Origin of the sequence: Pseudomonas frederiksbergensis (assembly GCF_000802155.2) — a bacterium.
In the GTDB taxonomy this organism is placed as follows: domain Bacteria; phylum Pseudomonadota; class Gammaproteobacteria; order Pseudomonadales; family Pseudomonadaceae; genus Aquipseudomonas; species Aquipseudomonas frederiksbergensis_A.
Window position 1 is genome coordinate 230,083 of sequence record NZ_JQGJ02000002.1, and the last position, 57,671, is coordinate 287,753.

The following is a 57,671-nucleotide window of genomic DNA, read 5'->3' on the forward strand; positions in this document are numbered from 1 at the left end:
CCTACGCAAGTGATGGGAGACGTGATGGATTTACTCAGGCATTTGAGAACTTCGTAATCCCATCCAACTAAATCTTGAACTTCATCAAAGTAGATTTGGCTGTAGATTTCCCCTAGACGAGTTGCTGGGGAGTTGTTGGTAGCTTTAATCAATCTGGCCGACAGTTTCGCCAGAAATCCTGTATGCGCCTTGGTATGGCACAGCGTCAAGAAGTGGTTGGGATTGAATCTTTTGTCATCAAACTGCTCTTTCCTGCCAGGCAGTGTGAATTTGGTCTTCGGCTTTAGGTGAGGGTTGCTTTCATTGAAAAATATCCCGTCAATCCGTTGTTCAAAAAACGCCTGCTGATACGGCCTCACTAGGTCTTCCAAGTAGAACGAAAACAGTCCCTTCACTACGAATCTGCTGCTGTGCTGTCCGAACTCGGCCAGGAATCGATGACGAAGTTCATGCTGATTACTGGTCGTATACGTCACCACTAGCACCTTGCCGCCGCGTTTGATCTCGGCGATTGCTTCGGTGATGATTTTATGAGTTTTGCCCGACCCCGCGCCCGCCATGCATAATATGTTAGGCAAAGTGGAGTACCTCATCTAGGAAGGCAGGGTATTTGAACACCTCAGCTGTCTCGAATAGTCTTATCGCAGAATCGACCTTCTTTTTCCCCTTCCCGTCGCCGTCAGCACTTCTGAACCACTCGGTGATGAAAGCGGTTTTTGCAGCGAACGTAGGCTCTGCCTTCAGCAGATTGTAGGTTTGGGTCGAAAGTACGATTTTGGCGAAGCTCACTAATTCTTTTTCTGAGTTGGCATTGGCCAAGATCATCGCGGGCTCCAACGAAAACTCATCATTATCCTCGGATGAAATTAGCTGGATGTTCTTGTACGCTACATATTCTTTTCGAGCTGCCACGACGTGCTTATCATAATCACCATCATTGTCACGCAGAACGTTAACCGCTGTGCCGATCTCTTTTCCGATTTCGATAAAAGTCTTAAAGCCCACACCGCGCACTACAATGATGTCGATGCCGTCTTGCTCCGGTAACCGATTGTGGTGTTTATCTTTATAGATTCGCTTGAGCACTAATTCATCAGACGGCCCCTCTACCAGTACCACCTTTTTGGAGAGCGCGACGCGTAGCGTGTCGTATCCAGGGAGACGCTTGAGCGTCTTTACAACGTCCTTGTCCAATAGATGCAGCCGTTTGTACGAATCATGGAGGAGGCATATTTTGTCGATGCTGAGCTTGTTAAGCACGTAGGAACTGTGGGTGGTCAGAAATAGTTGCTTACCATCGCGTTGATCTTCGATATCTTGGACGAGTCGGCTCAACTCCACGTGCGACAGGTGATTCTCTGGCTCCTCCATCATCACCAGATCGATGTCTTTCGATTTGTTGTGGAGGGCCAGTTTTATCTGCACCTTGCTCTGTTCGCCTTTACCTATCATGTGGAAAGGCACGGTATCCACCTCAAGCTGCAATCCATTCTGGAGGGCGCCCGATGGCATGGTATTAGCCGCGATCGTCAGCTTCTTGTCAGTAATTTTGTTGTCGGAATCCAAATCCTTGTTAACCGTTTTTACTTCATCAGTTTCATTGAATTTTTGGAGGGTTTCACGGTAGTTCAAGCTTAATCTGTACTCTTCATCTTTTTTAAGCGCAGTGCTCAGCACATTGGAAATGTATTGATTTTTTCCAAAGGTTGGGTGGATGCGCGTTGGATCAATGTACAAAGCTCTGAACTGCTTGCTCACCGGCTTGATGACGTTCCAGGCGAAGTCCATCCATTCAGTTTTATAAAACTCCACCGGAATACTGGTCATAGGGGCACCGGCGGCCATGTACTCACGATATGCGTCCGCAAAATCGGGATCGAAGCTCGCAATGACCTGTACGCCCTGTGCATCCTTGCGCAAGCTGTTGTTGGTGCCTCTGTAATCAGGCACATTTTTCATGTAAGCCTCAATTACGAGGACAGGAAGGTCCGCGGGAGTCCTCGGCGAACGCAGGAACGCCGCAACGGCATCACTATTGAACAGGTCAGGAGAAAATTCGTTGGCAAATGGTCGGCTACGGTATTGGAAGTTTAAAACAATCTCCATGGCTTCCAATATTGTGCTTTTACCAGCGTTGTTATCCCCGACAAAAATATTGACGTCATCATTAAAGTCAAATGTCTGATCTTTGAATTTTTTGAAGTTTACGAGACGAAGCGATTCAACAAGCACTTTCCAATTCCTTCTGAGATGATCCGGCAAGCTGGCTGAAGGCCACTTCTGTAGGAACGCTAACCCCGAGACCTAGGGGTTGTCCAGAGCATAGATGCACGAATAGGCCCTTGTGGTGAACTCTTTGCAGGTTCACGAAAGACGGCCTGATGCCTAGCTGCTCTCTGCTCACGCGCTGTGACGGAAAGGGCCAAGCATTCTCCCGCCACGGGTAATGGGTTCACACAAAGGCACTCAGCACGCCTTCGCGGGATGCAGCAGACCATCGTTGGCCGCTCCCAACTGTTTCGCGGACAGTTAGCAGGCCAGAAGGAAGGGAAAACTAATCGTCGTACAGTCGCTTTGGGGTAGAGCGCACGGCCAAGCCACCAAAAGACATGCTGGAATCTACATAGCGCAGAGCCGATTTCATATCCTTCCAGCCGACATAACCCATTAGCGCCTTGATATCCCAGCCATTTGCCGATGCCCAGGTTGCAAATCCCCGGCGCATCGAGTGGCTCGTGTAGAGCGCCTCGGGCAGGCCAGCTTCCTTGAAGATACGGCGCAGGAGCGGGATCAGGCTGTGGGGCTGAATGGCTTTACCTGAAAGGTTACCCCAGCGGTCGATACGCTGGAACACCGGCCCCTTGGTGAGTCCGGAAACAGTAATCCAATTGATGTACGCCTCGACAGGGCAGAGCTTTGTCAGCGCCGGCGTTTGAAAGGTCTGGCCTTCATGAGCGCGGTCACCCTTGGTGTAGGGCAAGTAAAAGTTGATGACCTCACCGCTTGAGGCCTCTGTATTTTCAACAGTCAGCCTGGCGAGCTCGTCGCCACGAAATCCTCTCCAGAATCCAATAAGCACCATTGCGACCGACCGGCGGTGGCGCACGAGCGATTTGTAGTCGCCACGTTTCAGAGCAGCCGACGCTTCACTTTCCAGCCATTCAATCGCCTGCTCCAAATGCCTGATCAATAGCGGGGCGGCCTGTTTGACCCTCGTGGGGTGCACAACCCTGATGCCTTTGATCATTTGGCGCACATTTGGAGATTTCGTCGGATCGGGAAAACCCTGGGTGATATGCCACTGCGCCAACGCCGCCAGGCGTTGCTTGAGGGTGTTGAGTGAAAGCTTGTCGGCGTACTCCGCCAGGTAGCGAACGATTCCTTCTCCCGTCGTAGGAAGATAGCTACCCCAGGTTACTTCGAAGTGCTCGATGGCAGCCCGGTAGCTCCTACGCGTGTTTTCCCGCGTGCCCGCCTGTAGATATCGATTCGCCTTGTCCATATCGCTTGACCTTGAAGTCGGTGTGTTTGCGAGAGCACGGTATTTGGACGCTCAAATAGCGGAATAGGCTTTCTAGAAGCCATAAGGCTCCATTATGGGCTCCTAGCAAGTCTTAATAAAACCGCGTAATATCAAGAAATCGAGATATGTAAATACATGACATGTAACACAGTACGAAATCGTAGGAGAGCCTCATGGCCCGCGGCGGAATCAACAAAGCTGTAGTGCAAAAAGCACGTCAGACGCTATTAGCCCGAGGAGCCAACCCCAGCATTGACGCGGTGCGCGTTGAATTGGGAAATACAGGCTCCAAAACGACCATCTCTCGCTACCTGAAGGAGCTTGAGCCATTAAGTCGAGAGCCGGCGGCAGCACGCGATCGTATGAGTGACTCGCTCAACGGTATGGTGCAAACCCTCCTGGATCAGCTGATGGCAGAGGGTCAGGAGGCCATCTCCGAGGCTGCCGCGGCTTTTGAGCTGCAGCGCTCGACGCTCGAGGGTCAAATTGAGGAACTTAGATCCGAATTGGCTGCGGCACAGCGGCATTCAGTTTCCCAAAACGCCGCGTTAGAGACTCAGAGCGCTGAGCTCGCAACCACCCACTCCTCACTGCAGACTGAACTGAACCGGAATGCAGGGCTAAGTCAGCGTTGTTCAGATCTGGAGGTCTTTGTTGCCGAGAAGGACAAGCACATCCTTTCGCTTGAGGAAAAGCACGTCCAGGCCCGCGGGGCGCTTGAGCACTATCGCGAGGCAGCAAAGCAGCAGCGTGATCAAGATCAACGCAGGCACGAATCTCAACTGCACGAGACGCAGGTTGAACAACGCAAACTCCGTGAAACCATCGCCGTAAAACAGGACGAGTCGACGCGGCTCAACAGGGACAACGAACGTCTTCTGGCTGAAGCCAGGCAGCAAACCAAGGCCCTGCATACTCAGGAAGGCCTCGTCCAAACGCTAAGTACCCAAATTGAGGCGCTACGCCAGGATCAGGCGAAGTCCGCCGGTGTGAATGAGCATCTCAAGGAGCAGCTCTCGGCCCAGCGTGAAGAGGTTAAAGCGCTCCACAAGGCCGCCGCTGTAGCGAATCTACGTGAGCAAGAAGCCATGACGCGGATGGCTCAGCTTCAAAGCGAGAACGATCAATTACGCCAGGCAGAGCTTGCTAGGCCGAGCCTGGGGGAGGGGGACGATCCCCACTCAGCGGTAGAGGTTCAGGACAGTGCCGGGCTCGACAAGCCTTCGATACGACCGAGGAAATGAAGCATGGATCAGATCACCGGAAATCCGCGTCAACTTGTTGCAGGCAATTCAGCCTGGACATTCGCTCATCAGCGCCTGTCTCAGATGCTCATTGCCAGGGCTGAGCGATTCACACCATTGGCTCCGATCATGAAGCTTGATCCGATCATTGCCAGTTCTGAACGGCCACAAGTGTCGCCCCCAGCCTACGGCGCTGCCTGAAGCCGAGCAGGGCGCCCGGACACTCGTCGGAACCGAGCGATTTTGAAACTATGGCGGCAAGCAATATGGCATCCTTGGCGCCATATTTACCGGTGACCGCGCCCTGAATTGTTAAGGAGTATGAACATGCAACGGACGCCTAATGAGCTCCTCAGCCGACTGTTCGAGTATGCGGAGGAAAGCCTCAAGGAACTTGATCCGTCGCGCTTTCAGCTCACAAGCTCTGTTAATGATGTGTATCAGCCGGCGGCGCTTCTGGATCTTCCAGGGCTGCACTTTGATCTCCAGTTTCCGGGCGACAATGTCTGGCTGCAGATCGAACGACTGGATGAGTCACGTGCTCCGGGCCCCGTTGACGGAGACTATAGCTCCCTCATCACCGTCAGCGACAACCCTGCCAAGCCTCCCGTGCTAGTTGAACAGGCGCTTCATCAGCGTATTCGCGAACAGCAAGATCAAAATCCTGAAAGCGACATTGCCGTCATTGAGTCCGAGGTGCGCGCGCAAGCGTTGGCTGCGCTTACGACCTATCTGGTTCAGTGGCACGAATGGGCTGAGCACGAGAAGCCCCGTCGCAGGACAATCAGTCTCTATGGCGACATGTTCGCATTGATGCAGCAGATGGAGACGGGAAAATCCGCTCGTGAACTGGTATGGGGCATAGGCGTCAGCGCCTGGACGCTAACCATCAACGATGTGCAGCAGGGCTTCAATTATCCTTTGCTCACGCAGGCACTCGACATCTCGTTGAACGAGCAGAGCATGGCGGTCGAAGTTCGCCCGCGAGCCACCGAACCGATGATCGAGTTCGATGCATTGATAAACGCAAATGTCCCTGGCGCCAGCGAGTGCGAAAGGGCAATCCGCGATCACTTGGGCAGACACGCCGACGCCCCCTTGAACCCCTTCTTGCCCTCGACCTTCGCGGATGTGCTCAAGCTCTCGGCAAGAAGCCTGGACAGCAAAGGCAAATATGCGGAGCTAATGGGGGACGGCGCCCAGCGGTTCCCTGAGCCAAGTGAAACTCTGCAGGTAAGCGACGTCTGGGTTGTGTTCGCACGGCCTAAACCGAGCAACTGGTTGATCAATGATCTGCGCAAAATTCGGGAGAAGCTCAACGAGTGTCTTGAACTCCCCGCGGGCCCGCTTGCGTTGGTGACCCCGGCCTCGACGATTGCCCTTGATTACCAGCACGTCAACTTCCGTGGGCTATCCAGCAGAAGCATGGATGGATCGACCGCTGAACCGAAGGAGCTGTATTTTCCGCTCCCTTACAACGATGAGCAGGTCACGATCGTACAACGCCTCGAGCACGCTCCCGGCGTAACGGTTCAAGGCCCTCCCGGTACCGGCAAGACCCATACGATCGCGAACATCATCTGCCATTACCTCGCGACGGGTAAACGCGTTCTGGTCACCTCTCGTGGCGAGCAAGCCTTGAAGGTACTCCAGTCCAAGATACCCGCTGAGGTCAGGCCTCTCACGGTCGCACTGCTGACGAGTGACCGAGAGGGTATTCGGCAATTCCAAGGCTCGATCGAGGCGATCCAACATCAGGTCTCGCAAATCAATCCATCCCTGGCTCGGGGAGAGATTGATCGCCTGCACCAGTCCATCGACCTCGCTCATACCGAGCTGGTGAAACTTGATCGTCGCGTCAATGAGATTGCGCTGACTCAGCTCTCCGATATTCAAGTCGGCGATGCGAAATACCGTGCGGAGGAGCTTGCCGAGCTGCTCATGAAGGGCGCAGACCAATACGCCTGGTTTGACGACGTACTGTCGTTATCCCCTGAACACTCGCTACCCTTTGACGATGAAGTCGGTAAGAGCTTGAGACAAGCTCGCCGCGAGCTTGGAAATGACCTTGTATACGTCGACGCCAGCTTGCCGGAAGTTGAGCAATTACCGGCAGCGGCCGACATTGGCAAACTCCACGGCTCACTCTGCAAGCTGAAGTCGCTTGAACATGCCTTGGGGCTGGGTGAGCTGAAGCCTCTAAAGTCCGACAGCGAAATCGTTATTGCGGCCGCCAGGGAGCTGGTTCTAGAACTGGGTTTGTGCGAAGAGAAACTGGAGGTCTTGCACGAGGGGGGAGAGTCCGAAATTCCTTGGTCGCTGGAGCTGCGCCTCAAAGCGGCAGGTCGCCGCTACGACAGTGAACTCTCTGTCCTGGTAGGCATGCTCCCGGTGGCACAGGCTTTGATACAACGCCGTAAGGTGATGCTGGAAAACTTTGTTGAGTTCCCAGATGAGGCTTTGGATTGTGAGAAAACGGCCGAGGCTGTCGAAAGGGCTGCCGACACAGGTAAGCCATTTGGCCTCATGAGCTTTGGAGCCTCTCAAGCCAAGGCACACATCAGTCACGTCCGTATCAATGGCTCGGCGCCAAAATCTTCTGAGCAGTGGAAGACTGTCCTGGACTATCTGAAGCTTCACGCCGACGTGCGATCCTTCGCTGCAAGGTGGAACCCACTGGCTGAAACTCTGGGGATCCCTCGACTTCAATCGGGCATGGCTCATCTCCGGGAACTGGAGCTGACCATCATCGCCGTCCAGGCAGCCGTCGATCTCACTGCACACTACGCTGACAAGGTGCAGCCGCTCTGCGAAGCCGTCTTCGCGGATGCGCCGAATAACACGCATCGCCTGACAATCGCAGAAATACGTGGCCTACAAGATCAGCTCAACCAGAACCTGGCGCGATTGGATCTCAGTCTCGCTGCAGCCGCGCTCGCGATTCTGCAAGCCCAAGTTGCGGGCGATAGCCCTATTGCCGACCGACTCCGGTCGTTCGTCCTGGAGTGTTTGGGCAGCCCGGATCAGGATTCGCATCGGATCGTATCCCTGTACGTAGACCTGCTCACAGAATTGCAGCGGATCAAAGCCCTGGGGGGGCATTTGAATCATGTGCGCGAAGGCGCACACCAAGTGATGAGGGCTGGGGCACAAAAACTGTCCGAGCGCTTGTTGACTGTCCCCGTTGAGAACGGTGCTGAAGACCTGGCCTTCCCAAGCAGTTGGAAGGAGGCGTGGCAACACGCGCGGATTCGCTCCCATCTTGAGAGCATTGAAGCGCGCCACGAGCTCGTTGAGCTCAATAGCAAACGAGTGAAACTTGAAACGGGCCTGGCTCGCATGTACCGGGAGGTCGTGAGCCGAGCAGCGTGGCTATCCACCAAAGCCAATGCCAGTCCTATGGTGCTGCAAGCACTCGCCGGCTACTCGACGGCCATACGCAAGATTGGGCAAGGGACAGGCCCGAACGCGGAACGTTACCGCCGTGACGCCCAGCAGTGCATGCAGGATGCCGCCGGCGCTGTGCCTTGCTGGATCATGAGTCACGCCAAGATCTCTGAATCCATGCCGGCAGAGATAGGCGCCTTCGATCTGGTGATTGTCGATGAGGCGAGCCAGTCAGATCTATGGGCTCTGCCCGCGATCGTCAGAGCCAAAAAGGTGTTGGTAGTAGGGGATGACAAGCAGGTCTCTCCCGATGGTGGTTTCAAATCGGGTAAACGGATTGGGGAACTTCGCAACCGGTATCTGAACGATCAGCCCTATGGGGCGGACATGACGCCGGATAAATCACTGTACGATTTGGCGTCGCGGGTCTTCGCTGGCCACATGGTTATGCTGCGTGAGCATTTCCGCTGCGTCCCTCCCATCATCTCCTACTCCAACCAATTCTACGGTGGCGCGATCCAGCCCCTTCGAATCCCTCGTCCGTCTGAGCGTCTCGATCCACCGCTGGTGGACATCTATGTCAAGGACGGAGTGCGGAACAAGAAGGGCTGCAACAAGCTTGAGGCTGAAGCTATCGCTGAGGAAATCCAGGCGCTCATCAAGAACGACAAATATGCGGGCCGCTCGATTGGCGTGGTGACACTGCTGGGGGGCATGGAGCAAGCAAAATTCATCGACTCACTGGTGCGCGAACGCTGCCCTGCTGCAGAGCTCCATGCCCGCGAATTTGCCTGTGGTGACGCAAGCACCTTCCAGGGAAGCGAGCGCGACATCATCTTCATTTCCCTGGTCGCAGACCCGGAGAATTGCCACCCGCTCTCGGGCAATGCTGCTGAGCAACGGTTCAACGTGGCAGCCAGCCGTGCGCGCGACAGGATGTACCTGATTCGGTCGGTTACCCTGGATCACCTCTCCCAAAAGGACGTGCGCCGAACGCTCCTTGAGTACTTCAGCAAACCGCTGATTGAGGAGGAGGTCGATCAGGACGGCCTCATCAAGCTGTGCGAGTCCGGTTTTGAGCAGCAGGTGTTCACCCGATTGGTTGAGCGTGGTTACCGCGTGATCCCGCAGGTGAAGAGCGGGGCATTCAGACTCGATATGGTCGTTGAGGGCGCCAATGATAATCGCCTGGCCATTGAGTGTGACGGTGACGCCTTTCACGGCCCTGATCGATGGGAGGCGGACATGAACCGCCAGCGTATCCTTGAGCGAGCAGGGTGGACGTTCTGGCGGTGCTTCGCCTCTTCCTGGAGCATGCATAAAGAGGAAATCTTCGCCGAGCTTCTCCAGCGCCTGGCCGACCTCGGTATCGAACCAACGCACGCCTTGGACAAACTCCCAGCTGTCGTTGAGCTACGCGAATGGTCACCCGCAGTTACTTCCTCCCAGGATGATGAAGATGACGACATTGAAGTCTTGGAAGCTTTAAAGATTGCAGACAAGGAGCAAGCGCTGTCGCTTTGACGGTGTCTGAGTGCGCACTCCCAGCGAGTGCGCGCGTGCAGGCCGTGTAGCCAGGGATCAGCTTTCGTTGAATGCGATACGTCGTGACCGACGAAGTCAGCGCCTGCAACCCCGGCGTTATCATCTGCAACCGCTGCGCAACGAAGCGGACGAATCAGTCCTCAGCCCAAGTATGATGCGCGCCACAACCGTGACAGGTTTCATTGTTTTCCAAGGTAGATCTATGGCTATTGATTTAAGTGAGGAGGAGATGCGTAAGGCTCTCTTCGGCGCCGGCGTCGAACCGATTGTGCCCAAGCAGGCAGCAGCAACGGTTGACGCACCATCCCCAACACCCAGAACGAAGAACACCACCGGCAACCACTCACCCAGTCTACGCGTGACCTTGCATGTGTCCAAAGAGTTCGAGGGCGACGTTGACGTCTTCGTTCACGATTCGAGCAGCCTGAGCAAGCTGGTCGCCGAGCAGGAAGCAAAGTCTGCGGCTAGGAAGAAGAAATACAGGTACATCGAAGTGGTCTCGATCGAATCAACGTCAAAGTAGCTGCTGGGTCAGCACCACCTGAGGATCGTTCTGCCAAGTGTGCAGCCGGGCGGAGAATCGATCCAATCATCATCAGACAGGTCGTGTATCTCGATGTCTTTGTGCTGAGACAGTCACGCAACGCAGGCTGAAAATCGATTCAATTTATTAGCGTCACCATGGCAGCAAGCCAGCCCGTTGTGCTGCATCATTCGACCTGGTGACATCATCATTCCGCTGGAGCAGGAAGCGCTGTGTTAAAAAAACACGAGCAATCAATGATTGATGGTTTTTCGAATTTCATCGAACGGAAAGCAAAGGCGGCAGGGCGACAAATTACCCGCTGCTCATTTGATGGGCAAGATTCGATCGTTGGGGCAGATTATGTGTTTACCAACCACACCAATTTTCTGATGGTCGAGTTCAAGTACGAAGAGTCCGATCTAAAACGTGAGGGTCTGAAGCCCCGACGACTGCAGCTCTGCCGTATACTGGACGACCATGATGATTGGAGGGACTTGAGCTCGCAATGTCACTACGTGGCTTGGACGGAAGCGCTCAAACCAGTCTCGCAAAGAAAGCGGTTCGTCAATTTCAACGGCTACTACGATGAGATCTGTAACCGAAGTGTTTTCGGAGAGCACTCTGATCTAAAACGAGATGTCCCATTTGGAGATTTCAAAGTTCAGGCTGGCCGGCTGGCAGATGATTTCTTATCGGGAGAGCTGGGAATAGACTTCCCACGCTTTGAGCGATACACCGATTGGCTGACGAGTTTGGAGGGGAGCGGCTCCTCGGGAATCGAGCTTATGGTCGACGATCATACCGAGGATGAATTAATCCTCTTAGATTTTCCCTCTGTTGGATCGCTGAAAAGCTGGTTGGATACAACGACGTTCCAGCCACCCACGCCTCGAAAATCCAGCGGGCCACGCATGGGGTGATCACCGTACTCTGCGTCACCACCTGCCGGCCCACGGTTGCCTCGCTGGATGGTGCGCAGAGGGATACCGGCATGTATGGCCAGCAAGGGCAAGGGCGCCGCCTCCACCACTTGATCAACACCAAAACATTTGCACCCTGCGGTCACTGCTCAGGCCATAGGCCGTTAGCTTTCAGCAAACGAGCCGTATCCCGACCGTCAAGGAAGAGCAGGCGACAGGGTGCAGTCAGATTCCTCCTTATCGCAAAAGCCTCTGCCATGGCTCGCACGGAAGGCTCGATGGAGTGGCAATGCTGGATGACGTATACGTCTGCCGGGATGTTGAAAAGACGATAAATCTGATCTCCATTTTTCCCTAGGTCTGTAGGCTTCATAGGATGGAATTTAGCGGGCCCCTTCAGCAGAAATGCGCCGGTCATCCTTTTTCCGCCAACCAAAAGACCTGAGGTGAAGATATCCGACTCCTCACCTCCCCAGTCATGTTGGGGCTCCTGTTGGAGTAAAGCGCAGATCAATTCCTTGACGCACTTTTCAGGAATAGTGCGCATTAATTCGAACTTGGTTTTGCTGGGCGTCCACGTTCGGTCGATCGCTGAAAACTGTTCGACTTCCTCCGGTAGGAGTGAAATTCCAAAGGAAAGCAGGGATGGGATGGATATGTCCGAGTCAACAAGGTCTCCGATCACGATCGGAATGGCGCTAATGACGCCGTCTTCGGCTTCTGCGATATAGGCAAAAACGAAGGGGCTTGTGACCCCGGAGAGCCGTGTATATGCGGTGTCATTCACCAAACCTGATTTGGAAAACGCCAGGCTGAGTTTCACGTTTTCGAACGGGGAGGTGAGGGTTGTATACATCTCAAGCCCTGGCGCTTTGTTATTGGCTCCAAAACCTTTTCCCGTGAGACATCCGGTGTAGATGAAGAGCTGCCCTTTCTGAGCCTTTCCCTCCATCAGCAGCTCTTGAAGCGTCTTGATTTGCCCAACTGAAATCGCCTTTAGAACGTACGCACCGACGTCGTTCGAAAGGATGGCCGATGCCATTGAGACGGGCAGTCCGCTTAGCGATCGATGGATATCTGAGGGCAGCCCCTGATTTTTTATCAGACTCAGAACTCGATTGCGGCTCAGATAGTAAGCCATCAGATTTGGTGTCATGGATTGTCCTAAGATTTCACCAGTGTGAGCTGGCTGCTGGCGCCGGTACCTTGATGGAGCTCTGGCTATTCGGGGTAAATATCGATGCACTCTGCTTGGCAATGCAAGATGGTGGCGGTTAGGCATGGAGTACATTTGTACTCCTGTCGATTTTTTCTCCTACCACGGCCCCTCACCAACAGAGTCAGCATCCTGTCCATCCTAAAGCGCCTTGAATTTCATCAACTGATTGATGCTCGTGGTGTAGCTCCTGCTCATCATCTCGCGCTTCATGGCCCACGCCGCATCGATCGGCATCCGCGCGGAGTGCAGCGCATTCTTGCCAAACTTCAGATTGATGCGATCCAACACACGCATCAGCTCGTCTGACCTAGCAGGTTGCGAGGGCGTGAACAGATCACCGGTAAACTCATCTCGCTTGCGTAGATCCATAAGCAGGGTCTCTGCCTTGCTGTACCGGTAGGTGGGGCGCTTAGGGGACATGGAGGGTCAGACTCCAGGTCACCACACCAAAGACTTCGATCTCCTCGAGGCCCTGGATCGGAGGGTACCAGGGGTTGTCGGAGCTCAGCATCCAGCCACCATTGAGCTGTCGATCCAGGCGTTTGACCACGGGTTGATTGTCGATGTAGGCGACGACCACATTCCCAACCTGCGGCGTCCGTGCTCTGTCGATGACGAGCTTCGTCCCATTCAAAATGCCCGCCGGCGACATGCTGTCCCCCTCGGTTTCACCGAGCCCGACGTCCGGGGCTCTGAGGTCTACCAGGTCGTCCAGAGAGATCGGGGCTTCGTAGTGATCGGCCGCAGGGCTGGGACAGCCGCCCGAGGCTCGGCCTGATAAAACCTGGAGGAGGGTGGGCAGCTCGGATTCAGTTATTTGGCGTAGGGAAATGAGGTTCATAGGAGCATTTCTTATAATGCTGGATGCATATACAGTACGCGGTAAAATTGGCACCGGCCACCTTCAAACGACGGTAGGACTTTACGCTTTCAGGAATGCGTGTTTCGGGCCGGGGGCATTTCGCCTGGTATATATGCCGACCGCCGTCTCGCTCTAGACAAATTCGACCGGGGTGATACGGTCGCAAGCGCGCCATAACCTCCGTGTCGCACGGACTAGCCGAACAGGTAGCCCTATGATTTCAGCAGTTGTCTTCGACGCCTTTGGCACCGTGCTCAACCTTCAAACTAAGCTTCATCCATTCAGACAACTGCTCAAGGAAGGGATCAAAGCTGGCCGCCGGGCGAGCCCGAGTGATGTGCGGGTGCTGATGAGCACCCCGTGGTCGCTAGAAGAGGCTGCGGATCAATTGGGTATCCGGGTGTCGCCCGCTCGCCTGCAAGAGCTGGAGGCCGATCTGAATCGCGAAGTTGCATCGATCACACCCTTCCAGGATGGGATTGAGGCCGTGGCATTGCTCCGCGCAGAAGGTGTGCGGGTGGGCATTTGCTCCAACCTTTGCCAGCCTTATGGAGCTGCGGTGCTGCAGGCCTTTCCGAAGCTCGATGGCTACGCCTTTAGCTATCAGGTCGGTGCGATGAAACCGGACGCCGTGATCTACCAGTCCATCTGCAATGCATTGCAGGTGACGCCTGGGCACCTATTCGGCGATCAGCATGACCAGATCGCGATGGTAGGCGATTCGCTGAAGTGCGATCAAGATGGGCCCAAGGCAGTAGGGATGCTGGGGTTTCATCTGGATAGGTCGGGCAGGGGGGCCGTGCGGGATTTGGTTCAATTTGCGCAGTTGGTTATTGAGTCAAGGCGCAGTCACCGTAAGGGCGGGTTTGGGGACTGAGGGGTTCAACAAACGGCGCAATAAAAGAGCTGATACCAAACCAGCTGGAGAATGAGGAAGGCGCTGTTTCGAGATCTTTCGCAACGCGTGCGAGGACGTCGAAGTCGTCACGTTCGACGAGCTGATAGGCTAGCTTCGTATGCTGGCTCAGCACCCGCCAGTGGCGGATCCGGCCGACACCCCAGATGTGTTCTGAAAGGCCTCATGGGTTTCTATTTATGCATACATCTCAAGCGCCTCACGGTCTATGGTGTCCGGCGGATCGCTCATCTTTACGGCGCAGCCGTGACAGGTCTGTTCCCATATCTTGACGTTTACGCATACAACTATCAGTCAGGCATGCTCAAGCCTGCCCCTTAAATCTATCGGTGGGTGTGTGAGTAACCTGATGCTGCGCCAGGTGGCGGGTTCGGTTCCGGGCACTCGGGACATATGATCGCAGACTCGATGCGGCGTGATCATGATGGCCCGAGAGTTGTGGGAATCATGTGTCATCACCTCGGTCGGAGGGGAGATGGGCAGGTGGACACCTTATTGGGGTTCGCTCGTCTGGTCGTAGACGCCTATCGGCACTGATGGGCGGCGCCGTTATTGAGGCCTCTCAGCAGGATTCCAACAGAGAAGGCGCTGCGCTACCATCCTGATTCTCAAAGTGATCTGGCAGGGAATTGCATGAACGCAGCGGCTCGTTTTAAGAAGGATGACATTTTGGCGGAGTTTCCTGAGATTGATTCCAGGTACACGTTGATAGGCGATGAGGCAATTGGAGAGATCAGTGGCTTCGGGGCTGTATGGCGTGCACAGGATAATTGGATTGACTCCACCGTTGCGATTAAATTTAGCGAACACAAACTTTCGGATGAAGTGAGACTTTGCCGAGAAATCGATGGAGAGACAGCTCGCGTTTTTGATTTCTATAAAGGTGTCAATGGATGGGAAGCTTACACCATGGAGCACCTCGAAAAACCATGGTCAACTCTTTCAAGCTTTATAGAAAAACGGCGGTACAAAAAATCCGATATCCAGTTTTATTTTGAATGCTTTGAAATACTACGTGCAATTTTGCACGGCTTAAGTTCCATGCATGGAAAACCCTATCAGCGTGGAAGTCGCGTCATCCATGCCGATATAAAGCCGGGCAACATTTTCCTACTTAATAAAAGAAAAAAACGGCCACATACCGTATTCACCATGCCGGCATACGTTGACATGGTTAAGCTCATAGACTTAGGGGTAAGCACATACCGTGGAGGAAAGCCCATAGGATACACCCCAGCCTATCGTCCACCTCAGATGAACTCGGTTGGGTCAGGCTTTGACCTTTACGCGGTTGCGATCACCTTTGCCGAGCTAATTACTAAGCAACGCCCTATGCACGAAAACCTCAAAAATCCTGCAGCCATTCGTAGGGTGCTTGCCACCCGATCCTCAGGATCGTTTTTCATGGATGAGCTAGCAGTTGAAATAATCAAGAGATGCAAAAACGCTGCAACCCAATCTACGCACACTGCAGAAAAATTGATAACATACTTGGACTCAAAGTTGTTTGATCGCGAGCACTTAGGACTCATGTGCCTTCGAGAACTCGTGAAATCAGGAGTAGGCTCAGGGACAAAGGATGAACTGGCTGAGGCTATATATCCCACTATTGCAAAATACTGGGGGTGGGAGCGAAGTTCAGCAAAACGCAAAGCGATGACGAATGACTTCGTAGATACACTGGTGGAGGAAGGCTTCGTAAGAAAAAGCACGGCGCCGAGAAGATTTGTTGTGGCCAATGGAGCGTCCTAGCTACCCCTATAGTCTGCCTCATTTATGGGGCAGCGATGACATAGAAGGGCTCATGCATTAGAGCCGTCGGCCAAAGTCGGTTGCCATGCGCAGTGCTGACGACGTCCACTGACTATTAGCGGGTTGGTGGACTGATTGAGCCCTCTTGATTGCCCTCCTCGACGAATGCTGTAGGGTCGGTATGGTCAAGTGTTAGGCCACGTTAGCCAATTGCGATGGTTCGTATGAATCCATTTGGTAAATCCATGATTTCAGCTGTGGTCTTTGTTGCCTTTGGCACCCTGGTCGACCTCCAAAGCAAGCGTCACCCTTTCATGAAATTACTCAAGGAAGGGATTGTGGGGGCCGCGGGGTCAGCCCGGACAATGTGCGGGTGTTGATGAGCAACCCAAGGTCTCTGAGGGATGCTGTGGATCAATTGGGTATCCGCATATCGCCTACTTGCCTGCAAGCGCTGCAGCTCGCTCAGTACTTAGCACCTGCAAACCTTATCGACGTTCCAGATTTTTTCTGAAGGAATAGGCGGGTGAGATGATGAATGGATTTCCAGCGGGGGGAGCGGCTTGGCTGATCAAATACTGGCCAGCATCTTTTCCAGCTGCGCGTGTTCCCAAGTGCTCAGCAGCTCGACCGGGTCAGTACCAAATTGCTGCGATGAGTCGAAAGTGTACGCACGACCGTCTGGGCAATAGCAGCTATCGCAGTAATCCAGAGTTTCGCAATCGTTGTAGAACGTGATGACCCAGCCATCGGTTTCGACGCTCATCATGCCGCTGTACATTTCAGTCAAAGGTTTCTCACCCAAGCGGCGCATGGTGCGAACGCCCAAAGCGATATCCCGAAGCACCTGATAGGCCTCGCGGGCAGTAAGCGGTTTTGCTGGCAATCGAAACGTGCCTTTGTGGGACTGTGTGGGCCCTATGGTATATGAAACTTCGCGCGGGAAGCGTGTCGCGCTGCCGGCGATTTGGTAGCCTCGGGCTCTATTTGGAGATCTCGAATGACAGTCAACGCACAATCAGAACTGGCTTCCCGCTACGGCGCCGCTGACATCTCGCCTCTCATGCCCTGGAACGAGACGATCGATCAGTTGCTCGACCATCGCAGCGTTCGTGCTTTCACTGATCAGCCACTTCCTGACGGCACCATAGAGACCCTGGTCGCCGCGGCGCAATCAGCGTCGACCTCGTCAAACCTGCAGGTCTGGAGCGTTGTCGCTGTTCAGGACAGCGATCGGAAAGCGCGCCTCTCTGCACTGGCAGGAAACCAAGCCTACATCCGGCAGGCGCCTCTGTTCTTTGTATGGCTTGCCGACCTGTCTAGGATCACCCGCGTTGCTGAGCAGCAGGGTGTGGAGCTCGAAGCAGTGCCTTACTTGGAAAGCCTGTTGCTCGGAACGATCGACGCCGCCTTGGCTGCTCAGAACGCTGTGGTCGCTCTGGAATCTCTGGGACTAGGCAGCGTGTATATCGGCGCAATTCGAAACGACATTGAAGGCGTGGCCAACGGGATTTCACGCTTTTTCTCAACCAAATGGATAGATCTGAGAGGTTTGGAAGTAAATGCAACCTAGAGCCTATAGAGAGGGAAAAGTTGTCGCAGATTTGAAGGAATCGGTGTTTAAGGCGTACATCGTCCAGATTCGGCGTTTGAGAGGGAATCTAGAGTTATTGTTACTTCAGAGCACTATTAAAGAGCAGTGTGTAAATCACTTTTTAACACCGTTAACCACTGTGGTTTACAGTGCAAAAAAAGGTTTACACCTTCTCCAGGTCGTGGCGATGCGGATTGATCTTGCCTCATTAGGTCACTCCTGTAAGACCACGCGCCGGCATGAAGCAGACCGGCGTTTTATCCAAGCTTTCTGATGAGTAGGGTCAGAGGGTCAAGGTGTGCGACTGTCTGATTTACCGCGCAGGAACAGGCTTGCGACTCACCAACATAACCGTCAAACCACGAATCTTCTCCGAGGCACTGGAGATCTCTGGATCATCAGACCCAGCTGCGCTGTCTGCCAAAGCGTCTCTGATGGAAACAAGGATGCGTCCGAGCGTTTTGGGGTGGTAAGAACTCCGATCGTCTTTGGGGAAAATTGGAATCGATGGGAGAGGGTGGAGTGGATCAATATTCAGGTAACGCAGGTAAGGACCAAAGACTTCATCGAAATGGGGTGACAGCGGCACCCATCCATCCTTGGCTGAGCGAAGCTCAACCCAACGTCCGTCCGACCTACGATTAAACTGATCGAGATGGCCGGGCGCCCGGGCGTTTCCCATAACGCTCCAGAGCTGGCGGCCCGAGTACCTGGCCATGATTAGGTACATCTCAATTATTCGGAATTCGTGCACGCCCATGAAATTCGGTAGCGATTTTAAGACCCAGTCCAGCTGAGCATCGGTCAAAAAGCCGATCGCCTTGGGTTGCTTGAAAGCGAGATTAGGTAGGGGCTGCGCGGCAACATTCTGGCGTGAGGCTGACGTATCCTTGAGGTAAAAATCCAAAAACTGCATCGCGCAGCGAACCTCTCGCTTCCAAACATTTTTCTCGATTTCGCCGTCATCACCAATCGTCCTGGAATCGGTGAACGGGCGCCAGATTGGGTTTATAGGCCAACCCTCAAAAGCGACGCTGGGTTCCTGCACGAAGCGAGCCTGTTTGCCGGACACAATCCAAGCTTTTGGCGGATTGAGCACAAACTCTGTGTAGCTCTCAAAGTCTTTGCGGCGCCAGTCAACGAGTGACAGGCCATGAGCAAAACTCCAATTGAGCATTTTCTCCAGACCCATAATGCAGCTGTGGTACTGACGGTGAGGATTTTCGGCGCCCCAATTGTGAGCAATCCAATTCACAAACCTGTCGACGTACCAGATGTTTATGAAGGGATTGGCTGCCGGGTCTATCTGGGCTAGCCGATCAGCCACAGCGAGATTCGTAGGAAAGGATCGAAGCTGATTTGGCCTCCAGTACACATAGGGAGGGAAAATCGGGAATGGGATGAACGGCCGAGTCATGACAGAACCAGGGGGCTAGAATGAGTGATGGCTCCTTTAACCTATAGCAGAAAGCTGCAGCATTGCCATGGTGGATGTCATGGTGGAATGGGGTTCAGGGTCGGGTGGGTCAACCGGAGGTTAGCGAAGGGTCATGCGCAGAGATAGGATTATGAATGGAACCCAAGCTTTTGATTTTCCAAGAAACGGGGGTTTGTGGGGATTTGACCGGAGGTATGTGGGATTGGACACTCATGGCGAGATATAAGAGACAAACATTCTGTTTAACATAATATACATTATGCGCATGTAGCGTTTAATATCGCAGCCCATCACAGGCCACTTTCAGCACACACATCCCGGTCTGGCCTCAAGATCCGAGGCTGGGATGCTGACAGTCAGCAATCCCATCACCTACGTGAACACCCGGTCAAAACCTTATAGCGGCTCGGCCGTTTCTATCAGCGAATTAAGCACCAGTTTGATCTCCGTCGCGGGATCCTTGTGTCCCTGCAGAATCAAGCCTTCCGACAGCGCGGTAAATGTCTTGGCGAGTGCTGCGTACGCCAACGGAGGTTTCTTTCCGGCATGATTGAAAATAATCGTGATCAGCTTACCCAAGGCCTCGCTGTTTTCTTCATGCAGGTCGTAATAATGCTTCGCGAACTCCTCATCACGCAGAGCGATCAACTGCATCTCCGCATCAAGAACGGCGCAATTGGTATTGTTCTTAAGGGTGTCGATATAGGCATTCAAACCTTGGGTGAGCTGTTCCGCCGAGTAGCCGCCGGCCAAGGTATTGCCCAAGCGATCGATCTCCACCCGTTTGAAGCGCTGGGTCAGTTGCAGGAGCAGTTCCGACTTGCTTGAGAAGTTTGAAAAGAATGCGCCTTTTGAATAACCGGCCTCTTCGGAGATCGTGTTTACACTGGCGGCGTGAAAGCCTTTCTTGATCATCAGTTCTGTTGCGGTATCGAATAACTTGTCTCTTGTTATTTGCTGGCTTTCCTCTCGACCTAATCTTTTCTTAATCACGCCCTCGGCTCCTTTGGCCCGAAAATCTATAGTTGTAACTAGATGAAACCACTCTACGATTCAGCCTGCGAACAGATGTTTGCACCTTAACATCCACCTAAGCTCTTTTGCATTTAAAGTTTCAGAAGAGCCATGTGAGTACCGTGTATTTTTACTCTGGCGGACCGCAGCAAAACGCCGATTTCAGCGAGGCCCCGTCCCCCTCCTGCCATGTCCACCCTGCCCTCGAAATCTCCATAACCGCCTCGGTGACTGAGAAATGGCGCCATCAGTATGACGCAAATTCGCTGAGACCTCACGTCTCAGCCCCGTGCTAGACGCTTCGCTATTATTTTATTCATGAAATACCGCTTGATTTTCAGATACCGAATGGTTTTTACTTGCGCCGTTGGATGAGCCAACACCTGTCCGGACGATGACATTGCCCGAGCAGGTACCTCACAGGGAGCAGGATTTTAATGGAATATGCCTTCGTCACAGGCGCTACGGGCCTGCTTGGCAACAACGTTGTCCACGCGCTGTTGAAACGCAACATCAAGGTCAAGGCGCTTGTGCGTTCCGTGGAAAAAGCCAAGAAGCAATTTGGCGGCCTGCCGGTCGAGTTCGTCGAGGGCGATATGCTTGACGTGAAGGCATTCAGCCACGCACTTGAAGGCTGCGATGCGTTGTTTCACACCGCCGCGTACTTCCGCGATAGCTATAAAGGTGGGAAACACTGGCAGAAACTCTATGACACTAACGTAACGGGCACCGAGCGCCTGTTGCAGGCCGCCTATGCTGCGGGTATTCGGCGTGCAGTCCATACCTCTTCGATTGCAGTGTTAAAAGGCGCCAAAGACCAGGTCATCGACGAAACCATGTCCCGGGACGAGTCGGAAGCCGACGATTACTATTTGAGCAAGATCCTCTCTGAGCAAAAGGTCCGGGAGTTCCTGGCTGTGCATCCGGACATGTTTGTTGCAATGGTGTTGCCCGGCTGGATGTTCGGCCCCGGGGACATTGGTCCCACCTCCTCCGGTCAGTTCCTGCTGGATTTCGTTGGGCAGAAGCTGCCGGGCGTTCTCCCGGGGAGCTTTTCAGTCGTAGATGCGCGGGACGTCGCGGAGCATCAAATCGCGGCGATTACCCGCGGTAGATCGGGTGAGCGTTATCTGGCAGCCGGCAATCATATGGATATGAAGAGTATTTTCCGCGCACTGTCCAACGTCAGTGGGATAAAGGCACCTGAGCGAGCTGTGCCATTGTTCATGTTGCGCGTTATCGCGTTTGCCTATGAGTGCTATTACCGGGTCACGAAGAAGCCGGTGCTGATCAGTACTTCCACGGTCAAGCTCATTGAACAAGAACAAGGACGAACGCACTTCAGTCACAGCAAGAGTTCCAGCGAACTTAAATGCGCGTTCCGCCCTGTCAGTGAAACACTGACCGATACCTTGGACTGGTATCGCAACAATAACTATATAAAGCTCAACTAAACCAAATAGCCTGCCTCTGCAGTACTTTTTTATCTGGCCATAACTTCAAGGATTGAGAGGTTGGTGAATGAAAAGCCTTACCTGTAAACAAGGTTTCCTGCATCGTTTCGTCGATTTTTCAGAGAGCCATCCGGACAATGTTGCGATCAGGAATCTGGACGCGGACGAAACCGTCACTTATCGGGCGTTGCGCATCCGCGCCGAAGAGTGCAACGGCCTCCTCGATGGCCTGGGCATATCACCCGGCGTAAAAGTCGCACTGGTCTTGCCCAACGGCGTTGATTTCATCGCGTATTACCTGGCGATCATCGGACGTGGCGCTATTCCCGTGATCTTGAATCACAAATTGACCGCATTCGAGCTGAGCAACGTGCTGAGGATTGCCCAGCCAGTGCTGATCGTCACCACCGACACGTTGTGTGAACAACAACTGGAAACATTGCAGCCGTTCCGGTCCCTGATACTGAGTACCGGCGATGAGCCTTCGGCGCCATTACCAAAAAACGCAGTGATCGCGTCCGGCCTACCACGCCAGGCATTGCCCTTGTCGTTGCCGGAAGACGATGCAATCGTCTCGGTCCAGTTCACGTATCGGGGCGTCGGCAAACCCCTGGCCGTGACTCACCGCTACCTTGATCTGACGCAGTCAAGTGATGGCCTACACGAGCAGTTTCATCCCCAGGGCATCGGTTCGGTCCACTTGGTGACGCTGCCGCTGTATGCCATTTTCGGCCTGTCCGTGATGATGGTGTTTCCGTTGAGCATCGGTGCCACGTTGCTGATGACCAACACCCTGCTCAACCGCGACCTGGCGCAAGTCTTGTCTGAGCACCAAGTCACCTTTGCCTGCCTGGTGCCGGATGTCATTCGGTATTTCAACGCCCGGCTGGTAAAACGCAAAGGCGCGCTGTTGCCCCTGCACCCTCGACTGATGATCTATTCCGGCGGCAGCCATCTGCCCGCCGATGAAGCCGAGAAGCTTGGAAAACTGCTGGGTTGCGCGACTGTCCTGCAAGGCTACGGCTTGACCGAAAGCATGCCGGTGATCGTCCAAAGCTCCGTTGGCGCGGTTCATCGTGGCGCCATGGGCCAACCCATCAGCGGCGTAGAACTGAGGGTTGTCGACGCGCACGGACGGGACGTCGCGGCTGGGGCCATTGGTGAACTGTGGATCCGTGGACCGATGGTCACGCCAGGCTATGAGGATGAGCCGCAGCTCAATGCCTATTCTTTCCTTGACGGTTGGTTTCATACCGGTGACCTGGTCTGGCGCGACGACGAAGGTCACGTGTTTTTCTACTGCCAACGCCTGCGCATTTCAAAAATCAAGGCGCAGATGGTCGACCTGGCGGAGATCGAGTCCATCGCGCTCCAGCATCCCGACGCGGTACGCGCCAAGGCCTACATCGTCCCAGACCAAAAAGAAGTCAACGTATTGCACTTGTCCGTGGAGGGCAACGGCGGCCTGAGCCAGAACGATGTATCCACCCTGCTAGCCCGATATCTCTCTGGTTTCAAACTGCCCAAATTCATCGAGATTGTCCCTCTCAAGGAAGAGATTCATGCACGCTGACAGCACGCAACCGGTACTGGCCGTTTTCGATTTCGACGGTACATTGACCGACAGGCACACCTTCTGGCGCTACATGCGCTTCATTGTTGGCACCCGGGCATTCTGGCTCAGGATCATTCCCCTGTTGCCGAAAATGCTCAGCGTCATTCTCGGGATCACTCCGTTGATGCAGGCACGTCTGGCGTTCATTGCCTGTTACCTCGGCGGTTTGACGGTCGAGCAAGAGCGCGAGCACGCCAGGTATTTCATCACCGAGCAATTGCCGCTCTGGCTCAGACCTGAAGCGATGCGGCGCCTGCAATGGCACCAATCCATGGGGCACGTCACCGCGCTCGTCAGCAACTCACCAGAAAACTACCTGATTCCCTGGGGACAGGCCGTGGGTTTCGATCATGTCTGCGGCACCCGCCTGGCGGTCGCCGGGAACAAGCTGACGGGAGGGATATCCGGTACCAATTGTGTCGACCGGGAGAAAGTCGCTCGGCTCAGGGACTGCATGAGCAACCTCGACGATTTCTACATCTACGCCTATGGCGATTCGTCAGGTGACGCAGCGCTGCTGGGCCTCGCCAATTCTCCCTTCTACAGAAACTGGTACTGATCGATGAACACTCTGAGCACCTTGGCCCAAACGCCTTGCAAACAGCCGGGCAGCGCTCCGACGGTGATGATCGTCGGTGCCGGTCCTATCGGCCTGTCGCTGGCGATCATGTTGAAGCAATGGGGGGTTTCTTTCCGCATCATTGAAAAGAACGCGGGTCCTTCCACCGCGACCAAGGCGATGGCCATCCATTCCAGGACCCTGGAGATTTTTCGTGACCTGGGCATTGCCGACCAGGCGATCGCCGAGGGGTTCACCATCAATCAGTTCTCGGTCCAGTCAAACGCCAAGCGCGTGCTGAACTATAACTTTTCCTACCTGGATGCTACCTATCCCCTGCTACTCAGCCTGCCGCAGCCGCAGACGGAAAAGCTCCTGTTGCAGCGGTTGAATGAGTTGGGTGCGGACGTCGAATGGAACACTGAACTGGTCGATCTTGAAAACCAGCCTGGGTCCGTGGCGATGACCTTGCGGCACGCCGACGGCCGCGACGAATCCTTCTCCAGCCGCTGGGCGGTGGCGTGCGACGGAGCCCGCAGCAATATCCGCAAACGCCTGGGCATGACCTTCGAGGGCTCCTCCTACGATCGTTTTTTCATGCTGGCCGACGCCGACATCGAGTGGTCCGGCAGCAAGGACGAGGGCGCGTTTTTCCTTGGCGCCCAGGACGGTTATGTCGCGGTTGCGCCGATCAGCGACCAGTCCCGCTATCGCCTTTTCATCGAGATGCCTTACGACCTGCCACCCGAAGGCGAGCGCCCTCCCCTCACCCTGGAGAATTTCCAGCGGCTGTGCGAGGGGCGTGGGCAAAAGATGACGCTGTCAAACATTTCATCGACCACCATTGCCTCGTTCCAGCACCGTCGGGTGGAGTCATTGCAGCAGGGCTCGGTCTTCCTGGTGGGTGACTCCGCGCACATCGGCAGCCCTATCGGCGGCCAATGGATGAACCTGGGCATTTCCGAGGCATACAACCTGGCGTGGAAACTTGCCTATGTCGATCAAGGCCTGGCCGATCCATCGTTGCTGGACAGCTACAACGCCGAACGCTATCCGGTGGCCCTTGAAGTGGAAAACACCGCACATCGACTCACGGGACTGATCACCGTCAGGCATCCGGCCCTGGTGTGGTTGCGCGATAACGTCCTGCCGCTGTTGAGCAATCGGCAGAAGATCCAGCGCAAGCTGCCGTCGATGATCTCCGGGCATCAATACCACTACGGCAAAAGCGAATACATCCAGGAATCGTTGACTCGGCAGCAGCGCTGGAGCTGGAAAAAGAAAGGCAGGCGAAACCCGTTCCAGCCACCGGCGCCTCGCGCGGGACAATTGGCACCCGACGTCGAGCTGTGGGAGCGGCAAGGCAAGCAGCCCAAGCGCTTGATCGATCTGTTCCAGGGATCGTTCACCCTGTTGATCTTCAGCGCGACCGACCAATTTTCTCCGGTGTTGCCGAGCCTTTATTCATTGGCCGCATCGGTAGAGCGAGACTACCCGGCCATCAGGGCCTACTGCGTGGTCGACGCGTTGAGCAGCATCGGGCTGCCGGCGGAGCAATCCACCCTGCTCGACCCTGACTGGCGTCTGCACAAGCGCTACCACGCCAAGGAAGGCACGCTGATGCTGGTTCGTCCCGATGGCTACATCGCCTTCCAGGGCGCCGACGCCGTCACGCTGATGACGTACCTGATCGTCAGGTCCGGGCTGCGCAAGGGCGTCGGTAAAACACTGTTTAGCGAGATGGATGCGCTGGAACTGCAGCTTTAAGTCGCGACTGCCTTTGCCTCTTGATGACAGGGCCCCGGCGCGGGCCCTGGCATTCGACTATCGATTCAGAACACCTACCTATTCAGGGTTAAGGAGAACCTCATGCGCTTGCAGCTTAACGACGTCGTGCAGGAATTCATCGTGTCCAACGGAAAAATAGCCCATAGCTATTTCTCCCTTTCGGAAAAGATCATCGATTCGCTGTGCGAATCCAACATCGCCAAGGAATCGATCCTGATGCGCCTGCTGGAACAGGCGGAAACGGTCACGGCACATTATTTCAATGCCCATCAGCAGGTGCTCGAGGGCGTCTATGCCCATGGCATTGAAGCACCCGTCGGTAAAAGCGTCGCGACGCTCGAGCCGGTACAGGGGCATTCACCAGTCCTGCCAGCGGCGCCTGTCGCCGAGCAACCGGCGGCGCCCAACTACGCGCAATGGCTGCGCGCCGAAATAAGCAAAGTCACAGGGTTCAGGAACGAACAAATCGATCTCGACCAGAGCTTTGAAAGCCTGGGCATCGACTCCCTGGGGCTGGTAGACATCTTCGAATCGTTGGCCCAGCACTTTCCGGACAAGAAGGACCTGACCTCGGCGCTGTTCGACGCCCCGACCCCAACGGCATTGCTCGCCAGGCTCGAAGCCGATGCGCATGCGCCCGCCGAAGGTATAGAGGCCTGGGTGATCGCACAGTTGGCGGTCATGACCGGTTTCACTGTTGAGCAGATTGACAGCGAACAAAGTTACGAAAGCCTGGGAATGGACTCGTTGGTGCAGTTGGACTTCCTCGAAGCGGTTGTCGCTCAGTGGCCACAGCTCAAGGCCAGGAGCAGCGAGCTGGCCAACGCCAAATCTGCCATGCAAACCGTTGCCTTGATTGAAGACATGCTCGGCAACGCCGAGGTGCCCGGCGCTATTCCCGACATGCCTGCAGCCGCCGCCACCCGCTCCGACACGCCGATCAGCGATGCGCTTTTCGATGCCCTCGCGCCGTTGGTTCCACAAGCTGCCCAATCATTGGACATCCAGACGCCCTTCGCACAATTGGGGCTCAACGGTTTCGACCGGGAAGCCCTTTGCCAGTCAATGGCGCAGGCAACCCCCGCCAGTGAGTTCGCCGGCGAAGCCTTGATGTCGCGCCGCACGCCACAAGATGCGCTGTCGCTCCTGGCGAGAATGGGCTGACGCCTTAGGGCAAGCGCAGCCAGCACATGGAATGGAAACCGGATGGTCGACAGGTCACCCGCTTAGAGTAGTCAGGAGACAGGTATGAGTGGCGCGGTTACAACAGACGCCGAGTTGTGTTTCAGCGCAATGGCCGGCGAATTCCCGGGGGCGCCTTCGATGGAGGCCCTCTGGCAGTTACTTTCCCAGGGCCGGATCGCGCCGATCCAGGCGATGTCGGCACGTTGGGAGCTGGACAGGCAGGCGATATTCTCGGCAAAGACTGGCGAGAAGGACCGTACTTACCTCGACAGCGCGTTTTGCCTGACCGACGACGCTTCGATCCCTTCGCGCCATGACGGTCGGCAGGTCGCCATCGGCAAGAAAGTGCTCCAGGCGTTGCTCACCGAACTGGCCGCCCAGGGCTCGGTGCCGGATACCGGGCGCACGGCATTGATCGTCGCAACCTCTTGGAGCGATGAAAGCTATTTCGCGACCGGAACGACGACCAACACCGCCGTGCCGCTCGGTTTTACACCGGGCGAACAAGTGGCTGAACTGGCCCGCGCGCTTGGCTTGGGTGGGCCGGCGTTATCGGTGGACACCGCCTGCAGTTCCTTCCCTTATGCAATCGATATGGCCAAGGCGTTGCTCGACAGCGGGCAGGCGGACAACGCAATCGTGATGGCCCTCAACACCGTCCTGCCACCGGCGCTGTTCCTGGGCTTCTCGCAACTGACGGCTTTCTCCGCGCGGGCCAGCATGCAGGCGTTCGGCGAGGACGCCGACGGCATCGTGCCGGGAGAATGTGCGGCAGCGTTCCTGATCGAGCCCGTCTGCGCAGCCTTGGCCGCCAAGCGCCAGCCCCTGGGTGTCCTGCGCGCTTTGGGCTTGTCTGCCGACGGTGCCGAAGGCTCGGTGTTCGCCCCCGGCAAGCAGGCCCAGTTCTCAGCCTATCAACGTGCCTATCGCGAGCTCGATCCAGGCAGCGTGGACTATATCGAGACCCATGGCACCGGCACCCCGTTGGGTGACGCGACGGAGTTGGCTTCGCTGCAAAGCTTCTTCGCGCCCCATCGCCCGGCCGACCAGAAATTGACCATCGGCTCGATCAAGTCGGTGATCGGTCACCCGCTGGCCGCCGCAGGAGGCGCTTCACTCGCCAAGGCCTTGATGATCCTGCGCCACAAGGGCATCCCGCCCCAACCTGACTATCGGCCCAGCGCAAAAGTCGACGGGACTTGCCTGCGCCTTGCCACGCAGCAGGTACAACCCTTGGCGGAACGTCAGTCGGCGATCCGTATCGGCATTTCCAGTTTCGGCTTTGGCGGTGCCAACGCGCACCTGGTGGTGGACGAGTACGTTGCCGCCGAGCGCCCCGTCGCGGCCCGTGTCGTGCCCGGCGTGTTGACGCTGGACCTGGCCATTGTCGAGGCGGAAGCGGCGTTCGGCGCCTGCGATTCGCTGCAATCATTCAAGCAACAGCTCGACCAATCTGGAGCCCCGTCCGTGACGTTCCCTTATGGACGTTTCGTTGATTACCGCGGCGACGTGACTCCACCGTTGTCGGGGAAATTCCTCGCCCGGGACCACATGATCGATATCGCCGGTTTCGGCATGGGCCCCAAACCCCTGGCCCATGTCGATCCGTTCAAGCTGTTGATCACCGATCGGGTCAACCATCTGCTGCGGCGTTTGCCAGGCGTGGCGGGCTCGGTCGGCACCGCCATGGTGATGTGCTGCAACATGGGTGGGGAACGGTTCAGCAACGCGTACAGCAGCGCCGAGCATTTTTACGCCCGCGGCCAGGGCACGCCGCCAGGTGTTGAGGTCACCGACGTGGCGACCATGCTGCCGAACATGCTGTCCGGCTACCCGGCGCAGATTTTCGATTTCAAGGGCTTCCACCAGACGCTGGCCGGCACGCCAGGGCTGTTCTGGCACACGCTGCTGGCTTCGCCACAATGGTTCGGGCAAGGCATCTCGACGCTCCTGCTCGGCGCCGGCCGCTTTATCAGTAGCGAGATCGAAATCGACCGAGCCCGGCGCAGCAGAGCGGTGCAAGGTGAAGGGCTTGGGCTGATCGCCCTGCGTCCCTACCATCCAGAGGCCGGCGAAAAACCACTGCTGGTGATTCGCTCGGCGGTCCTTGCCCATGCTGCGCAATCCCTTGACCAAGCCTGCCGGTTGGTGGGGAAAGCGATCGGCGAGTACCCGCATCAGCACGTCTGCGAACTGGCAGCCGATGGGGTTCAAGCCAGCGGATCGCTTCGAGAAAAGACAGGATTCCTGGCGGAGGCCAGCGGTATCGAAACCCTGCTGGCCGTGACCTTGAATTCATCGGTTCACTCGGTGATCGAGGTCCGCGAAGCCGGCAAGCCATTGATGTGGCTGTTCACTGAACGGCTTCGGGAATGGACACCCGAGGCAGAGCCGGCCCCTGCCATAAAGCATCCGTTCACGTTGCGGTTTGCCCATCCGGTGCCTCACTCGGCACAGGAAGTCATCGCGCCGACACGTCCCGGCCACGTTGTCCGCGAACCGCAACACGACGGTGTCGACGTGCTGCAACTCAGCGATATGCTGACCAGCACCGTCCTGGCCGGTTTGCGTGTTCGCGTTCGCGCCATGGAAGGGCTTTTCGCCTTGCAGCGGGGATCCGGATCCCAGCGGCCGACCAACTGGCAACGGCGTGCGCAAAACACCGTAATCAAGCACATCCAGCGCGACGCCCACTCGCTGCGCGCCGAGCTGGTGGTGGACGAAACGCACCCCTACTTCTTCGATCATCCGCTGGATCACATCCCCGGCATCCTCTTGCTCGAAGGCGTCATGCAATTGGCTGAGCTGGCCATGCCTTCACTCAACGGACGGGTTGCCTACGTCAAAACGCTGAGCATCAGGTTCCAGCAATACGTGCAAAAGGAAGGGACCATCGAGCTGCACCTGGAGCAAGAGCAGGACGCCCTCTTCCAGGCCAAGGTGGTCCAGGGCGGCAAGCTGATGTGCACCTGCACCCTGGGATTGGCCTACAGCTCGGCCTTCGAAATCTCGCCGCCGGGCGAATTCACGGCCCGTCGTTGTGGCGACAAGGCCCTGTTGCACAAGGCCAGGGCAGAAAACGTCATTGTCAGCGACATGAGCGGCGTTGCCCAAGGGTTGAGTGTCGATACGATCAAACTGCCGGATGGGCATTTTTTCCATGAAGGCGACCCCGCGCATTACTCGATGGTGTATTTCCTCGAAGTCGCGCGCCAGTGCTACATGCAGATCGCCCACTGCCATTTGCGGATCCCCCTCGATACGCCCATGAACCTGTTGACCTTGAGTTTCACCCTGGACCGGCCCATCCCTCGGAACAGCCCGCTGTCGCTGGCGCCGCAAGCCGGCCTGGATGCGCAACTGCAATCGTTCAAGACCAACCGCATCCATATCGACCTGTTCAACCGGGGCGAAAAGATCGGCCAGGCCAACATCACCGCCCAGGTGCTGAGTCGAACCGCGCCGGCAGCCTGACGTCCCGAGCTGTCCTTTTTCGAGCCCGACCATGCGCCTGACCGGCGAGGTAAACCCATGAACGATGTCACCGTAAAAATCATAGTCAAGTCGCCGCCTGCGGTCATTTGGAACATCTGGAGCGATTTCCCGCATGCGCCACTTTGGGACACCGATGTGCGCCATTGCGAACTCGATGGCCCGTTCCAGGCCGGGACGCTTGGCAAGTGCGTTCTCAAGAACGGCCTGCGAATGCCATTGAGACTGGAAGCGGTGGAGTTCCAGGAAAGCTACCGCAACAGCGCCAGGTTGCTGTGGATGGACTTGGAGTTCGACCACCGGCTGCGCCGGCTTTCACCCAGTGAAACCCAAGTCATCCATACCGCCAGGATCGCCGGCCCGTTGAGTTTCCTCTACCGACGGCTGATCCGCAAAGCGTTGACCGCGGCAATGACTACCGCTCTCGACAACCTGGCCACGCTCGCTGAGCGGCGGGCCAACACCAGCGGCACGCCCGCCAGCGAGAAACCGGAAAGCCATTTGCACCTTGTATGACGCAACGTCGGGCGTTGCGACTTGAGCGCTGGCGCCCGCTGATCTTTTTGATAACGGAACACTTCGGACCGAGCATGAACCTACTGAAAAACACTCAATACCTGGCGATGGGCATCATTGGCATGAGCGCTGTGGTGCCGGCATTGAGCTGCGCCGACACGCTTGGCCCCTACGCCAGCCTGATGGGCGGCGCGAACTGGGTATCGGCGCAAGACCTGAACCAGAACGACCTGGATTTCGTCGAGATGGAATTCAACCAGCCGCTCGACTCCGGCTATGCCACCGGGCTGGCCCTGGGCTGGCGATTCCCGGTCGGGCTGAGACCCGAAATCGAACTGAGCTACCGCAAGAACACCCTGACCCAATTCAATAATCGCGTCTATGAAGGCGGCGGGAGCATCGACGGCAAAGGCGAAGAGGAAGCCACGAGCCTGATGGCCAACCTCTGGTACGACTTCATGAACCTTCCTGCACCGTTCAACCGGTTCACCCCGTACATCGGCGGCGGCCTGGGCTATGCCACCTTGACCGTCAGCGGCCTGGAGGCCGGGGGCGTCGAATTCGGCGGAACCCATCGCGACACGGTGTCGGCTTATCAACTGGGCGCGGGAGTCGGTTACGAGTTCACCGAGAACTGGTCCATGTCGGTGGATTACCGGTGCCTGAAAACCAGCGAAGCACACTTCGGTGACATCGAGCGCCTGCCCCAGGGCGACGTGAGCACCGAATACGAAGCCCAATCGGTGATGCTCGGCCTGCGTTACTGGCTCTGATGCGACAGGCCGGCGCCCTGCCCAGGCCGGGCGCCGATTTGCGTAGCGGGCTCAGGACGCAGCCGTCTCTCGCGCCAGGCCGAGGAACGCCGACGGCAGCCGAGCCTGGCGGCGCTCCTTGAGGCAATAGAGGTACTCGGCGATCAGCGGCGCGCCTTCCAGCTCGACGACTTTGAGCTGCGGGTTCTCCGGCACTTCATGACGGGCGATGATGCTGATGCCGATGTTGCGCAGGACCGCTTCGCGAATCGACTCGCGACTGCCAATTTCCAACAATGGCCCGGTCGCCACGCCGGCTTCTCGTAGCAAGGTTGTGGTGAGCGCGCGGGTGGTCGAGCCTTTTTCCCGCATCAGCAGGCAGTGCCCGGCCAATGCACCGGGTGCCACACGATCGTGGCTGGCCAACGGGTGGCTGCGGTGCATCGCCACGACGAGCGGGTCGTGGCCCAATACCAATCGGGTCAACCGAGCGTCTTCGACCAGTTGCGAGGACGCGGCCAGGTCCACGCGGTACTCCTCCAGCGCCTCGATGACCTGCAGCGAGTTGCCGATTTCCAGAGTCACTTCGCACAGGGGAAACTGATCGCGAAAGCCCTTGATGATATCGAGCACGTAGTACGGCGCCGTGGCGCCAATTCGCAGCGTGCCTTGCACCTGGCCGCTATTGCGCAGGAAAAACTCGATGTCGGCTTCCTGCTGCAACAGCTTCTGCACCATCGGCAACAACTGCGCGCCTTCGTCGCTGAGCGTCAGGCGCCGGCCGCCGCGAAAGAACAGTTCGACGCCGTACTGGGCTTCCAGATTGCGGATCTGCGTGGTCACCGTCGGCTGGCTGAGCCCCAGTTTCTTGGCCGCCTGGGTGACGCTGGCCAGGCGAGCAACCATGTGGAAAGACTTCAGCTCGGCGCTGAGCATGATGTTGAGGCTCCAGAAATAGGATGGGGGCAAGCGACTATAAAGATTTACCTGATCACCGGAAACGATCAAAATCGCTCCCACTCGTCTACCCTCACAACGCGCCCGGCAAGAACGCCTGGCGCTTGAATATTCATGCTTCCATGCACCGGAGATTTTCATGCTCAAGCGTACCCTGGCACTGGCCGTCGGTTTCACCCTGACCGTGAGCGCTGTCCTGGCGCAGGCCGCCGACACCTTGAAAGTCAGCGCAATTCCCGACGAGGCGCCGACCGAACTGCTGCGCAAGTTCAAGCCACTGGGTGCATACCTGGAACAGCAGATCGGCATGAAAGTCGAATTCGTGCCCGTGAGCGACTACCCCGCCGTGGTCGAGGCGCTGGCCACCGACCGGATCGACCTGGCCTGGCTGGGCGGCTTCACCTTCGTCCAGGCCCGCCTGAAGACCGGCAACGCCAATCCCCTGGTGCAACGTGAACAGGACGCGCAGTTCACCAGTAAATTCATCAGCGCCGACCCAGCCGTCAAATCCCTTGCCGACCTGGAGGGCAAGAGCTTCGCCTTCGGCTCGATCTCGTCCACTTCGGGCAGCCTGATGCCGCGCTACTTCATGCTCAAGGACGGCATCAAGCCGGAAACCTACTTCAGCCGCGTAGGCTATTCGGGTGCCCATGACGCGACCGCGGCCTGGGTCCAGGCCGGCAAGGTCGATGCCGGTGTGCTCAACGCCAGCGTCTGGGACAAACTGGTCGCCGCCGGCAAGGTCGACACCAGCAAGGTCAAGGTCTTCGCCACCACCCCGGCGTACTTCGACTACAACTGGACGGTGCGCGGCACCCTCGACCCGGCACTGGCGGCCAAGATCAAGGCCGCGTTCCTGGCGCTTGATCCGGCGAATCCGAAAGACAAGGAGATCCTTGATCTGCAGGCCGCCAGTCGCTTCATCGAAACCAAGCCCGAAAACTACAAGGGCATCGAAGAAGCCGCACGCGCCGCCGAACTGCTCAAATGACATTGCGCCTGACCCAGGCCAGCGTCGTCCATGCCAACGGCGCCCAGGCGCTGCGCGGTGTGGACCTGCACCTGCGTGCAGGGGAACAGGTCGCGATCATCGGCCCGTCCGGCGCCGGCAAGTCCAGCCTGCTCAACGTCCTGGCCACCGCGCTGCGTCCTGGTAACGGTGAAGTCGACGTGCTGGGCGAGCGGGTCTGGCAACTGTCGGCGCGCCAGCGTCAACGCCTGCGCTCACGCATTGGTCTCATTCACCAAGCGCCTCCCCTGCCCCCGCGCCAACGCGTAATCACGGCGGTGCTGGCGGGCAAACTGGGGCAATGGGGTATCGGCAAGAGCCTGCTGAACCTGCTCCATCCGCTGGATATTCCCGGGGCACGCGCGGCCTTGGCGCGCCTGGACCTGGGCGAAAAGCTGTTCGTTCAATGCCAGCAATTGTCCGGTGGGCAGCTGCAACGCGTCGGCATCGCCCGCGTGCTGTACCAGGCGCCGGAGGTGTTGCTGGCGGATGAACCGGTATCGGCGATGGACCCGGTGCTCGCCGAGCACACGCTGTCAGTGCTTTGCCAGCATGCCCGGGAACACCAGGTTACCCTGGTGACCAGCCTGCATGCGGTGGATCTCGCGCTGGCGCACTTTTCCCGGATCATCGGTTTGCGTGACGGCCAGGTACTCTTCGACTTGCCGACGGAAGCGGTCGACCGCCGGCAGCTCGATACGCTTTATGCCAACGAGCAACTGGAGTCGCTGTCGAGCCCGCCTCCACCTTCGAGCGTGCAGATTCCGCGATGCTGAAGCGTGACGCTCGGGACCCCGCCGCCCGCCCTCGCCTGTTCCTTGGTCTGCTGGCCGTTGCCCTGCTGTGGCCGGGCATCCATTTCAGCGAGTTGGACCTGGGGGTGCTGCTGGCCAGCGATAGCCAGAGCGAGATGGGCCGGTTCGTCGCCGCGTTCTGGCCACCGGCCCATGACGAAACGTTTGTCGAACTGCTGCTGCAAGCCACGCTGCAGACGCTTGCCATTGCCACCGCTGGCATGGCCTTGGCGCTGCTGTTGGCCGTTCCCGCCAGCCTGCTCGCCAGCCGGGCGTTGTCGTTGTCTGCCGCATACCGCGCTGGCAGGCCCGGCTACTGGGGCCAATGGTTGCGTTGGCCGGTCCGTGCGCTGCTGATCTTCCTGCGCAGCGTGCCGGAGATCGTCTGGGCCTTGCTGTTTGTCCGTGCCGTCGGCCTCGGACCGACGGCCGGGGTACTCGCCATTGCGATCACTTACAGCGGCATGCTGGGCAAGGTCTACGCGGAAATCTTCGAGTCCGTCGACCAGCGCCCGGCACACGCACTGATGCAAGCCGGCAGCGGTCGGCTCGCGGCCTTCTGCTACGGCATCCTGCCCAATGTCGCCGCCGAGCTGCTGTCGTACACCGTGTACCGCTGGGAATGCGCCATCCGCGCCTCGGTGGTGATGGGGTTCGTCGGGGCTGGCGGGCTGGGCCAGCAGATGGACCTGTCGTTGCGCATGTTCGCCGGCGGCGAAGTCGCGAGCTTGCTGCTGACTTTCCTGATATTGGTGCTGCTCGCCGACCAGCTCAGTCGCGTGCTGCGCTGGAGGTTGGCATGAATCGCCTGCTCAACGCTTTGTTGCTGCTGTGTATCGGTGCAGCGGTGGTGGCCTCGTTCGTCTATCTGGGTATCGACCTGGGCGCGCTCGGCGAGCACTCGAACCTCAAGCAGATGGCCGCTTATGCCCAGCGCTTCCTGACACCTGACCTGAGCCCGGCCTACCTGAAAGCGATCGGCCAGGGCGCGCTGGAAACCATCGCCATGTCCGCCCTAGGCACCCTGCTCGCGGCAGTGTTGGGCTTGGCCTTGGCGCTACCTGCCGCCGGGCGCCTTGGCTGGCCGTTGCAGAGCGCATCGCGCCTGTTGTTGAACGCCCTGCGCGCGGTTCCGGAGCTGGTTTGGGCCGCGCTGATGGTGCTTGCCGCCGGGCTTGGCCCCAACGCCGGTACACTGGCGCTGGCCCTGCACACCGTTGGCGTACTCGGCCGGCTATTTGCCGAAGCCTTGGAAAACACCCCGTCGCAACCCGCCGACGCCATCCGCCTTCAGGGCGGCAGCGCCCTCTTGGCCTTCTGCTATGGCACGTTGCCCAACCTGATGCCGCAACTGTTGGCCTACACCTTATACCGCTGGGAAAACAACATCCGCATGGCCAGCGTCCTGGGTTTCGTCGGCGCCGGCGGCCTGGGCCAGATGCTTTACGTCAGCCTCAGCCTGTTCCAGGAGGCCCAAGGCAGCACGGTGATCCTGGCGATGCTGCTGCTGGTCTTCACCGTCGATACGTTGAGCAGCTGGAGTCGTCAGCGCTGGGTCAAGGCTTGACGGGTTGAGGTTCCGTCACCACAACGCCATCGTATAGCTGACGATCAGCCGGTTTTCATCCAGGTCATTGCCGAAATTCGAACGCACCGTTGCGTTGCGCCACTTCAAGCCCAGCCCCTTCAAGGTGCCGTCCTGCACCACGTAGGCAATGTCGGTGTTGCGCTCCCATTCCTGGCCTTCCCCTGGCGCGCTGCGTTGCACGTTGTCGCCGCTGATGTAGCGGGTCATGAAGGTCAGGCCCGGCACACCGACGGCGGCGAAGTTGTAGTCGTAGCGGGTTTGCCACGAGCGTTCGTCGACGTTAGCGAAATCGCCGATCTGCACGAAGTTGACCAGGTACGGATCGCTGCGTGAGATGTACGTAAACGGATCGTCACCGCTCATGCGCTGATAGCCCAGGCCGAACGCGTGGCCGGCGAGGCTATAGGTGAACAGCGCGCCGAATGCCTGGTTGTCGATTGCACGGAAACTGCCATCCTCGGTGCTTCGCGAATAGCGCACGTCACTTTTCAATGACTGGCCGTTGCCCAGGTCCAGGGTATGGATGAAGCCGAGGTAGTTCTGCTGGTAGATATCCTCAAGCTTGCCGTAGCGGTATTGCGCCGTGAGGTTGGGCAGGAACTGGTAGTCCGCCCCCGCGAACTGGAACTTGTCGCTGGTGCCGCCGATGCGATTGGCGGTCATGTCCTGGTAGTCCGTGGAATCGACAAAATTGATCTGGGCAAGCTGCCCGGCGGTGAGCTTCAGATGATCGATTTCCTGCACATTCAATAGCCCGCCCTTGAAGGTGCCCGGCAGCAGGCGCGTGTCGTTCGAATTGACCACCGGGTCCTTGATTTGCAGCGTACCGGCTTTCAACGTGCTGTTGGACAAGCGCATCTTCGCCGTCAGGCCGATTTCGCCGTAGCGATCCTGGGAGCCGCCGGACCGGTCCGCTGGCAAAAGATTGGTGCCGGCGGTGCCACCGCCCGAGTCCAGTTTGAAACCGGCCATGGCCAAGGCGTCCAGGCCAAAACCCAAGGTGCCGGCCGTGTACCCCGACTCCATGCGCAACAGGAACCCTTGTGCCCACTCCTCGGCTTTGTCCCGAGCGCCCTCTTGCCTGAAATCGCGGTTGAAATAAAAGTTGCGGGCTTCCAGGCTGGCCTTGCTGTCGCCAATGAAATCGGCGTGGGCGATCGGTGCGCCGATCAGGCCCAGGCCGAGCAATGGACCGAGGGGTGATCGGCTGCAACGGGTGTCGATGAAACGGGGCATGGCGTGCTCCTTTTTATGGGCGCGAACGATCCCTTCGGGGACGGCGTACGCGCCTCGCTTATTGTTTGGGGCAGTGCGGGTAGTGTGGCGAGGGAGCAAGCTCCCTCGCCACGGGGCGGATTCTTCGCATTGGCGCGGTACAGCGTCAAACGGGAAAAAAGCAGGCGCGGACATAAGAAAATTTGATGCGCGTCGAGCCTCGACCTGGAGTAACAATTGCAACCATAAGAACGATAAACGCCAAGAGAACCACCATGAACCTCAAGTTTCTCGAAACCTTCGTCTGGGTTGCTCGCCTGCAAAGCTTCAGCCTGACCGCCGAAAAGATGTTCAGCACCCAGGCAGCGATTTCCAGTCGGATCGCGTCACTGGAAGACGAGTTGGGCCTGCGCCTGTTCGTGCGTGATTCGCGAGGCGTGTCATTGACGCCGGAAGGCATCAAGGTGCTTGAGTACGCGGAGCAGATGCTCGAAGTCCAGCGCGCCCTGAAGCAGTCGTTGGACAAAAGCACCCCGCAGCAGGGCCTGGTGCGCATCGGCGTGATGGACACGGTGATCCACACCTGGCTCAGCCCATTGATGTCGATGCTGATGCAGGCATTCCCCGCCGTGGAGATCGAAATCACCGCCGACGCGGCGCGCAACCTCTGCGACCAGCTGCAAAAAGGTTACCTGGACATCGCCTTCCAGACCGATCTGGTCCGCCATGAAAGCGTGCGCAATCTGGAACTGGGCCACTACCCGATGCACTGGATCGCCGCCAGCCAATCGATTTACGCCCGGCCCTATGCCTCGCTGACGGAAATGGCGAGCGAACGCATCATCACTTTCGTCAAGCAATCGCGACCGCACCAGGACGTGCTCAACCTGCTGTATGCCCATGGCGTCGGTACACCACGGGTCAGTTGCGTCAATTCGGTATCGGCCATGACCCGACTGATACGCGACGGTTTCGGCATCGGCGCGTTGCCGGCGGCGCTGGTGGCCAAGCCGCTGGCCCGTGGCGAGTTGATTCAGCTGGAACCCGGTGCGCCTCTGCCCCAGCTCGATGTCGTTGCATCGTGGCGCGCGGGCGTGGGGCTGGAATTGATCGAGAGCATCGTGCAGATGAGCCGACAGGTGGTTTGCCAATACGCCACGGACGTCGGGCCGCTGCGCATGGTGGCGGCGCCGGGGTTATTGAAGGGCGAATAACTTTTACTTGTCAGGGGGTAGCAACTTTCCTTGTTGGACGCCGTCGCCCGGGTTTTCTACAAAGGGATCTCTAAAAAAACCAATGGAGCCCCCACGATGAATTCATCAGCCCTGACATTCGAACAGCTGCAGCAATGTTCGCCGCAGGCCTTGCGCCAGAACATTGCGGCCGGTCGATACCACGGCCACACCAGCGGCCTGGGCCAGGGTCGGGTGCAAGCCAACATCGTCATCTTGCCAGGAGATTGGGCCGACGAATTCCTGCGCTACTGCACACTCAACCGCCAGGCTTGTCCGCTGCTGGACGTGACAGAACCGGGCGATCCTTTCCTGCGCAACCTGGGCGCTCCCATCGATATCCGCCACGAGGTGCCGCGCTACCGGATCTTCGACCACGGCGAGTTGAACGAAGAACCCACAGACATCGAACACCTTTGGCGCGATGATCTGGTGACGTTCGCCCTCGGCTGCTCATTTTCTTTCGAACAACCGTTGCTTGAGGCCGGCATACGCTTGAGGCACATCGACCTGGGTCGCAACGTCGCCATGTTCCGCACCAACATCGACACACGCCCCACCGCGCGACTGTCTGGCAAAATGGTCGTGACCATGCGCCCGATGAAGGCCGCAGCGGCGATCCAGGCGATCCAGATCACCGGGCGCATGCCCAACGTCCACGGCGCCCCGGTGCACATCGGTGACCCGGCACTGATCGGTATTCGCTCGCTGGACGCGCCGGACTACGGCGATGCAGTACCGGTCCAAAGCGATGAAATACCGGTGTTCTGGGCCTGTGGCGTAACGCCGCAATCGGTGGTCCAGGCTTCGCGTCCGCCGCTGTGCATCACCCACGCGCCGGGCTGCATGCTGGTAACGGACCTCTGGAACAGCGCACTGTGACCCCTCAAACACATAAGGAGATTTGATGAGCAGCCCGCGACGATCCATCGAGCAGTACATCCGCGCCAAGGACGGCAATCGCCCTCACCTGCTGGCCCAGGCCTTTACCGATGACGCCACCCTGGACATGGTGGTCCGCACCGGGTCCATTTCGTTCCCGGATCACGTCGAAGGCCGTGGCGCCATCGGTGATGTGCTGGTCAGCCGGTTTAACCAGACCTTCGAAAACGTCTACACGTTTTGCCTGGACGCTCCTCCCGAGGCCAGCACCGAGTCCAGCACCGAGGCGTTCCAGTGCCGATGGTTGGTTGCCATGTCTGACAAGCACAGCGGTGAAGTCCGGGTGGGTTGCGGCCGGTATGACTGGCGGTTCAGCCCCCAGTCGTGGTTGGCCGGGGGACTCACCATAACTATCGAACACATGAGCACCTTGCCGGCAACCGACCTGCCGGCGGTCATGGCCTGGGTGTCGCGCTTGGCGTATCCATGGTGCAGCGTCGAGGCCGCCGTGGACACGGTGCCGGATTCAAGCAAGCTTCAAGACGTGATCCAATACCTGTCAGCCAGATGGGGCCGACAGGTTTGATTTCCCTGCGCTTTCCCTGGCTATCAGTTTCGAGGAGCGGCACGACATGAACATCAAGTTCCTGGAAACCTTTGTCTGGGTTGCCCGGCTGAAAAGCTTCCGGCTCACAGCGGAAAAGCTCTTCACCACCCAAGCGTCCATTTCCAGCCGGATCGCGGCCCTGGAAGATGAAATGGGCGTGCGCCTGTTCGTGCGCGACCCCAAAGGCGTGTCGCTGACATCCGAAGGCCAGCGGGTGCTCGAATATGCCGAGCGCATCATGGACACCATGCAGAGCATGAAGGCGGTGATCAAGGATCCGCGCCAAGTACGTGGGCGGATTCGCATCGGCGCGATGGATACGGTGATCCACACTTGGCTCAGCCCGTTGGTGACACGCCTGATGGAATGCTACCCGGCGCTGGAAATCGAATTGTCGGCCGACACCGCGAGCAACCTGTGCTCGCAGCTGGAAAAGGGTTATCAGGACATCATCTTCCAGACCGATATCCTGCGCCTCGACAGCGTGCGCAATACCCTCCTGACCCGTTATCCGATGCATTGGGTGGTGCGCACCGGCTCAGCCTATGACCGTGACTATGCTTCACTGGACGACCTGTCCCAGGAACGCATCGTGACCTTTTCGCGCAACTCCCGGCCGCACCAGGACATCCTCAACCTCCTGCACTCGGCCAATATCGTCTCGCCACGCATCAATTGCGTGAACTCGGCGTCGGCCATCACACGCCTGGTGCGCGACGGCTTCGGCATCGGCGCCATGCCCGCAGCGCTGGTCCAAGGCGAACTGACCCAGGGCACATTGAGGCTGGTGGACGGCGTGCCGCTGCCCTCGGTGATGGACATCGTCGCGAGCTGGCGCACCGGCGCCGGGATGGAACGGGTCGAGGATATCGTCAGCCTGACCCGGGAAGTGGTCGACGAGTTCGTCACGCAATTACCCGCTCAGTACCGGTTGGCGGCGGATGCGGGCGCTACAGGCTGTCAGTGAACTGCAACATCGCCTCCCTATCCTGAAACGAGCGCACCACGGTGTACCGCCAGGTGCGGCCGCTCGGGATGGTCCAGGGAGTTCGCCATGAAGATCAGCGTGTTCGGCAGTGGTTACGTTGGGTTGGTGCAAGCCGTCGTGTTGGCCGAAGTCGGCCATGACGTGGTGTGCATGGACATCGATGAAAAAAAGATCGAGCACCTGCGTCAAGGCCAGGTCAGCATTTTCGAACCCGGCCTGGCGACGCTGGTGCGCGAGGGGCTCGATGCCGGGCGCTTGCGTTTTACCAGCGACGAGCAGGTTGCCGTCAAGCATGGACAGGTCCTGTTCATTGCCGTAGGTACGCCATCCAGGGAAGACGGCTCGGCAGATCTTCGCCAAGTCCTCGCCGTCGGTGAGGCCGTGGCACGCTACGGCGAGCAATCACTGGTGGTCGTGGAAAAATCCACCGTGCCGGTGGGCACGGGCGATATCTTGCGCGCGCACATCGACAAATGCCTGCTCAAGGCCGGCCGCCTGCTGCAGTTCGATATTGTCTCCAACCCGGAATTTCTGAAGGAAGGCTCCGCCGTAGCCGATTGCCGGCGTCCTGATCGCATCGTGATCGGCTGCGAGCGCGAAGAAGTGCGCGAAACCATGCGCGACCTGTACGCGCCATTCAACCGCAATCATGACCGGATCCTGTTCATGGATGTGCGCAGCGCCGAGCTGACCAAATACGCCGCCAACGGCATGCTGGCGACCAAGATCAGCTTCATCAACCAGATCGCCGAGCTGGCCGAACACCTCGGTGCCGACATCGAGTCGGTGCGCCAAGGCATCGGCGCCGATTCACGCATCGGCTATCACTTCATTTATCCGGGGTGCGGCTACGGCGGCTCGTGCTTTCCCAAGGACATGCGCGCCTTGATCCACACCGCAGAACAGGCGCATTGCTCCAGTGACCTGCTGCAAGCGGTGGAAACCATCAATCTGCGGCAGAAACACAAGCTGTTCGAACGCATCAAGGCGTTCTACCAGGGCGATTTGCGTGGCAAGACCTTTGCGCTGTGGGGCTTGGCCTTCAAGCCCAACACCGACGACATGCGCGACGCTCCGAGTCGCACGCTGCTGGAAGCGTTATGGGCGGCCGGGGCCAGCGTACGGGCGTTCGATCCCGAAGCCATGCAGCAGACTCAGTTGCTCTACCCCAACGAGTCGAAACTGATGCTGATGGGCACGCCTGAGTCCGTGCTGGCAGGCTCGGATGCGTTGATCATCTGCACCGAATGGCAGTCGTTCAAGGCGCCTGATTTCCAATTGATCCGGCAGCGCCTGAAGGCGCCCGTGATTTTCGATGGCCGCAACCTATATGATCCGGACCGCATGGCGGACAAAGGCTTTACCTATTTCCCGATGGGCCGCGGCCAATCCTGCAGCTTGCCCATCGCGCAGCAACCTTGGTTGCGCGCCAGGATCGCCTGACCTCTACTTCAAAATAAATGCACTCAACCAGCATTAATATGAATTTGTAAGCGAGGGAAGCGACCGGCACACTGTGCATCGTTCCTCCCCCAAACTGTTGGAACACTTAAAGGGCTTTCTGGGACTCTCCCGTAAGCCCCTTTTTTTGTTGGTTTTTTGGATTCTCGCTTAATGTTTTCTCGCTGGTTCCCCGCTGCTATCAATACCCGTCCCACCGAATGGAGCCGTGCCGCGATTGGCATGGCCCTGGGAACAATGTTCAGTGTCTGGCTCTGCGGCCAAGTGTTCGGTCTTGAAGTGGCCCAGCATCTAATCGGCCCGCTTGGGGCCTCGGCAGTCTTGCTGTTCGCCGTGTCGTCGGGCGCCTTGGCCCAACCCTGGTCAATTTTCGGCGGATACCTGTGTGCGTCGGTCGTCGCGTTGCTGGTCGCCCATGTATTGGGCCGCACGCTGGGCAGCGCTTGCCTGGCGGCCGGCATGGCGCTGGTGTTGATGTGCTGGCTGCGTTGCCTGCATCCACCGGCCGGTGCCCTGGCGGCGACGCTGGTACTGGCGGATGCGTCAATTGTCGCCCTGGACTGGCAGGCGGTTGGCGCCGCAATGCTCGCCGGTTCCGGCCTGCTCGCCTTTGCGTTGGCGTACAACAACCTGACGCGCGTGCGCTATCCCAAGCGCGCCAGCGAGCCGGTCCCCGTCATTCCGGCGGACCACCCGCCCGTGGATCGCCAGGCCATTACCGCCGCCGACTTGAAATCGGCACTTGAGGAAATGGAAGCATTCTTCGACGTAACCCCTGAGGATCTCGAACAATTAATTCACGCCAGCGAGCGTCATGCCAAGCGCCGCAGCATCACGGAGGTGCTGTCGGGTCGCGGCTGAGCCTGTGGCTGCTATAAATATGCAGACAGGACCTGCACGTATCCCGGTTGTGCAATGCAAATTTGCACTGTTACGATCCCGACCGGGTACGCGCTACGTTATTCATAAATAACAACAAAAGCAGGGAGTTAGCGATGACAGCTCAGGTTTCATCCCAAGCTGCGGGCAGCGTCGAAACCGCGCCATACGAGGTGTTGGTCGACGTCCGCAACCATATTGGCCACTTGACCCTGAACCGCCCCGCCGGCCTCAATGCCCTCACCTTGGGCATGGTGCGCAGCTTGCAGCAGCAACTCGATGCCTGGGCGCAGGACGCGCAGATTCGTGCGGTGGCCCTGCGCGGTGCCGGGGGCAAGGCGTTCTGCGCCGGCGGTGATATCCGCTCGCTGTACGACAGCCACAAGCAGGGCGACACCCTGCATGAAGACTTCTTCGTCGAGGAATATGCCCTCGACTTGACTATCCACCACTACCGCAAGCCGATTCTGGCCCTGATGGACGGCTTCGTGCTCGGCGGTGGCATGGGCCTGGCGCAAGGCGCCGACCTGCGCGTGGTGACCGAACGCACCCGCCTGGGCATGCCCGAGGTGTCCATCGGTTATTTCCCGGACGTGGGCGGCAGTTATTTCCTCCCGCGCATTCCCGGCGAGCTGGGCATCTACCTGGGCGTGAGTGGCGTGCATATCCGCGCCGCGGACGCGTTGTACTGCGGGCTCGCCGATTGGTACCTCGATAGCCACAAGCTCGCCCAGCTCGATGAACGCCTCGATCGCCTGGAGTGGCGCGACACGCCTCTCAAGGATCTGCAAAGCCTGCTGGCGAAGATGGCGGTCCAACAACTCCCCGCCCCGCCCCTGGCCGATCTGCGCCCTGCCATCGATCATTTCTTCGCCCTGCCCGATGTGCCAAGCATGGTCGAGCAGTTGCGCCAGGTCACGGTTGCCAACAGCCATGAATGGGCATTGGAGACCGCCGACCTGCTGGAAACCCGCTCGCCTTTGGCCATGGCGGTGACCCTGGAGATGTTGCGCCGCGGTCGCCACCTGAGCCTGGAAGACTGCTTCGCCCTTGAACTGCACCTGGATCGCCAATGGTTCGAGCGCGGTGACCTGATCGAAGGCGTGCGCGCCTTGCTGATCGATAAAGACAAGAGCCCGCGCTGGAACCCGCCGACCCTGGAGGCGCTGGACGCCGCAGCCGTGGCGAGTTTCTTCGACGGCCTCGACTACCACGGGAACTGAACATGCAAGACCTTGAGCTGACCGAAGAACAAGTGATGATCCGCGACATGGCCCGTGATTTCGCCCGCGGTGAAATCGCGCCCCACGCTCAAGCCTGGGAGAAAGCCGGCTGGATCGACGATGGCCTGGTAGCGAAGATGGGCGAATTGGGCCTGCTGGGCATGGTCGTTCCCGAGGAATGGGGCGGCACCTATGTCGATTACGTGGCCTACGCCCTTGCCGTGGAAGAAATCTCCGCGGGCGACGGTGCCACCGGCGCGTTGATGAGTATCCACAACTCGGTGGGCTGCGGGCCGGTGCTCAATTTCGGCACCGACGAACAGAAACAGACCTGGCTGGCGGACCTTGCCAGCGGCCAGGCGATTGGCTGCTTCTGCCTGACCGAACCCCAGGCCGGCTCCGAAGCGCACAATCTGCGCACCCGCGCCGAACTGCGGGACGGCCAGTGGGTGATCAACGGCGCCAAGCAGTTCGTCAGCAATGGCAAACGGGCGAAACTGGCGATTGTCTTCGCCGTCACCGACCCGGACCTCGGCAAGAAAGGCATCTCGGCTTTCCTGGTGCCGACGGACACCCAAGGTTTCAACGTCGATCGCTCCGAACACAAAATGGGCATTCGCGCCTCGGACACCTGTGCAGTGACATTGAGCAACTGCACCGTCCCCGAGGCCAATCTGTTGGGCGCCAGGGGCAAAGGCCTGGCCATCGCCCTCTCCAACCTCGAAGGTGGCCGCATCGGCATCGCCGCCCAGGCACTAGGCATTGCCCGCGCGGCGTTCGAAGCGGCCCTGGTCTACTCCCGCGATCGGGTGCAGTTCGACAAGCCGATCATCGAGCACCAGAGCATCGCCAACCTGCTGGCCGACATGCACACCCGCCTGAACGCAGCCCGCCTGCTGATTCTCCATGCCGCACGCCTGCGCAGCGCTGGCAAGCCATGCTTGTCGGAGGCGTCGCAAGCCAAGCTATTTGCTTCGGAAATGGCAGAAAAAGTCTGCTCGTCGGCGATACAGATCCATGGGGGGTATGGGTATCTGGAGGATTATCCGGTGGAGCGCTACTACCGGGATGCGCGCATTACCCAGATCTATGAGGGGTCGAGCGAGATACAGCGGATGGTGATTGCCCGGGAGTTGAAGCACTACCTGGTGTGAGGTCCAGGCTTCGCGAGCAGGCTCCCACAGAGTTTGGTGGTGTACACAGTATCTCGTACACCTCAAGTCCACGGTGGGAGCCTTCTCGCGAATGCGCCGCCTTACTTGTCTTGGAATTGCGCAGCACGCTTGGCCACGAATGCGGCCATGCCTTCCTTCTGGTCCTGGGTCGCAAACGCGGCGTGGAACACCCGGCGTTCAAAACGCACGCCTTCGGACAGGCTGACTTCGAAGGCGCGGTTGACCGTTTCCTTGACCATCATGCTGATGGGCACCGATTTGGAGGCAATCAGCGCTGCGGTTTTCAGTGCTTCGTCCAGCAGCTCATCAGCCGGCACGATGCGCGCGACGATGCCGCAACGCTCGGCTTCCACCGCATCGATAAAGCGCCCGGTCAGGCACATTTCCATGGCCTTGGCCTTGCCTACCGCGCGTGTCAGGCGTTGGGTGCCGCCCATGCCCGGCAACACGCCGAGGTTGATTTCCGGCTGGCCGAACCTGGCGTTGTCGCCGGCCAGGATGAAATCGCACATCAAGGCCAATTCACATCCGCCGCCCAAGGCAAAACCGTTCACCGCCGCGATGATCGGCTTGCGGCGATTGGCAACACGGTCGCTGTCGCTGAACAGGTCATCCAGGTAGATTTGCGGGTAGGTCAGCTCGGCCATTTCCTTTATGTCGGCGCCAGCGGCGAAGGCTTTTTTCGAGCCGGTCAGCACGATGCAACCGATCTTCGGGTCCGCTTCGAGGCTGTCCAGCGCCTGGTTAAGCTCGCTGACGATCTGTGCATTGAGGGCGTTCAGCGCTTCGGGACGGTTCAGCGTGATCAGGCCGACGCAGTCCTTGATCTCCAATAAAATCGTTTCGTAATTCATGCAGGACTCCTGTTCAAAGATTGCGCGAAATAACCATGCGCTGGATATCACTGGTGCCTTCGTAGATCTGGCAGACCCGCACGTCGCGGTAGATGCGCTCCAGCGGGAAATCGTTGAGATAACCGTAACCGCCCAAGGTCTGCAACGCCATGGAGCATACCTTCTCGGCCATTTCCGAGGCGAACAGCTTGGCCATGGACGCTTCCACCAGTGCTGGCTGGCCGTCATCGCGCAGGGCGGCGGCGTGGTGGACCATCTGCCGCGCCACGGCAATCTGCGTCGCCATGTCGGCCAGACGGAACGCCACGGCCTGATGCTCGATGATCGGCTTGCCGAAGCTCTGGCGCTCACGGGCATAATCGCGAGCCGCTTCGAACGCCGCGCGAGCCATGCCCACCGATTGCGCCGCGATGCCGACGCGTCCACCTTCCAGGTTCGCCAGGGCGATCTTATAGCCCTCGCCCTCTTCTCCCAGCCGATTGGCCACCGGGACCTTTACGTCTTCGAAAAGGATCTGGCAGGTATCGGAGGCATGCTGGCCGAGTTTGTCTTCAACCCGTGCCACGCTGTAGCCCGGTGAATCGGTAGGCACGATAAACGCGCTGATGCCGCGCTTGCCGGCGCTCGGATCGGTGACCGCAAAGACAATGACCACCCCGGCATTCTGCCCGGAGGTAATGAACTGCTTGCTGCCGTTGAGCACATAATGATCGCCCTCGAGCCGCGCCCGCGTCTTCAAGCTGCTGGCATCGGAGCCGGCCTGGGGCTCGGTCAGGGCGAAGGCGCCGAGCATCGTGCCGCTGGCCAGTGGCGTGAGGAACTTGGCCTTCTGTTCATCGTTGCCGAACGTGAGGATCGGCACGCAACCCACCGAGTTATGCACGCTCATGATGGTCGAGCATGCGCCATCGCCAGCGGCGATTTCCTCCAGTGTCATCGCGTAGGCCAGGTAACCGGTGTCACAACCGCCCCACTGTTCGGGCACCAGCATGCCGAAAAAGCCGAGCTCGGCCATTTCACCGATGGCTTCCTTGGGAAAACGGTGCTCACGGTCCCACTCGGCCGAGAACGGTTTCAAACGCTCCTGGGCGAACTGTCGGGCCATGTCGCGGATCTGGGTCTGTTCTTCAGTCGGGAGCATGGGCATTCCTTAATACAGGCATTCAACGGCCATAGCCGTGGCTTCGCCGCCGCCGATGCAGATGGCCGCGACGCCGCGCTTGAGGCCTTTTTGGCGCAGGGCCGAGAGCAGCGTCACCAGGATGCGTGCGCCGGACGCACCAATCGGATGGCCCAGGGCGCAGGCACCGCCATGGACGTTGACCTTGTCGTGGGGGATTTCCAGCTTGTCCATGGTCACCAGCCCTACCACGGCGAAGGCTTCGTTGACCTCGAACAGATCAACGTCCCCAAGCGACCAGCCGGTCTTGCCCATCAACTTCTTGACCGCGCCGATCGGTGCCGTGGGGAACAGCCCCGGAGCATCGGCAAAGGCCGCATGGCCATGAATGACCGCCAGAGGCTTCAACCCGCGCTGTTGCGCCTGGCTCTGGCGCATCATCACCAGGGCCGCGGCGCCGTCGGAAATCGAACTGGCGTTGGCCGCCGTCACCGTGCCGCCGTCGCGAAAGGCAGGCTTGAGCGTGGGGATCTTGTCGATGCGTGCCTTGGGCGGTTGCTCGTCGTGGCGAACGGTGACCTCTTCCTTGCCGACCATGACCTGCAGCGGCACGATTTCGGCATCGAAACTGCCGTCCTTGATCGCCTGTTGGGCGCGGGTGGTGGACGCGATGGCGAAGGCATCCTGGGCCTCGCGGCTGTAGCCGTTGGCCTCGGCGCAGTCCTCGGCAAAGGTGCCCATCAGGCGCCCCTTGTCATAGGCGTCTTCGAGGCCGTCGAGGAACATGTGGTCCAGGACCTTGCCATGGCCCATGCGCAAACCGCTGCGGGCGCGATCCAGAAGATACGGAGCGTTGGACATGCTTTCCATGCCACCTGCGACCACGACGTCGGCGCTGCCGGCGATGAGCATGTCATGGGCCAGGATCGCCGCTTCCATGCCCGAACCACACATCTTGTTCAGCGTGGTGCAACGGGTCGATTTGTCGAGCCCGGCGCCCAGCGCTGCCTGCCGTGCCGGCGCCTGGCCTTGCCCGGCGGCGAGCACGCAACCGAACAGCACTTCTTCGACCGCGCCGGGCGCGATGCCGGCACGTTCAACGGCGGCCTTGATGGCGGCGGAACCCAGCTGCGGCGCGGTCAGGCTTTTGAGTTCGCCCTGGAAGCCGCCCATCGGGGTGCGGACGGCGCTGACGATGACAATCGGATCGTTGGACATGACAAATCCTCCTATTTGGCGGCCATGCGCAAGGCGCCGTCGAGACGGATCACCTCGCCGTTGAGCATGCTGTTTTCAATGATATGCCGGACCAGCGCCGCGTACTCGGCGGGTTTGCCCAGGCGTGGCGGGAACGGCACGCCGGCGGCCAGGGAATCGCGCACTTCAGGGGTCATGCCGGCCATCATCGGGGTTTCGAAGATACCCGGCGCGATGGTCATCACGCGGATGCCGAAACGCGCCAGTTCACGGGCGGCAGGCAGGGTCAGGCTGGCGATCGCGCCCTTGGACGCCGAGTAGGCGGCCTGGCCGATCTGGCCGTCGAAAGCCGCTACCGATGCGGTGTTGATGATCACACCGCGCTCGCCATCGGCGTTGGCCTCGGTTTCGGCAATGGCCGCGGCGGCCAGGCGCAACAGATTGAAACTGCCGATCAGGTTGACGTTGATCACCTGGCTGAAACTGGCGAGGGCGTGAGGACCGTTCTTGCCGAGGATCTTCTCGCCGCGCACGATGCCCGCGCAGTTGACCAAGCCATTGAGGCCACCGAATGCATCGACCGCAGCCTTGACCGCGGCTTCGGCTGCCGCTTCGTTGCTGATGTCCGCGACCACGCTCTGGCAACCAAGCTTTTGTGCCTGGGCGGCCACCGCGTCGGCATTGAGGTCCACCAACATCACCTTGGCGCCAGCCTTGACCAGCATTTCACCGGTGGCCGCGCCAAGGCCGGAAGCGCCGCCGCTGACGAGGAAAATCTTGTTGTCGATCTGCATCATGGTTTCCTTGGATTCAAGCCGAAACGTTCTTCGCCAATGTCTCTTGGACTTTGGCGATTTCCTGGTTGCGCAAGATAAAGCGCTGCAACTTGCCGCTCGGGGTTTTCGGCAAGTCGCTGACAAATTCGATTTCACGGGGATAGGCATGGGCCGCCAGGCGCTTGCGTACGTGCTGGCGCAATTCTTCGGCCAGCTCTGGCGCGGCGCGGTACTGGGCGCTGAGCACCACGAAGGCTTTTACCAGCTCGGTACGCTCCGGATCAGGCTTGCCGACCACGGCGGCCTCGACCACCGCCGGGTGCTCGATCAGCGCGCTTTCCACATCGAACGGGCCAACGCGATAGCCGGACGTGGTAATCACATCATCGCTACGCCCGACGAAGCTGATGCTGCCGTCCGGATTGAATTCAACGGTGTCACCGCTCAGGTAATAATCACCGACGAAGGCCTTGGTCGGGCCGCCCTGGTAACCGGCGAACCAGCACATCGGTGACTGGCTGCGGTCGACGGCAAGAATACCCGGCTGGCCGACACCGAGTTCCTGATGGTTTTCATCCAACACCACGATGCGATGGCCCGGCGAAGCGAAACCTGCCGCGCCCTGGTGCACCGGATGGTCGAGACCGTGGTGATTGCACAGCACCATGCCCAGTTCAGTCTGGCCGTAATGGTCGTGGATCACCACGTCCAGGTTGTCGGCAAACCAGCGGATCACTTCCGGGTTCAGCGGCTCGCCGGCGCTGCTGACGATGCGCAACTTGCCCTTGATCGACCGGGCGAACTGGTCGCCGCCGGCAATCAGCAAGCGATACGCGGTGGGCGAACCCGCCAGATTGGTGATTCCGTATTTATTGATGACCCGGCAGGTGCTGTCCAGGGTGAACGGGCCGTCGTAGAACGTGATCGGGTGCCCCATCGCCAACGGCCCGGTCACGCCGAAATAGATGCCGTAGGCCCAGCCGGGATCGGCAACGTTCCAAAAGGCGTCTTCAGGGCGCAGGTCCACGGCGTCGCGCATGTAGCTCTGGAACGCGACGATGGCCTTGAGCGGCACCGACAGTGCCTTGGCCGGTCCCGTCGTGCCAGAGGTGAACATCAGCAGGAACGGATCCTCGCCGGTCAGCATCAGTGGCTCGCAGTGGTTGGATTGGTTGGCGACCTCGGCCCAGAAGCTGAAATCGCCGCGGACGATGCCCTGCCCTTTTTCGCCGCCGACCGTCACGACGATGGGGCAACCGGCCACTTCGTCGAGTTTGGGGCGGTTGGTGGCGTCGGTGACCACTACCCGGGCGCCGGAGCTGCCGAGGCGATGTTCGATGGCCTTGGGACCGAACGCGGTGAAAAGCGGCTGGTACACCGCGCCGATGCGCCACGTGGCCAGCACCACGATCAGCAACTCCGCAGTACGCGGCAACAAGCCAGCAACCTTGTCGCCCTTGCCGACACCTTGGGCGCGCAGGAAATTGGCGAAGCGCGCCGCGTTGTCTTGCAGGTCACGGTAAGTCCAGGTCGCATCGCTGCCGTCACGGCCCTCCCAGAACAAGGCGATGCGTCCCGGCAAGGTGTGCCGGTCGCAACATTCGACGCAGGCATTGAGCGCTTCGAGCGAGCCGTGCAACGCGGCATTGACGGTGTGCAGGTAATCGAACTGCGACGTGGCGGACGAGTAATCGCGCATGACCAGAATCCCTCTGTACTTTTTATTGGTGGGGGAACCGTGAATAGCAGGCAAATACTCGCGCCGAAGTGCCCGCGCGGCAATGGTCAAAGCCCTCAAGTTGCTTGACTGGTTTGGCCATGGACCAAAGTAGGTATTGGCTGTTCGCGAAGGCGTCAGCCAGGCTCGTTGAGGATCAAGCTGCGATAGTGTCCGGGATTGGACCCGGACCACTTGCGAAACGCCTTGTAGAACGAACTGGCGTCGGAAAACCCCAGGCGCGAGGCAATCTCCACGAAACTGATGGACGGTTCGGCCAGCCAGGCAATCGCCAGCTCCTTGCGCACACCGTCCTTGAGCGCCTGGTAGGTCTGCCCCTCCTCCGCCAGGCGCCGGCGCAGGGTCGAGGCGGAAACGCACAGCCGCTGGGCCAGGGCCTCGGTTTCCGGCCATTGCTCGGCGGGCAACTGGCGCAAATCGTGCCGGATACGACTGGCGAGGCTTTGCGGGTCGCGGTATTTGACCAGGATGTTCGCAGGCGCCTGCGCCAGGAAACGCTTGAGCTCCTCAGGCGTGCGCCGGATAGGCAGGTCCAGGCAGTCAGCGGAAAAAATCATCCGCGTACGGGGCCGGTCAAAGCGCAGGTTCTGGGAGAACATGACGCGGTAGTCATCACAGAAGTCCGGCTGCGGGCAGCGCAATTCCACGGACAGGATGGGAATTCGCCGTCCGGCCAGCCAGCAGGCCACGCCATGCACGATCATCCAATAGGTGAAATAGGTAAAAGCGCGGCGTGGATCCTGGTCATCTTCAAGCAGGACGATTTCCGCCAGGCTTTGCTGGCGAACCCATTGCGCCGGCAAATGTTCAAGCATCAGCGAGAGGAAACCCAGCCCCGCCGTCAGCCCAGCCGCCAATGTCGGTTGAGCCATCGCGCAACGACAGAGAAAGGCCAGGCTGCCGGACTTGAGCTTGCGCGGGTCCATGCCGAAAAACTCGTCATCCCGGCGCCTCGCCAGCAGGCGCCACAGCTGCGCATAGGCGTGGGCCGGGACCCGCGCCTGGGCGTCGTCGAGCAACGTCGGATCGATGCCGACTTTGCGCAGCACCTCGTCGCTAGCCGCGCCCGGGGAACAGCTCTGCAGCAGCGCTTCGCGCACCAGCTGGACCGAGATGGTGTCTTTTTCCGCCATGACCTGGGCTTTCACAGGATCCGGTAAAGCAGACGCTCTATTCGCACCCGGCTGACGCGCTTGAGGAACTTGGCCACGGCTGCCGGGTAATCCGGCAAGGTTTCCAGGTCCAGGTAGCGTTCGATCCGCTGGGTGTGCCGATAAATCTGCTCGAGCTCGGCCTGGCGCGGCCCCGACAACTCGCCCTTGGGGTCGTCGAGCAACAGGGCATTTTCCAGGTCCAGGCGAAACGCCCGTGGATTGAGGTTGTTGCCGGTGAGCAAGGTGTAGCGCTCGTCGACCCACATGCCCTTGAGGTGATAGGTGTTGTCGCCGTCACGCCAAAGGTGCAGGTTCAACTGGCCGCTGTCTATGTAGCGCTGATGCCGCTTGGCAAAGCGACGCAGGCTGATTTCGTACAGATAGGGCAATGCCGCAATGATCTTGAACGGCTCGCTCGGCGGGATATAAAAATCGTTGGCGGTCTTGTCGCCCACGATGATGTCGATCCGCACCCCGCGGGCCAGGGCGCGGTTGATTTCCCGGGTCACGGCCAACGGCAGGTTGAAATACGGCGTGCAGATGGTCAGTTGCTTGCGGCTGCTGGCGATCAATTCGCCGATTACCTTGCTCAGCGGGTTGTTCTTGCCGACGCCCAGCAATGGGCTCACCGACAAGCCATTCTTATCGAGGCTGCCCGCCGTCGTGTCATAGGCCGCGTACTTGAGGCGACTGCGCAAGTCGCCGATGTCCTTGCGCAAGCTGCGAGTGCTGGGCAGGTTCGGCAGGTCGAGGCGATGCACGGCCCTGGAGGCGATCAGGCCGTGCTGCACCAGATGGTACATCGAATCGGCCAGCGCAGCGTTCCGCAGGAGGTGATAACGGTCGTAGCGGTACTTGTCGAATTTGTGCAGGTAGACGTTGTTCAGGCTCGCGCCGCTGTACAGCACACAGTCATCGATCACGAAGCCTTTCAAATGCAGCACGCCGAAGAGCTCGCGGGTCTGCACCGGCACGCCATAGATCGGCACTTCGCTGGCATGGGTGCGGGTCTGTTGCTGGTACCACGCCGAATTGCCCGGCTGTTTCTTGGCGCCGATCAGTCCGCGCTGGGCTCGCAACCAGTCCACCACCACTGCGATGTCCAGTTCGGGGCGCGCGGCTTTGGCGGCATGCAAGGCATCGAGGATTTCCTGGCCGGCCTCGTCCTCTTGCAAGTAGAGGGCAACGATGTAGATGCGCTGGGTCGCCTGGGCGATCTTCTCCAGCAGGCAACGGCGAAATTCGGCGGCACCGTCGAGAATGGTCACGGCCTCGGCGGTGAGTGGAAAGCTGCGCAGCTTGGGCAGCAGGGATCGTTTGAAAAGCGACGGCATAGGGCTCGCAAAAGGTCGAATCCGAAGAACCGATGAGCTTACACCATGATGCGCGGCTTGGGGCCTCCCCGGCGTGACGAAAAAACATTTGACCAAGGAGAACGATCGTTCTACTGTACCTCCCATGAACGAAATCACTCGCAATGAAACACAAGACATCATCCTCGATGTCGCCGAAAAGTTGATTTACAAAAGTGGCATCGCCGCCACCGGAATGGATCTGCTGGTGAAAACCGCTGGCGTCTCCAGGAAAAGTATCTATCGCTACTTCGCGAACAAGGAGGATCTGGTAGTCGCTGCGCTCAAGCGCCGTGACGAGCGCTGGATGCAGTGGTTCAGCAGCGAGGTGGACAAGGCGCCAACACCGCTCGCACGACTGCTCAACCTGTTTCCCGTGCTCAAGGGCTGGTTCCAGAGCGACGGTTTTCGCGGTTGTGCATTTATTAACACCAGCGGCGAAACCGGCGACCCGCAGGATCCGGTCCGCCAAGTGGCAAAGCTGCACAAACAGAAGTTGCTCGACTATGTGACGCACTTGTGTACCGAACAAGGCGTCGAGCAACCGGAGGTACTTGGCAAACAGCTACTCGTCTTGATTGACGGCGCCATCACCCTCGCGTTGGTCATGGGCGACCACGACGCCGCCGATCAGGCCCAGGACGTGCTGAAGACTTTGCTAGCGATTGAATAAGCAACACCCGCACCCGCAAGACCGCCTGTAAGACCGAAATGCACTCATCGTTCATTACCTGGAGATTGGCCATGTCGTCCTCTGCCGAAGTTCGCCCACCGCTGCCGCCGTTCACCCGTGAATCAGCCATCGAGAAAGTTCGCCTGGCCGAAGACGGCTGGAACTCTCGTGATCCGCAAAAAGTGTCGCTGGCCTACACCCTCGATACTCAATGGCGTAACCGCGCCGAGTTCGCCCATAGCCGGGAAGAAGCCAAGGCGTTCCTGGCGCGCAAATGGGCCAAAGAGCTGGATTATCGCCTGATCAAGGAACTCTGGGCCTTCACCGACAACCGCATTGCCGTGCGTTATGCCTATGAATGGCACGACGACTCGGGCAACTGGTTCCGGTCCTACGGTAACGAGAACTGGGAATTCGATGAAAATGGCCTGATGTACAACCGCTACGCCTGCATCAACGACATGCCGATCAAGGAAAGCGAGCGTAAATTCCACTGGCCGCTGGGTCGCCGGCCGGACGATCACCCGGGGCTTTCCGAACTGGGGCTGTAACGCCGACGCTGTGGGAGCCGCTGGCTCCCACAGTTTTTTGTCAGCCTTTGGCTCGATTCAGCAAGAATTCCAGCAACGTTGCCGCGCAGGCCTCGATGCTTCCTTCCACGATCAATTCATAACCATGGGTATTTTCCGTCGGGATCGCAATGCATGCGCCCTGGGCCGATACCCCGCTGCTCATGATTGCACTGGCATCGCTGGCAAAATCCGCCAGTAAGGCGAATTGTGGCGCCAGCCCGCTGCGTCTACCGGCCTGGTACAACTGGTCGACGATCCGACGGTGGTAACAGCCGTTCTTGTCGCCCGTGTTGATGATCGGGTCGACGCCCAATCGGGTGGCGTACTCCGCGACCACGGGGCCGACCTCGACTGCGACCGTGGCGTCTCCGGGCAAGTGACTGGCGGCATAGAGCGCGCCGGCATTGGACTCTTCTTCTTGTGTGGTGAAGACCAGATACACATCGTCCAGCAGCTCTTTACGGCGTTGACCCAACAATGTAGCGGTCTGGAGCGTGGCGACCATGGGCGCGCGGTCATCCAGGAAATGCGCGGCGATGGCATCGCCCACCCGGAACGGTCGCCGCCAGTGTTGGCTCAACACCACCCGCGTGCCGGGGCGTACCCCATGGGCCTCCAATTGCTCGCTTGAGCGGCGGGTGATGATGTGGACATCGCCCCAATTGACGTTTCCCGACAGGACATCCGCGCCTTGGTGGGTTTCACCGGTGCTGTGCATCGACCCGAACGACAGCACGCCTGGGATGAAATCCCGGTCGCCAAGGATATCCACCGGGCACACGCCAAAATTGATCGGATTGGCACCTCCCAAGGCCACCACCCGCAACGTACCGTCAGGCTCGATGCGTTTGACCAGCATGGCGATCTCGTCCAGGTGCGCCATGATCCGGATGGGTTGATTGGCCTTGGTATCCGCCCGGGTTCCCTTGATCAGGCCGATGACATTGCCGGCCGGGTCGACCCAGGTTTGGTCGCAGTGCGGTTCCAGTTCCCGCAGGCAAATGTCGCGCACTTCTTGCTCCTGTCCGCCGGGCCCTCGGGCCATCAGCAACTCTTCGAGCAGCGGCAAGGTGGACGGATTGGTTTGCATCGGATGGGTCTCCTTTTCTCCGGGTGCGGCCAGGTGACGAAACGGGCCGCGACGTGTCTGTCTTCTTGAACACGCCTGATGCCGGAAAATTTGATCGGATCCTGGCGAAACTGACGAGCGGACCTTGCCCACACGCGGACAGGCGGCCCGCCCGAAGGGTTGACCGACGCGCCGCCAGGCATCACATTGCCCGGGTCGCCCCTACGCCGAAGGCGGTTTTGTTGTGTCGCAGAACGTGTGGAGCCCATGACCGCGTCGATTCCGATCCGTCCCCCCTGCCCGCCTGGTGTCTGTGATTGCGGGCGTGATGCGCTGCTGCAGACGCCGGGCAGCGACGTGCGCATCCTTTGCCTGAATCGCCAGGAAGAAAAGCGCCTGCTTGAGCGATTGGAAAATATCCAGAGCCTGGACGAGCTTGAACGGCTGCAGCAGCGGCTGTATGACAACCTCGGTGTACGGTTGACCATCGAGCCCGGTTACAACGAGGTTCGGACGATGCGCGGTATTGCCATCCAATTCCAGGAGCAGCCTGGGCTGTGCCGCAAGATCCGCCAGTCGATCCCGGCGGCGATCCGCCGGGGGTTGGAAAAGCGGCCTGAAATTGCTTGGCGGCTGTTGGATTCGCGGGATCTGTTTCGCGACTGAATGGTCATCGTGACGCTAGCGTGCTGCCTGGCTCGTCAAGGAAAACCCGAAGGTATTGAGGCCGTCCTTGCTGTGGGCAAATACCCGCCCGCCGTGCATGTTCGCCACTGCCCGCACGATGGAAAGCCCCAAGCCGTGATGTGCGTCACTTCGCGCCCGGGCGGCGTCTGCCCGGTAGAAGCGCTCGAACAAGCGTTGCAGGTGCACGTTATCAATCGGTTCGCCGGGATTGGACACGCTCACCTCGGCCTGCATGCCGTGCCTGACCAGACTCACCGTGATCGTGCTGGTCGGCACCGCGTATCGCGCCGCGTTCTGGATCAGGTTGGCCAGGGAACGGTGGAACAGGCGCCGGTCGATACACACGCGCATGTCGCCTTGGATCACCACGCTCAACTGCTTGTCGTGCAGGACCGGCTCCAGGTATTCCACGGTCTTCGACGCCTCTTCATAGAGCGAGACATCACTCAGTTCGGTTGCGCGCTGACCGCTTTCGGCCCCCGCCAGGAATAGCATGTCGTTGACGATGGCGCCCATTCGCTCCAGTTCTTCAAGATTCGATTGCAGCAAGTCCTGGAGTTCATTCACATCCCGACCGTGGGCCAAGGCGACCTGGGTCTGGCCGATAAGGTTGGTCAAGGGCGTGCGCAACTCGTGGGCGACATTGGCATTGAACCCTTCGAGCTGGCTCCAGGCGGCTTCCTGGCGAGCCAGGGCGCCGTTGAACGACACGGCCAGTTCCTGCAACTCCCCAGGCAGCGCCTCGGTGTCCAGGCGTCGCTTCGAATCTCCCGGCGGCAGGCTGTTGGCCTGGCGGCTCAGGCGCCGCACCGGTCCCAGGCCGAAACGCGCGATCCAATAGCCCAGCAGCGCGACCAGCCCGACCCCCAATGCAGACGTCAGGATCAGCGTCTTGGTGAAGTTGTCCAAAGTCTTCAGGAACGGCGTCGAATCGAGCCCCACGATAAAACGCAGCTCCGGCCGGCTGCCCATGGCGGCAATAGTTTGGATCATCAGCACCATGGGACGATCCCGGTCGGGTATGGCCACGGTGGAAAACCCATCCGGACGCTTGGACCAATCCTGGCCGTCCGGCATCGCCCCGCCATAACTGTAGGCCGGGTTGTCGACCAGGACCCAGTAGCGCACGCGCTCGTCGGCGGGCGTCAGGCCGTCGAGCTTCTGCCGC

Annotated in this window: 51 protein-coding genes (2 of these 51 only partly in view); 31 read left to right on the top strand and 20 right to left on the bottom strand. The window is 58.8% G+C overall.

Annotation, left to right across the window (positions count from 1 at the left end):
- The 3 genes from JZ00_RS04110 to JZ00_RS04120 form a co-directional block, all read right to left on the bottom strand.
- On the bottom strand, positions 1–578 hold the 5' portion of the coding sequence (locus tag JZ00_RS04110) for a UvrD-helicase domain-containing protein (RefSeq protein WP_039588506.1). 586 nt of this gene lie to the left of the window's left edge; 578 of the gene's 1,164 nt are visible here — the first part of the coding sequence; the start codon lies at positions 576–578; its stop codon lies off the left edge, out of view.
- Positions 571–2,232: an ATP-dependent nuclease gene (locus JZ00_RS04115; protein WP_039588507.1), complete on the bottom strand. Its 1,662-nt coding sequence runs from the start codon at positions 2,230–2,232 to the stop codon at positions 571–573. Before JZ00_RS04115 ends, JZ00_RS04110 begins: the two co-directional genes overlap by 8 nt.
- A 322-nt stretch (positions 2,233–2,554) precedes the next feature.
- Positions 2,555–3,502: a tyrosine-type recombinase/integrase gene (locus JZ00_RS04120; RefSeq protein ID WP_039588508.1), complete on the bottom strand. Its 948-nt coding sequence runs from the start codon at positions 3,500–3,502 to the stop codon at positions 2,555–2,557.
- 194 nt (positions 3,503–3,696) lie between these two features.
- Here JZ00_RS04120 and JZ00_RS04125 point away from each other — a divergent pair, with 194 nt between their 5' ends.
- The 5 genes from JZ00_RS04125 (at position 3,697) to JZ00_RS04140 (ending at position 11,145) form a co-directional block, all read left to right on the top strand.
- The gene (locus tag JZ00_RS04125; protein ID WP_039588509.1) at positions 3,697–4,767 is read left to right on the top strand and encodes a DNA-binding protein; all 1,071 of its coding nucleotides are present in this window, start codon (positions 3,697–3,699) and stop codon (positions 4,765–4,767) included.
- Between the two features lie 3 nt (positions 4,768–4,770).
- Complete coding sequence (locus JZ00_RS30715; RefSeq protein ID WP_005886868.1) at positions 4,771–4,968, top strand: hypothetical protein; 198 nt, start codon at positions 4,771–4,773, stop codon at positions 4,966–4,968.
- 126 nt (positions 4,969–5,094) lie between these two features.
- Entirely contained in the window at positions 5,095–9,678 is a 4,584-nt protein-coding gene (locus tag JZ00_RS04130; protein ID WP_046509053.1) for an AAA domain-containing protein, read from the top strand.
- A gap of 67 nt (positions 9,679–9,745) precedes the next feature.
- Complete coding sequence (locus tag JZ00_RS04135) at positions 9,746–10,222, top strand: hypothetical protein (protein WP_327182264.1); 477 nt, start codon at positions 9,746–9,748, stop codon at positions 10,220–10,222.
- 257 nt (positions 10,223–10,479) lie between these two features.
- Positions 10,480–11,145: a hypothetical protein gene (locus JZ00_RS04140; RefSeq protein ID WP_039588511.1), complete on the top strand. Its 666-nt coding sequence runs from the start codon at positions 10,480–10,482 to the stop codon at positions 11,143–11,145.
- A 142-nt stretch (positions 11,146–11,287) separates the two neighbouring features.
- On the opposite strand, the gene JZ00_RS04145 is transcribed toward JZ00_RS04140, so the two are convergent.
- The 3 genes from JZ00_RS04145 to JZ00_RS04155 all read right to left on the bottom strand — a co-directional run bounded on the left by JZ00_RS04145 (position 11,288) and on the right by JZ00_RS04155 (position 13,205).
- The gene (locus tag JZ00_RS04145) at positions 11,288–12,301 is read right to left on the bottom strand and encodes a hypothetical protein (RefSeq protein WP_039588512.1); all 1,014 of its coding nucleotides are present in this window, start codon (positions 12,299–12,301) and stop codon (positions 11,288–11,290) included.
- A gap of 201 nt (positions 12,302–12,502) precedes the next feature.
- Positions 12,503–12,784: a DUF4113 domain-containing protein gene (locus tag JZ00_RS04150; RefSeq protein WP_082112032.1), complete on the bottom strand. Its 282-nt coding sequence runs from the start codon at positions 12,782–12,784 to the stop codon at positions 12,503–12,505.
- The gene (locus tag JZ00_RS04155) at positions 12,774–13,205 is read right to left on the bottom strand and encodes a LexA family protein (protein ID WP_039588513.1); all 432 of its coding nucleotides are present in this window, start codon (positions 13,203–13,205) and stop codon (positions 12,774–12,776) included. The genes JZ00_RS04150 and JZ00_RS04155 overlap by 11 nt, the downstream gene beginning before the upstream one ends.
- A 235-nt stretch (positions 13,206–13,440) precedes the next feature.
- Between JZ00_RS04155 and JZ00_RS04160 the strand changes: the two genes are divergently transcribed.
- Both JZ00_RS04160 and JZ00_RS04165 read left to right on the top strand, forming a co-directional pair.
- Positions 13,441–14,103 (top strand): HAD family hydrolase, encoded by a 663-nt coding sequence (locus JZ00_RS04160; protein WP_039588514.1) that lies wholly within the window; start codon positions 13,441–13,443, stop codon positions 14,101–14,103.
- 672 nt (positions 14,104–14,775) lie between these two features.
- The gene (locus JZ00_RS04165) at positions 14,776–15,894 is read left to right on the top strand and encodes a protein kinase domain-containing protein (protein ID WP_039588515.1); all 1,119 of its coding nucleotides are present in this window, start codon (positions 14,776–14,778) and stop codon (positions 15,892–15,894) included.
- 571 nt (positions 15,895–16,465) lie between these two features.
- Here JZ00_RS04165 and JZ00_RS04170 read toward each other — a convergent pair.
- Positions 16,466–16,780 carry a DUF7693 family protein gene (locus JZ00_RS04170; protein ID WP_039588516.1) on the bottom strand — a complete coding sequence of 105 codons (315 nt, stop codon included), beginning with the start codon at positions 16,778–16,780 and terminating at the stop codon, positions 16,466–16,468.
- Between the two features lie 114 nt (positions 16,781–16,894).
- Here JZ00_RS04170 and JZ00_RS04175 point away from each other — a divergent pair, with 114 nt between their 5' ends.
- On the top strand, positions 16,895–17,467 hold the full coding sequence (locus JZ00_RS04175; protein WP_235433045.1) for a nitroreductase family protein: 573 nt from the start codon (positions 16,895–16,897) through the stop codon (positions 17,465–17,467).
- A gap of 334 nt (positions 17,468–17,801) precedes the next feature.
- Here the strand turns inward: JZ00_RS04175 and JZ00_RS04180 are convergent, their stop codons facing one another.
- Together JZ00_RS04180 and JZ00_RS04185 are read right to left on the bottom strand one after the other, a co-directional pair.
- Positions 17,802–18,815, bottom strand: a complete 1,014-nt coding sequence (locus JZ00_RS04180) for a hypothetical protein (protein WP_039588804.1) — start codon at positions 18,813–18,815, stop codon at positions 17,802–17,804.
- A 507-nt stretch (positions 18,816–19,322) separates the two neighbouring features.
- Entirely contained in the window at positions 19,323–19,919 is a 597-nt protein-coding gene (locus tag JZ00_RS04185) for a TetR/AcrR family transcriptional regulator (protein WP_039588517.1), read from the bottom strand.
- Between the two features lie 458 nt (positions 19,920–20,377).
- On the opposite strand from JZ00_RS04185, the gene JZ00_RS04190 reads away from it, so the two are divergent.
- The 8 genes from JZ00_RS04190 (at position 20,378) to JZ00_RS04225 (ending at position 31,322) form a co-directional block, all read left to right on the top strand.
- On the top strand, positions 20,378–21,394 hold the full coding sequence (locus JZ00_RS04190) for an SDR family oxidoreductase (protein ID WP_039588518.1): 1,017 nt from the start codon (positions 20,378–20,380) through the stop codon (positions 21,392–21,394).
- A 67-nt stretch (positions 21,395–21,461) separates the two neighbouring features.
- The gene (locus tag JZ00_RS04195; RefSeq protein ID WP_039588519.1) at positions 21,462–22,967 is read left to right on the top strand and encodes a class I adenylate-forming enzyme family protein; all 1,506 of its coding nucleotides are present in this window, start codon (positions 21,462–21,464) and stop codon (positions 22,965–22,967) included.
- A complete protein-coding gene (locus tag JZ00_RS04200) occupies positions 22,957–23,568 on the top strand; it encodes an HAD-IB family hydrolase (protein WP_039588520.1) in 612 nt (203 codons plus the stop codon). Before JZ00_RS04195 ends, JZ00_RS04200 begins: the two co-directional genes overlap by 11 nt.
- Positions 23,569–23,571: 3 nt before the next feature.
- Complete coding sequence (locus JZ00_RS04205; RefSeq protein WP_039588521.1) at positions 23,572–25,335, top strand: FAD-dependent monooxygenase; 1,764 nt, start codon at positions 23,572–23,574, stop codon at positions 25,333–25,335.
- Between the two features lie 102 nt (positions 25,336–25,437).
- Positions 25,438–26,520, top strand: coding sequence for an acyl carrier protein (locus tag JZ00_RS04210; protein WP_039588522.1), 1,083 nt, complete (start codon positions 25,438–25,440; stop codon positions 26,518–26,520).
- 84 nt (positions 26,521–26,604) lie between these two features.
- Positions 26,605–30,015, top strand: coding sequence for a polyketide synthase family protein (locus tag JZ00_RS04215; RefSeq protein WP_039588523.1), 3,411 nt, complete (start codon positions 26,605–26,607; stop codon positions 30,013–30,015).
- Positions 30,016–30,072: 57 nt separating this feature from the next.
- Positions 30,073–30,549, top strand: coding sequence for an SRPBCC family protein (locus JZ00_RS04220; protein WP_039588524.1), 477 nt, complete (start codon positions 30,073–30,075; stop codon positions 30,547–30,549).
- A 74-nt stretch (positions 30,550–30,623) separates the two neighbouring features.
- Positions 30,624–31,322, top strand: a complete 699-nt coding sequence (locus JZ00_RS04225; RefSeq protein WP_039588805.1) for an outer membrane protein — start codon at positions 30,624–30,626, stop codon at positions 31,320–31,322.
- Positions 31,323–31,373: 51 nt separating this feature from the next.
- Here the strand turns inward: JZ00_RS04225 and JZ00_RS04230 are convergent, their stop codons facing one another.
- The gene (locus JZ00_RS04230) at positions 31,374–32,237 is read right to left on the bottom strand and encodes a LysR substrate-binding domain-containing protein (RefSeq protein ID WP_039588525.1); all 864 of its coding nucleotides are present in this window, start codon (positions 32,235–32,237) and stop codon (positions 31,374–31,376) included.
- 160 nt (positions 32,238–32,397) lie between these two features.
- Here JZ00_RS04230 and JZ00_RS04235 point away from each other — a divergent pair, with 160 nt between their 5' ends.
- The 4 genes from JZ00_RS04235 to phnE are packed head-to-tail and all read left to right on the top strand — an operon-like array spanning position 32,398 to position 35,628.
- The gene (locus JZ00_RS04235) at positions 32,398–33,249 is read left to right on the top strand and encodes a putative selenate ABC transporter substrate-binding protein (protein WP_039588526.1); all 852 of its coding nucleotides are present in this window, start codon (positions 32,398–32,400) and stop codon (positions 33,247–33,249) included.
- The gene (locus tag JZ00_RS04240) at positions 33,246–34,043 is read left to right on the top strand and encodes a phosphonate ABC transporter ATP-binding protein (protein WP_039588527.1); all 798 of its coding nucleotides are present in this window, start codon (positions 33,246–33,248) and stop codon (positions 34,041–34,043) included. Before JZ00_RS04235 ends, JZ00_RS04240 begins: the two co-directional genes overlap by 4 nt.
- Positions 34,037–34,864 carry a PhnE/PtxC family ABC transporter permease gene (locus JZ00_RS04245; RefSeq protein WP_039588528.1) on the top strand — a complete coding sequence of 276 codons (828 nt, stop codon included), beginning with the start codon at positions 34,037–34,039 and terminating at the stop codon, positions 34,862–34,864. Before JZ00_RS04240 ends, JZ00_RS04245 begins: the two co-directional genes overlap by 7 nt.
- Positions 34,861–35,628, top strand: coding sequence for a phosphonate ABC transporter, permease protein PhnE (gene phnE / locus JZ00_RS04250; RefSeq protein WP_039588529.1), 768 nt, complete (start codon positions 34,861–34,863; stop codon positions 35,626–35,628). The genes JZ00_RS04245 and phnE overlap by 4 nt, the downstream gene beginning before the upstream one ends.
- A gap of 15 nt (positions 35,629–35,643) precedes the next feature.
- On the opposite strand, the gene JZ00_RS04255 is transcribed toward phnE, so the two are convergent.
- Positions 35,644–36,885 carry an OprD family porin gene (locus JZ00_RS04255; RefSeq protein ID WP_039588530.1) on the bottom strand — a complete coding sequence of 414 codons (1,242 nt, stop codon included), beginning with the start codon at positions 36,883–36,885 and terminating at the stop codon, positions 35,644–35,646.
- Between the two features lie 254 nt (positions 36,886–37,139).
- Between JZ00_RS04255 and JZ00_RS04260 the strand changes: the two genes are divergently transcribed.
- The 8 genes from JZ00_RS04260 (at position 37,140) to JZ00_RS04295 (ending at position 45,290) form a co-directional block, all read left to right on the top strand.
- The gene (locus JZ00_RS04260; RefSeq protein ID WP_039588531.1) at positions 37,140–38,078 is read left to right on the top strand and encodes a LysR family transcriptional regulator; all 939 of its coding nucleotides are present in this window, start codon (positions 37,140–37,142) and stop codon (positions 38,076–38,078) included.
- Between the two features lie 96 nt (positions 38,079–38,174).
- Positions 38,175–38,978, top strand: coding sequence for a putative hydro-lyase (locus tag JZ00_RS04265; protein WP_039588532.1), 804 nt, complete (start codon positions 38,175–38,177; stop codon positions 38,976–38,978).
- A gap of 25 nt (positions 38,979–39,003) precedes the next feature.
- Entirely contained in the window at positions 39,004–39,564 is a 561-nt protein-coding gene (locus JZ00_RS04270; RefSeq protein WP_039588533.1) for a nuclear transport factor 2 family protein, read from the top strand.
- Between the two features lie 46 nt (positions 39,565–39,610).
- Complete coding sequence (locus tag JZ00_RS04275; protein WP_039588534.1) at positions 39,611–40,552, top strand: LysR family transcriptional regulator; 942 nt, start codon at positions 39,611–39,613, stop codon at positions 40,550–40,552.
- Positions 40,553–40,639: 87 nt separating this feature from the next.
- Positions 40,640–42,016, top strand: coding sequence for a UDP-glucose dehydrogenase family protein (locus tag JZ00_RS04280; RefSeq protein ID WP_039588535.1), 1,377 nt, complete (start codon positions 40,640–40,642; stop codon positions 42,014–42,016).
- Between the two features lie 171 nt (positions 42,017–42,187).
- Entirely contained in the window at positions 42,188–42,895 is a 708-nt protein-coding gene (locus JZ00_RS04285) for an HPP family protein (protein ID WP_039588536.1), read from the top strand.
- 134 nt (positions 42,896–43,029) lie between these two features.
- Entirely contained in the window at positions 43,030–44,136 is a 1,107-nt protein-coding gene (locus JZ00_RS04290; protein ID WP_039588537.1) for an enoyl-CoA hydratase/isomerase family protein, read from the top strand.
- 2 nt (positions 44,137–44,138) lie between these two features.
- Positions 44,139–45,290: an acyl-CoA dehydrogenase family protein gene (locus JZ00_RS04295; RefSeq protein WP_039588538.1), complete on the top strand. Its 1,152-nt coding sequence runs from the start codon at positions 44,139–44,141 to the stop codon at positions 45,288–45,290.
- A 101-nt stretch (positions 45,291–45,391) separates the two neighbouring features.
- Here the strand turns inward: JZ00_RS04295 and JZ00_RS04300 are convergent, their stop codons facing one another.
- The 7 genes from JZ00_RS04300 to pssA form a co-directional block, all read right to left on the bottom strand.
- Positions 45,392–46,165, bottom strand: a complete 774-nt coding sequence (locus tag JZ00_RS04300) for an enoyl-CoA hydratase (protein ID WP_039588539.1) — start codon at positions 46,163–46,165, stop codon at positions 45,392–45,394.
- Between the two features lie 13 nt (positions 46,166–46,178).
- On the bottom strand, positions 46,179–47,306 hold the full coding sequence (locus JZ00_RS04305; RefSeq protein WP_039588540.1) for an acyl-CoA dehydrogenase: 1,128 nt from the start codon (positions 47,304–47,306) through the stop codon (positions 46,179–46,181).
- Positions 47,307–47,315: 9 nt separating this feature from the next.
- Positions 47,316–48,503 (bottom strand): acetyl-CoA C-acyltransferase, encoded by a 1,188-nt coding sequence (locus tag JZ00_RS04310; protein WP_039588541.1) that lies wholly within the window; start codon positions 48,501–48,503, stop codon positions 47,316–47,318.
- Between the two features lie 11 nt (positions 48,504–48,514).
- Positions 48,515–49,276: an SDR family NAD(P)-dependent oxidoreductase gene (locus tag JZ00_RS04315; RefSeq protein ID WP_039588542.1), complete on the bottom strand. Its 762-nt coding sequence runs from the start codon at positions 49,274–49,276 to the stop codon at positions 48,515–48,517.
- Between the two features lie 16 nt (positions 49,277–49,292).
- Entirely contained in the window at positions 49,293–50,957 is a 1,665-nt protein-coding gene (locus JZ00_RS04320) for an AMP-binding protein (protein WP_039588543.1), read from the bottom strand.
- A 155-nt stretch (positions 50,958–51,112) separates the two neighbouring features.
- Positions 51,113–52,129, bottom strand: a complete 1,017-nt coding sequence (locus JZ00_RS04325; RefSeq protein ID WP_039588806.1) for an AraC family transcriptional regulator — start codon at positions 52,127–52,129, stop codon at positions 51,113–51,115.
- 11 nt (positions 52,130–52,140) lie between these two features.
- Entirely contained in the window at positions 52,141–53,484 is a 1,344-nt protein-coding gene (pssA, locus tag JZ00_RS04330; protein WP_039588544.1) for a CDP-diacylglycerol--serine O-phosphatidyltransferase, read from the bottom strand.
- Positions 53,485–53,608: 124 nt separating this feature from the next.
- On the opposite strand from pssA, the gene JZ00_RS04335 reads away from it, so the two are divergent.
- A complete protein-coding gene (locus JZ00_RS04335; RefSeq protein WP_039588545.1) occupies positions 53,609–54,175 on the top strand; it encodes a TetR/AcrR family transcriptional regulator in 567 nt (188 codons plus the stop codon).
- Between the two features lie 71 nt (positions 54,176–54,246).
- Positions 54,247–54,726, top strand: coding sequence for a nuclear transport factor 2 family protein (locus JZ00_RS04340; protein ID WP_039588546.1), 480 nt, complete (start codon positions 54,247–54,249; stop codon positions 54,724–54,726).
- Positions 54,727–54,766: 40 nt separating this feature from the next.
- On the opposite strand, the gene JZ00_RS04345 is transcribed toward JZ00_RS04340, so the two are convergent.
- Positions 54,767–55,837: a M42 family metallopeptidase gene (locus JZ00_RS04345; RefSeq protein WP_039588547.1), complete on the bottom strand. Its 1,071-nt coding sequence runs from the start codon at positions 55,835–55,837 to the stop codon at positions 54,767–54,769.
- A gap of 246 nt (positions 55,838–56,083) precedes the next feature.
- Here JZ00_RS04345 and JZ00_RS04350 point away from each other — a divergent pair, with 246 nt between their 5' ends.
- Positions 56,084–56,482, top strand: a complete 399-nt coding sequence (locus JZ00_RS04350) for a hypothetical protein (RefSeq protein ID WP_039588548.1) — start codon at positions 56,084–56,086, stop codon at positions 56,480–56,482.
- Positions 56,483–56,497: 15 nt separating this feature from the next.
- On the opposite strand, the gene JZ00_RS04355 is transcribed toward JZ00_RS04350, so the two are convergent.
- A protein-coding gene (locus JZ00_RS04355) for a heavy metal sensor histidine kinase (protein ID WP_039588549.1) crosses the window boundary here: on the bottom strand, positions 56,498–57,671 show its 3' portion. It continues 200 nt past the right edge of the window; only the last 1,174 of its 1,374 coding nucleotides appear in the window; the start codon falls outside the window, past its right edge — the gene reads right to left on this strand; its stop codon occupies positions 56,498–56,500.

Bases quoted from the DNA above. Each gene is read 5' to 3' on its own strand.
- JZ00_RS04120 (WP_039588508.1), bottom strand. From the start codon at position 3,502: ATGGACAAGGCGAATCGATATCTACAGGCGGGCACGCGGGAAAACACG.
- JZ00_RS04125 (WP_039588509.1), top strand. From the start codon at position 3,697: ATGGCCCGCGGCGGAATCAACAAAGCTGTAGTGCAAAAAGCACGTCAG.
- JZ00_RS30715 (WP_005886868.1), top strand. From the start codon at position 4,771: ATGGATCAGATCACCGGAAATCCGCGTCAACTTGTTGCAGGCAATTCA.
- JZ00_RS04130 (WP_046509053.1), top strand. From the start codon at position 5,095: ATGCAACGGACGCCTAATGAGCTCCTCAGCCGACTGTTCGAGTATGCG.
- JZ00_RS04140 (WP_039588511.1), top strand. From the start codon at position 10,480: ATGATTGATGGTTTTTCGAATTTCATCGAACGGAAAGCAAAGGCGGCA.
- JZ00_RS04145 (WP_039588512.1), bottom strand. From the start codon at position 12,301: ATGACACCAAATCTGATGGCTTACTATCTGAGCCGCAATCGAGTTCTG.
- JZ00_RS04150 (WP_082112032.1), bottom strand. From the start codon at position 12,784: ATGTCCCCTAAGCGCCCCACCTACCGGTACAGCAAGGCAGAGACCCTG.
- JZ00_RS04155 (WP_039588513.1), bottom strand. From the start codon at position 13,205: ATGAACCTCATTTCCCTACGCCAAATAACTGAATCCGAGCTGCCCACC.
- JZ00_RS04160 (WP_039588514.1), top strand. From the start codon at position 13,441: ATGATTTCAGCAGTTGTCTTCGACGCCTTTGGCACCGTGCTCAACCTT.
- JZ00_RS04165 (WP_039588515.1), top strand. From the start codon at position 14,776: ATGAACGCAGCGGCTCGTTTTAAGAAGGATGACATTTTGGCGGAGTTT.
- JZ00_RS04175 (WP_235433045.1), top strand. From the start codon at position 16,895: ATGACAGTCAACGCACAATCAGAACTGGCTTCCCGCTACGGCGCCGCT.
- JZ00_RS04190 (WP_039588518.1), top strand. From the start codon at position 20,378: ATGGAATATGCCTTCGTCACAGGCGCTACGGGCCTGCTTGGCAACAAC.
- JZ00_RS04195 (WP_039588519.1), top strand. From the start codon at position 21,462: ATGAAAAGCCTTACCTGTAAACAAGGTTTCCTGCATCGTTTCGTCGAT.
- JZ00_RS04200 (WP_039588520.1), top strand. From the start codon at position 22,957: ATGCACGCTGACAGCACGCAACCGGTACTGGCCGTTTTCGATTTCGAC.
- JZ00_RS04205 (WP_039588521.1), top strand. From the start codon at position 23,572: ATGAACACTCTGAGCACCTTGGCCCAAACGCCTTGCAAACAGCCGGGC.
- JZ00_RS04210 (WP_039588522.1), top strand. From the start codon at position 25,438: ATGCGCTTGCAGCTTAACGACGTCGTGCAGGAATTCATCGTGTCCAAC.
- JZ00_RS04215 (WP_039588523.1), top strand. From the start codon at position 26,605: ATGAGTGGCGCGGTTACAACAGACGCCGAGTTGTGTTTCAGCGCAATG.
- JZ00_RS04220 (WP_039588524.1), top strand. From the start codon at position 30,073: ATGAACGATGTCACCGTAAAAATCATAGTCAAGTCGCCGCCTGCGGTC.
- JZ00_RS04225 (WP_039588805.1), top strand. From the start codon at position 30,624: ATGAACCTACTGAAAAACACTCAATACCTGGCGATGGGCATCATTGGC.
- JZ00_RS04230 (WP_039588525.1), bottom strand. From the start codon at position 32,237: ATGCTCAGCGCCGAGCTGAAGTCTTTCCACATGGTTGCTCGCCTGGCC.
- JZ00_RS04235 (WP_039588526.1), top strand. From the start codon at position 32,398: ATGCTCAAGCGTACCCTGGCACTGGCCGTCGGTTTCACCCTGACCGTG.
- JZ00_RS04240 (WP_039588527.1), top strand. From the start codon at position 33,246: ATGACATTGCGCCTGACCCAGGCCAGCGTCGTCCATGCCAACGGCGCC.
- JZ00_RS04245 (WP_039588528.1), top strand. From the start codon at position 34,037: ATGCTGAAGCGTGACGCTCGGGACCCCGCCGCCCGCCCTCGCCTGTTC.
- phnE (WP_039588529.1), top strand. From the start codon at position 34,861: ATGAATCGCCTGCTCAACGCTTTGTTGCTGCTGTGTATCGGTGCAGCG.
- JZ00_RS04255 (WP_039588530.1), bottom strand. From the start codon at position 36,885: ATGCCCCGTTTCATCGACACCCGTTGCAGCCGATCACCCCTCGGTCCA.
- JZ00_RS04260 (WP_039588531.1), top strand. From the start codon at position 37,140: ATGAACCTCAAGTTTCTCGAAACCTTCGTCTGGGTTGCTCGCCTGCAA.
- JZ00_RS04265 (WP_039588532.1), top strand. From the start codon at position 38,175: ATGAATTCATCAGCCCTGACATTCGAACAGCTGCAGCAATGTTCGCCG.
- JZ00_RS04270 (WP_039588533.1), top strand. From the start codon at position 39,004: ATGAGCAGCCCGCGACGATCCATCGAGCAGTACATCCGCGCCAAGGAC.
- JZ00_RS04275 (WP_039588534.1), top strand. From the start codon at position 39,611: ATGAACATCAAGTTCCTGGAAACCTTTGTCTGGGTTGCCCGGCTGAAA.
- JZ00_RS04280 (WP_039588535.1), top strand. From the start codon at position 40,640: ATGAAGATCAGCGTGTTCGGCAGTGGTTACGTTGGGTTGGTGCAAGCC.
- JZ00_RS04285 (WP_039588536.1), top strand. From the start codon at position 42,188: ATGTTTTCTCGCTGGTTCCCCGCTGCTATCAATACCCGTCCCACCGAA.
- JZ00_RS04290 (WP_039588537.1), top strand. From the start codon at position 43,030: ATGACAGCTCAGGTTTCATCCCAAGCTGCGGGCAGCGTCGAAACCGCG.
- JZ00_RS04295 (WP_039588538.1), top strand. From the start codon at position 44,139: ATGCAAGACCTTGAGCTGACCGAAGAACAAGTGATGATCCGCGACATG.
- JZ00_RS04300 (WP_039588539.1), bottom strand. From the start codon at position 46,165: ATGAATTACGAAACGATTTTATTGGAGATCAAGGACTGCGTCGGCCTG.
- JZ00_RS04305 (WP_039588540.1), bottom strand. From the start codon at position 47,306: ATGCTCCCGACTGAAGAACAGACCCAGATCCGCGACATGGCCCGACAG.
- JZ00_RS04310 (WP_039588541.1), bottom strand. From the start codon at position 48,503: ATGTCCAACGATCCGATTGTCATCGTCAGCGCCGTCCGCACCCCGATG.
- JZ00_RS04315 (WP_039588542.1), bottom strand. From the start codon at position 49,276: ATGCAGATCGACAACAAGATTTTCCTCGTCAGCGGCGGCGCTTCCGGC.
- JZ00_RS04320 (WP_039588543.1), bottom strand. From the start codon at position 50,957: ATGCGCGATTACTCGTCCGCCACGTCGCAGTTCGATTACCTGCACACC.
- JZ00_RS04325 (WP_039588806.1), bottom strand. From the start codon at position 52,129: ATGGCGGAAAAAGACACCATCTCGGTCCAGCTGGTGCGCGAAGCGCTG.
- pssA (WP_039588544.1), bottom strand. From the start codon at position 53,484: ATGCCGTCGCTTTTCAAACGATCCCTGCTGCCCAAGCTGCGCAGCTTT.
- JZ00_RS04335 (WP_039588545.1), top strand. From the start codon at position 53,609: ATGAACGAAATCACTCGCAATGAAACACAAGACATCATCCTCGATGTC.
- JZ00_RS04340 (WP_039588546.1), top strand. From the start codon at position 54,247: ATGTCGTCCTCTGCCGAAGTTCGCCCACCGCTGCCGCCGTTCACCCGT.
- JZ00_RS04345 (WP_039588547.1), bottom strand. From the start codon at position 55,837: ATGCAAACCAATCCGTCCACCTTGCCGCTGCTCGAAGAGTTGCTGATG.
- JZ00_RS04350 (WP_039588548.1), top strand. From the start codon at position 56,084: ATGACCGCGTCGATTCCGATCCGTCCCCCCTGCCCGCCTGGTGTCTGT.